Raw genomic sequence first — 43,676 nt, 5'->3', positions numbered from 1 at the left:
CGACGAGTGCAACAAACGCGGATACGGGGTATCGCCTCATGTATCCACCATCAGTCGGGAACTGCGTAACTCCTGGTAAGAATGTGTCCTGCCTTATACCCAACTAGACTTATGAAAAGTGGGGCAATGTACGTAATCGCCCCACCTTATCATTACCTTGAAAATGCGCTTACTACTACTGCGCCCGCTCAACCGCCTTTAGCAGCGCCCGCTTTGTGTACACCTTGCACATTGCCCGGCGGTACTCTTCACTGGCGTGAATATCTCCGAGCATGTCCATTCCTTCGCCGGCGTGCGCAGCAGCAGCGGCAATGGCATCAGCACTGCCATCGGTACCAATCAGGGCCTGCTCGACTGCCGGCTGACGCTCGGCTTTGGGGCCGACCCCGGTAATAGCCACCCGGCAGGCGGTTACCTGACCATTCTCCATCTTGACGTAGGCGGCTGCGCCGACAATCGCGTAGCGGCTGGCCGGGTGGGGGAATTTCGCATAGGCAGCCCCTTCACCGGCGCCAAGGCTATTGAAGGTAATTGAAGTGATAATCTCACCCGGCTCCAGCGCCGTGCTCAGCATATCGGTAAAGAAATCGGCAGCCGCAATTGCCCGAGGGCCGTTCGGCCCTTCGACGTGAATCTGGGCATCGAGCGCCAGCACCACCGCTGGCATATCAGCAGCCGGGTCGGCATGGGCTAGCGATCCGCCAATCGTACCCCGGTTGCGTACCTGAATATCACCGATCAGGCTGACTGCTTCGGCCATCACCGGGCATGCTTTCGCCAGTGCTGCATCGTGTTCAATCGCGCTCCAGGTGGTCATGGCACCGATCTCGACAGTGCCGTTGACTTTGATGCCACGCAACTCGGCAACCTTGTTGATATCGATCAGGACAGCCGGTGATGCCAGACGTAGCTTCATTGCCGGCAGCAGCGAGTGACCACCGGCCAGAATCTTCGCATCATCACCGTGGCGCTGTAACAGGGTCAGCGCCTCAGCCAGACTGGTTGGCGCATAGTAATCAAATGGGGCTGGAATCATAGCTACTCCTTATGGTGAGCAGGCGCAGGGAAACCCTGCACCTGCCGGCATACACCTACTTCCCGTGGATTGCCTTCCAGATGCGCTCCGGCGTTGCCGGCATCTGGAGATGCTTCACCCCGAACGGTGCCAGTGCGTCAATAATGGCGTTCATCACACACTGCGCCGACGCAATCGTTCCGGCCTCACCCGCACCCTTGACGCCGAGTGGATTGACCGGCGACGGCGTCACAGTGTGGTCGGTTTCGATATGAGGCACCATCGCTGCGGTCGGTACTGCGTAGTCCATCAACGTACCGGTCAGCAACTGGCCATCCTCGTTGTAGACTGCACCCTCATAGAGCGCCTGGGCCAGCCCCTGAGCAATACCGCCGTGGATCTGCCCTTCGACAATCAGCGGATTGATCTGATTGCCACAGTCATCGACTGCGATATAGCGCAGCAGTTTGACATGGCCGGTCTCCGGATCGACCTCGACGATACTTACGTGGGTACCGAATGGGAAGGTGCAGTTCGGCGGATCGTAGTAGCTGGTCTCATCGAGGAACGGTTCCATGCCGGGTGGCAAGTTGTAAGCGACCGCCGCTGCCGCAGCGAGTTCCCCAATTGTCTTGGCCTTGTCGGGTGAACCTTTGACGTAAGCCCGGCCATTTTCAAAGACGATGTCCGCTTCATTTGCTTCCAGCAGGTGAGCAGCCAGCTTGCGCGCCTTCTCCTTAATCTTATCGACGCTGCGCTTAATCGCCACTCCACCGACTGCCAGCGAGCGCGAACCATAGGTGCCGTACCCGAATGGCGTCCCTTGCGTATCGCCCCACTGCACTTCAACATCTTCGTAAGGCACACCTAACTCATCGGCGACGATCTGGGCGAACGTGGTCTCAAGACCCTGGCCGTGAGGGAGAGAACCGGTTGTAACCACGACCTTACCGGTCAGATGGACACGGACATTCGCACTCTCCCAGAGGCCGGCACCCCAGCCCTGACCACCCATCCAGGCGCTCGGTGCAATCCCACAAATCTCGACATATGACGAGATACCAATACCGAGATACCGACCCTGCTTGCGCAACGCTTCCTGCTGCTTGCGGAACTCGGCGTAACCGGCAATTTCGAGCGCCTTGTTCAAGGCCGGTTCGTAATTGCCGCTATCGTAGGGGAGCAGACCGAGACCGTTATCGTAGGGGAAATCTTCAGGCTGGATGAAGTTCTTGCGGCGCACCTCTGCCGGATCCATCCCGATCTCGGCAGCGAAGCGATCAACCATCCGCTCGATCAGATAGCTGGCTTCGGGGCGACCAGCACCACGGTAAGCGTCCACCATTGCCGTGTTGGTATACGCACCGGTTACGTGAACATACGCGGCAGGAATCTTGTAAACCCCGGTAATGATACGTCCGTAAAGCGTTGTTGGAATACCGGCGGCAACTGTCGAGAAGTAAGCCCCAATATTGGCCCAGGTCTTCACACGCAAACCGGTAATCTTACCGTCGCGCGTACCAGCCAGCTCTGCTTCCGTAATGTGATCGCGTCCGTGGGTTGAATACTTATAGTTCTCAGAGCGATCTTCAACAAACTTCACTGGACGGCCCAGCTTACGGGCAGCCCACATCGTGAAAGCCATATCGTTATAGCAGAATATCTTCTGCCCAAAGCCACCACCCACGTTCGGCGCAATACAGCGCAGCTTGGTTTCCGGCACCCCGAAGACAAACGCCGTTAAGAGCAGGCGATGCACATGAGGAGCCTGCGACGTCATCCAGACCGTCCACTCGCCGGTCGTAGCATCGTAACGGGCAATGGAACCGCGCGTCTCCATCGGGGTGGGGATCAGACGCTGGTTGATAATCTCTTCCTTAACGACGACCTCAGCACCGGCAATTGCCGCATCGGCAGCCGCCTTATTGCCACATTCCCATTCAAACACAATATTGTTGGGAGCTGCCTCGTGGATCTGCGGAGCACCGGGTTCAACCGCCTTACGGGCATCGACAACTGCCGGCAGTGGCTCGTATTCAACCTCAACTGCATCAGCAGCGTCGCGAGCAATATACCGATCTTCGGCAACCACCATTGCCACCGGATCACCGGCAAGTGCTACCTTATCGACCGCCAGGGCGCGGGGCGGGACCGGATAGTTCTTTACTCCAGACGCCTGCCATGCTGCCGGCATAGGATTTATGTCAAGCATATCCTTGCCGGTAAACACCGCGACTACACCCGGCATAGCGAGTGCCCGACTAGCATCAATCGAGACAATCTTCGCGTGCGCATACGGGCTACGCACCAGCGCGATATGGAGCATTCCTGGCAGCTTGATGTCATCGAGGTAATTGCCGTGACCGGTAATCAGCTTCGGATCCTCACGGCGCTTGAGCGCCCGTCCAACCAATCGCTCCTTCATTTCGGTAGCGGTCATCCTTGACTCCTCACTAGGTTCTGTGTGAACTTCTTTCGGACGGATTAATCAGCGGCCTGCGTTGCTGCCATCTTCTCGGCAGCGTAGCGCACGGCACGGACAATGTTCTCGTAGCCGGTGCAGCGGCAGAGATTACCTTCAAGACCGTGGCGAATCTCTTCTTCGGAGGGATTGGGGTTACGTTTGAGCAGATCGGCAGCAGCCATAATCATGCCAGGGGTGCAGAAACCACATTGCAAGCCGTGCTTCTCCCAGAAACCTTCTTGCAATGGGTGCAACTGACCATCCTGAGCCAGACCTTCGATGGTGGTAATCTCGGCACCATCACACTGAACGGCCAACGTTGTACACGATTTCACACTGACCCCATTAATGTGAACCACACACGCACCACACTGGCTGGTGTCGCACCCGATGTGGGTACCCGTCAGATTCAGATGCTCGCGCAGGTAATGAACCAGCAGCAGGCGGGGTTCTACCTCGCTGGTATGGCGAACACCATTGACCGTGACCGTAATCGTTGTCACTCTCCAACCTCCTCGTTGTCTGCGAAACGAACAACCAGACTAATGCTATGACGGGCGAAAACAGCGGGACAGCGTCGTGAGTGGTGCCGCCCGATCAGGTAAGCTAATGTGATGGTGCCACCTGGTCAGCGTCGTTGACCGAGTAGATAGCCGAGCAAGAAGGCGACGATTACCCAGGGCACCCATGGGCGCTCTTTCAGAAAATCCTCTACCACGCCCAGCGCGACATCAATTTCGCTAAGTCCCTCTCCTGCCGGCACGTGAATCGTGCGGCGGAACGATGGTGTTTCTGGTTGGGCTGAGGCTGGCGCTTCTCTCGCCTCAGCGGCAGGTGCCGATGTCGATGCAGCAGATGCTGAATCCGGTGCAGATGGAGCTGTTGATGTTTCCGTTGCCGATTCGGCGGATGTTGCCGCCGGAGGCATCTCCGGTGCAGCAGGCACTGCTGCAGGCTCGGCGACAGCTTCGCTGCCAGATCCACCGGCGCGACGAGCTTCGATCTGCGCTGCCAGCGCCTTCAGACTCTGCGAGATAAGCGTCTTGGCAGCACCATCGAGCAACCGCTGACCAACACTCGCAATCGTGCCGCCTATCTGTGCTTCACCTCCGTAGTCAAGAATGGTATGACCGTTTTCTTCGCGGAGCTGAATACTGCCAGAACCCTTTAAAAAGCCATTGCTTCCTTTTCCGTCAACATGAATTTCGTATGACTCAGGTGGGTGTAGATTGTCGATCTTGACCCGTCCGCTGTACACACCGCGAACGGCTTGCAGACCAATCTTCAACGTACTTTCATATTCATTCTCGCCGACCTGTTCAAGACGTTGACAACCAGGGATAGTGCGAGCCAATACCTCTGGGTCATTCAGCGCAGCCCACACCTCCTCACGACTGGCAGCAAACGTATAATTACCGACGATCTTCACACTCACTCCTTGTTGACCGGTTCATACGCGCTAAGCCGGACAACCTCTACTAAAGAGCGGTCCTCGCTGACTATCTCACAACAGACATAGTGCAGGGTCGCAGCGATGATTCGGTATATGTGCAACGGTGACTATATGTAGATTCAGATATGGGTTCCATATCTATCCTACCTAATAGTAAATGCTTTGTCAAGGCAAAAGAATGACGATCATGGTATCTGCTTGCGAAGCGATACGGTTTGCAAAACCGTGAACCACGCATCGTCCAAAAACTATCCGGTCGCGCATCGGGAATACGCCTCCCAAAATACTTGACAAAGATACGCCGCATAGTTTATATTAGATACCGTTGTATGGTGCAGGCGACACCATCAATGTACCTCAACAACACACACGCACTCATCCAGAGCGGTGGAGGGACCGGCCCGTTGAAACCGCAGCAACCCTCGTATGCGTCGCCGCATACGAACGGTGCTAAGTCCGGCAGAGGTGTTCTGGAAGATGAGCGACGTGGAAGAACGGCTTAGTGCAACGATTTCACGCCCTCATCGCACGTTGAGGGCGTTTTTGTTGCCTGCAATCTGGCTTATCTGTTTTGAGGAGGTTGTTATGTCTGATGCTCCGCGCTTCACCGGTTTTGAAACTCTCGCCCTGCATGCCGGCCAAACCCCCGATCCGACCACTGGATCGCGAGCTGTTCCCATCTACGCCACCACATCCTATCAATTCAAAGACACAGACCATGCAGCCCGTCTGTTCAATCTGCAAGAGTTTGGTAATATCTACACGCGCATTATGAATCCGACCACCGATGTCTTTGAACAGCGGATGGCGGCACTGGAGGGTGGAGTAGGTGCGCTGGCGCTGGCATCGGGGCAGGCCGCTGAAACGCTGGCTATTCTTAACCTGGCCGGGAGTGGCGACAATATCGTCGCTTCCTCTGACCTGTATGGCGGCACCTACAACCTCTTCCGTCATACATTGCCAAAGTTAGGCATTACAACTCGCTTTGTTGATGCCCGTGATTACGATGGCTTTGCCGCTGCAATTGATGGACGAACCAAAGCCTTCTTCCTCGAATTAGTCGGTAATCCACGGCTTGATGTGCTCGATCTGGAGCGCATTGCCGCAATTGCGCATGCGCAGGGTGTGCCGGTCATCGTCGATGCGACCACGGTCACACCGTACCTGTGGCAACCGATCCAGCACGGTGCCGATATTGTGATCCACTCGGCAACCAAGTACATTGGTGGTCATGGCACGGCTATCGGGGGCATTATTATTGACAGTGGCAAGTTTGACTGGGCAGCCAGTGGCCGTTTTCCCGAATTTACCAATCCCGATCCGAGCTATCACGGCCTGATCTATACCCAGGCTTTCGGCAACCTGGCGTACATTATCAAGGCACGAGTGCAGGGCCTACGCGACATTGGGGCTGCGCTTAGCCCATTTAACAGCTTCCTTTTCCTGCAAGGGCTGGAGACATTGCCACTGCGGATGGAACGACACAGCAAGAATGCACTGGCAGTGGCCCGTTATCTGAGTGAGCATCCCAAAGTGGCATGGGTCAACTATCCCGGCCTTCCCAGCCATCCGAGCTATGCTCTGGCCCAGAAATACCTGCCGCGTGGGCAGAGCGGGATTGTTGGCTTCGGCCTGAAGGGTGGTCGTGCCGCCGGACGTACCTTCATTGAGCGGTTACGGTTATTCTCGCACCTCGCCAATATTGGTGATGCCAAGAGCCTTGCGATCCATCCGGCAACCACCACCCACAGCCAGTTGACGCCAGAAGAACAATTGCTGACCGGCGTGACCGACGATTATGTCCGGCTCTCTATCGGCCTGGAGACTATTGACGATATTCTGGCCGATCTTGATCATGCCCTGGCAGGAACTCCATCATAGTGTTGGATCAGAGAGCAGCGACAATGGCGTTGCTGCTCTCTGATACTGGCAAGGAGCAACGATAGTATGGAAGCGATTGTGCAGGCGCCAACCCCAGAGGGGGTTGGCATTGTGCGTACTCAACGGATGCATTGGACGACCCCTCTGACCCTTACGAGCGGAGCGACATTAGGCCCGATTACCCTGGCTTATGAAACGTATGGTGAACTAGCTCCGGATCGCTCGAATGCTATCTTGATTCTGCACGCTCTGTCTGGCGATGCCCACGCTGCCGGGTTTCACAGCCCAACCGACCGCAAACCAGGCTGGTGGGACGCGATGATTGGGCCGGGTCGCCCGTTTGATACCAATCGTTACTTCGTGATCTGCTCAAATGTGATTGGCGGCTGTCGTGGCTCAACCGGCCCGTCAAGTCCACACCCGTCTGATGGACGTCCTTACGGTTCACGCTTTCCCCTCATCACCATCGAAGATATGGTGCATGCGCAACAGCGACTGATCGATGCGCTGGGTATTGACACCCTGCTCGCCGTGGCGGGTGGCTCAATGGGTGGATTTCAGGCACTGGCCTGGACGGTAGAGTATCCGCAGCGGGTGCGTGGCGCCATCCTGCTGGCTACCAGTGCCCGCTCTAGCCCCCAGACCGTGGCCTGGAACTATATCGGTCGGCGGGCAATTATGGCCGATCCACGCTGGCGAGGCGGTGATTACTACGATAGCGACGCGCCACGTGATGGGCTGGCAGTAGCCCGTATGCTCGGCCACATCACCTATCTGTGCGAAGAAAAACTAGAACAGCGGTTTGGCCGTCGGGTTGATGGTGATGCGCTCGATTTAGGGCCACGGTTCGCTATCGAACACTATCTCGAACATCAGGCGGTGCGCTTCAACGACCGCTTCGATGCCAACTCGTACCTGGTGATCACGCGGGCAATGGACAACTGGGATCTGACAGCACGGTATGGATCGCTGACAGCCGCCTTTGATCTGACCCGTGCCCGTTTTCTGGCCCTGGCGTACAGCAGTGATTGGCTCTACCCACCGACAGAAACGTATCAGATGGCGGCAGCCGCGCAAGCTGCCGGTCGTTCATTCACAACCCATCTGATTACCACCGATGCCGGGCATGACGCATTCCTGACCGATGTCGCAGCGCAGAGCGAGCTGATCCGCGATTTTCTGAACAAACTGATGACAGAATAGTTATGGTGTATGGGTTATTTTTTTTAATAGTTTTTTATGACTCATCCGGTTGCGCATGCACCAATCTACTACATATAATGTATAGACGTCATCGGCACCGGATAGAGGGCACCCTTGAAACATTCCAGAAGGCTGCTGACACAGTGGTTGCGGTTGCCTGTGGCTAAACGGCTCCTCATTGCAGGAATGCCGTTCATTATGTTATCTCTCGTGTATGGTGTGGTATGGGAATATCGAGGGTGGGTTGTAGCATTAACGATCCTTGCCATCATTCTGATTATCGGGTTGTGGCAATACTTCCAGCATCGGATCGCAATCCAGCAACGGCGCATCCGCGAACTTGAGCAAGAATTGGCAGATGCTCAGGCTGTAGCTGCTCTTGCAACCCGTACCAAAAGTGCGTTTCTAACAAACATCAGCCACGAGTTACGGACACCGTTAAACACGATTATTGGTTATAGTGAATTGTTACATGAAGATGTGCTTGATGAGCGACTCGCCGTTGATGAGGTGCGTGAGCGGCTGGAGCGCATTCAGGCTGCGGCCAGGCAGTTGTTGAGCCTGATCAACGACATCATCGAACTGGCGCGGCTAGAGGCCGGTGATGCTCCGTTGAATTATGAACCATGGCCAATCGGGTTGCTGATTAAAGAGGTTTGCGCCACGATTGAGCCACTGGTAGAACAGCAACAGAATCGCCTCGTGTTTGATGTACAACCAGACCCTGAGATGGTTGTTCACATCGATCGTAAAAAGGTTCGTCAGGTGTTGGTGCACCTCCTGGATAATGCCGTAAAATTTACCCGGCAGGGCGAAATCAAATTCATCGTTACAATTCGGCGAAGTGATGATGGAACTGAATTATTGATCTGTAACATCAGTGATACCGGTGTCGGCATGACTGCACAACAACTCGATCTGCTATTTGCACCGTTTACCCGCTTCGATGAACCACTCACGCAGCGATCAAGTGGTGTCGGTATCGGTCTGGCCATTGCTCACCGGTTATGTCTCCTAATGAATGGAACGATTGCCGTTACCAGCCAGCCCAGTAGCGGTACAACGTTCTTGATTACGCTTCCCCTGCCTTCTGATCAGACTGACACCCAGAATTCGGCTTTGAGGTTGTACTGAGGGTTAGGTTGATTACGCTTCCCCTGCCTTCTGATCAGACTGACACCCTAAGCGACATCTATGACTACCAAACTGAACTCAATGCGTCTTCTTGAACGTCATCATATCGCGTACACCGTGCATGAGTACGAATACAATGATGCATACGACGCGCAAACAATTGCCCGGATGATCGGGGTGCCGGCAAGTCAGGTATTCAAGACACTCGTTGTTGGTGGTGCCGGTGTGCGACCAATTCTGGCAATGGTTCCGGCTGACGCCCAACTGTCACTGAAGCGCCTGGCAGCGCTGATTGGCGTCAAATCGCTTGATCTACTCCCGCGCGTCGACGTCGAGCGTCTGACCGGCTTGCAAATTGGCGGGATCGGTGCGTTGGCGTTAACCGTAAAAGGGTGGACATCGTACCTCGATGAGACTGCACTGCAATATCCGGTAGTCTATGTCAATGCCGGAAAGCGGGGCATACTTCTCGGATTAGCACCAACCGAACTGGTGCGCGTGGTAGGGGCAAAGGTTGGTGCGATTGCGGAGCGAGGATAGGGATGGAGTTTTCTGCCGGAACTTCGGTCTGGTTCAGGCCCTTGCCGAAGAGGATGTGTTTGGTATCGATGGTTGATACCTGCGGGGCAATTGGCTACGATGCTGACTCAATTCTATCAAGTCTCTCTGAGGCTTTGGTCGAGACAGAACTGCGTCGGCTGCGTGGTGATGCGTAGAGTCCTATACAAGTTCCAAATCACCCTGGTACGCTGGCATAGTCTTTTCCGGTTCGACGTCCGAGTTGCACGGATAGCCGGCCTGTGCTAGAATACGGGCGATGGCGACGTAGCAAAGTGGTAATGCAGCGGTCTGCAAAACCGCCATTCGCGGGTTCGATTCCCGCCGTCGCCTCCAGATGAAGTCCGTAACGAGAGGTCAATCGCCTCTCGTTCTTTGTTTCACGATAGAGCATGCGAATACTCTGTGCCCTGACCTACTATCGTCCCTATACCAGTGGTCTGACCATCTATGTTGAACGACTGGCTCGTGGTCTGGTCCGTCGCGGTCATCAGGTGACGGTACTTACCTCGCAGTACGATCCGAGTTTGCCAAAGATCGAATGGCTCGATGGTGTGCGTGTGATTCGTGCCCCAGTCCTGGCCCGGATTAGCAAGGGTGTGCTGATGCCAACATTTGGCTGGCTGGCAACCCGACTCGCTCTCGAACATGATGCGATGAGCCTGCATTTGCCGCAGTTTGATGCACCGGGACTGGCGTTACGCGGTCGTCTCTTGAAACAGCCGGTTGTCCTGACATACCACAGTGACCTGAAATTACCCCCCGGTATGTTGAACCGGGTAGCCAATCGCGTGGTTGATGTTGCCAATCAGGCGGCTGCTGCACTGGCAACTCGCATCGTAGCGTACACACAGGACTTCGCCGATCACTCACCGTATCTTCGGCGTTGGCGCACAAAAGTGACTATCATCCCGCCGCCGGTTGAGGTAGCCGAGATTCCGGAGTCAGAGATTGACGCATTTCGCCGACGCTGGAATCTCCAGGGGCCGGTGATCGGTATGGCTGCCCGCTTGGCCGCTGAAAAAGGGGTTGAAGTGTTATTGGCGGCACTTCCGCGCATCCTGGCCGTGTATCCGACGGCACGTGTTCTCTTTGCCGGGCCGCACGAACATGTCCTCGGCGAAGAGGCATACGCTCGACGGCTGGCACCGCTATTTGCGCAATTTCGCGATCACTGGACATTTCTCGGCACCCTCGATCCACGGGAGATGGCAGCGTTTTTTCCCAATCTCGATGTCCTGGTTGTACCATCACTTAACTCAACCGAAACCTTTGGTCTGGTACAGGTTGAAGCGATGCTCTGCGGCACACCAACGGTTGCCAGTAACCTACCCGGTGTACGCCAGCCACCACTGATGACCGGTATGGGGAAGGTCGTCCCAATTGGCGATGCAACTGCGCTGGCCGAAGCTATTCTCGAGATTATTGGCAATCGCACCGCTTATGTACGACCACGCGCAGAAATAGCAGCACTCTTCAGTACGGAGCGTACTGTCATCGAGTACGAGAACCTCTTTCGCCAGTTAGGAGTCGCCGACCAGGTATGAACGCGGTACAATACCTTTGATAGACTCTCGATGAAGGTTACTGATATGCCTGACTACTTACGACCACATTTGCTCACATTACCCATACACCGGGCGATGATCCGTTCTATAGAAGCACGACTATTTGCTGAACTGGCGCCTGATTTGCCGGAACCCATCATTGATATTGGCTCCGGTGATGGAACGTTTGTCCAGATTGCCCTCCCCAACAAGCAAATCATTGGTATTGACCCACGTAAAGCCGATACGCACGAAGCGGCACGGCGAGGTGTTTATGCAGCATTGTGTGTGGCCGATGGTGCTGCTCTGCCGTTCGCTGATCAATCGTTTGCTGCGGCAATCTCGAATTGTGTGCTTGAACACGTACAACCTCTCGATCAAACTCTGCGGGAAGTGGCACGGGTTGTTCGTCCTGGAGCCCCGTTTGTGGCCTCGGTAGTCGGTGATCGCTTCCCGCGAGAATTACTCGGCACGTGGCTGCTTGATCGGTTGGGATTTGATGGTAGTAACATTTATGGACGATGGTTCAACCGTATTTCTTACCATTACAACACGCTCAGCCGGGCTGAATGGACAGAACGCTTTACTCGTGCAGGCTTCACTGTAGAGGTCTGCCGACCATATATGAGTGATGCAGCCCTAAAGTTGTTTGATCTCAGTCACTACTACGGTGCGCCGAGTCTGATCACACGTGCGCTAACAGGACGCTGGCTGGTAGCGCCACCCTTTACGCCTAATCTCTTGTGGGAACCAATCCTGCGTCGGATGTATGAGGCACCTGAGCCAGCCGATGCACCATGCTACTTTTTTGTTTTGCGGAGGCGTCATGACTGAATCGACGATGATGGCTGCGGAATTGGTCGCTGCCGGAAGAGCGGCATTGATCGCCGGTGACACCGTAACTGCACGGTTGCGGTTTCGCGAAGCGCTCGAAATTGATCCCAACTACGTAGAAGCGCTTCTGGGGATGGCCGCCGCCGTGCGGCCATATCGCGATAAGCGCGAGTACCTTCTACGCGCACTGGCAATTGATCCTAACCTGGCCGAAGCACGAGCAACTCTGGAACAGGTAGAGGCGAGACTGGCAGTGGGTGAATTGCTTGCACCCACGGGGGTACAGGTACGTGAGCAGCCTGAGACTGCGGTCGTTACGGAACCTTCTGAGCCACCAGCACCGCCTGAAACGGAGGCGTTATTCTGCTATCGCCATCCGCAACGCGAAACCGGGTTACGTTGTATCAGTTGTAGTCGTCCGATCTGTCCAGAGTGTGCCCGCGCTACACCGGTCGGCCAGATCTGCCCGGACTGTGCCCGAGAGCGGATGCCGGTGAACTATCAGGTAGCTCCCATACAGTTACTGATCGCTGCAATTGTTGCGCTTTTGTACGGGGTGATCGTCACCTTTGTTGCCGGGGTCGTGATTGGTTGGGCTGGATTTTTTGGCTTCATTGTCGCCTTCTTGCTCGGTCCAATGACCGGTAATGCCCTCGCCCGCCTGATCGACTGGTCTACCGGACGTAAACGAGGCCGTTTGCTAATGATTGTCGTGAGTATTGCCTATGCCTGTGGTTCGCTACCGTACATCGGGCTGATCATCTTACTAGGTGGTTTTCCGCTCGTCTTGCTCTTCTACTCGATCATTGTGGTGACCACAGCGCTGGCGTGGCTGCGTTGATAACAATTTCCTCATCAGCAAGCAAACGCAGGGGATAGTGGTACAATAAAGCTACATATTATCGTTTAAGAGTAGAAACATTGGCCCTGCGCGGGTGAGAGCCGATTCACAGTATTGCGCGGCATAAGGCAGCGCTTCACCCGGCACTGGCACAGGTGCATTAGCAAAAGCCGGTAGCTGTCAGGGGAGGCGTTATGACAGAAGAGCGCACCATGAAACTGGCCATCCGCGGTAATAAAAATCCCCTTGATCTGGTAGAGAAACGTCTACGCGAACAGATTTTTGGCCAGGAACGCGCCATCGAAAGCGTGATTCGCGTCTTAAACCGTTCACGGTTCGGGTTTTCAGCAGGGAATAGCCGTCGTCCGCGGGCGACACTCCTCTTCCTTGGCCCGACGGGCGTTGGCAAAACAGCTACTGCCCGGGCGCTGGCCGAACTGCTCCGCCCGGATGGCAGTGCATTTCTCAAGATTGACTGCTCGCTCTTTAGCCAGGGCCACGAGGTGAGTGCATTGGTTGGTGCGCCGCCGAGTTATGTAGGGCGCGACCAGAAACCGTTGCTCAATCCCGACATTATCGAACAAGAGAACAGTGTTGTCCTATTCGATGAGATCGAGAAGGGACAGCCCGAACTGTGGAACCTCCTGTTGCAAGTGATGGAAGATGGTGAAATTCTTCTACTCAACGGTGGCCGACGGGTGAGTTTTCAGCAGAGTATTGTCATTTTCACCACCAATGTCGGCGCAAAGGAGATGGTTGATTTTCTTGATCGGCGCACCATCGGATTTCGCACACCACATAAAGATGTTGAAGCAACCGGCCGTGAAATCTATCAAATTGGATTTGAAGCCTTGCAAAAGGTCTTTCAGCCGGAATGGATTAACCGACTCGATGAGATTATTGCATTTCGCCCGCTCTCTGCCGAAACGCTCAGCCAGGTATTTGACCGGATGATTGCCGAATGCAATCAGCAATATCTGCGCTATGCCATCCAACTGCGTGTGACACCTGAAGCAAAGGAGTACCTCCTCAATAAAGGGTTTGATTCGCGTTTCGGCGCTCGGCCACTGCGACAACGGATCTTAAAAGACATTGAGTCGCCCCTGTCCGATCTCCTTGCCTCGGGCGGTATCCCTGCCGGTAGCCTGGTAGAATTGCGCTACACCGGCATTGATCAGCACGGGCAGGCGCTAGAGTTCTACTATACCGAAGCACCAGAATTGATTGAGCGTGCGGAAGAACTGCGCCAGCGTGAGCTGCAACGAATCGCCGTTGGGCAGAGTAATGGCCCCCAACCACCAAGTATCAGTTTAACCCACGAGCACAGTAATGCTGCCGAAGGGGGTATTTTCACCACACGCGGTCCACGAGTCACACCACGACGTGATCCTCACTTTGGCGACAAATAGGCCCATGATTGCAGCACAATGATCGCAATATCAACGAAGAGGACAGGCTGACAACCTGCCCTCTTCAGTACAACATTGCGTGAGCAACACCGTATGGTTCACATCACCTATGTACCCTGTCGCGCCAACCGATCACGGCGCATTCGGATTGGGACGACGGGCGACCGACAAGTCGGGTTCGGCACCGTCGGCCAAGGGTCGTTTGAGAATGACGTAGCTACGCCCCGGCATTACCGCCTGTACCCCACACACTTCCCAGCCGTCAGTGCCCAAACCGTTGAGGAAACGCCGGGCAAACCCGGTATTGCGCTCGCCTGCCTCCGGGTAACTCTCCTGACCTTCAACGGAAACACGCTGCCACGCCTCGACAAACACTACTTTGTACTCCCAGCGCATACTATCTGCTCCTGTGTTAGGCAACGGGTGACCGTGGCGCCGGTCGCCCGTTGCGTCCGACGTGCCCCGGTCTGTCGGGCACACATGCAGTGTAGTACTGATTCCACGTAATGTCAATTACACAATTACACACCCGAGATAAAAAAGGTTTTTGGTTTTTTTATTGACAATAGACTGAAATACTGGTAGACTGTACAGTAGTAGTTCGGAGTAGTGCGACTATGGATACCACACGTTACCCGTCCGACAGTCCAGCCGGCATCATCTTACGCTACTTGCAGCGTCATGCCAGGGCCACAGTAAAAGAACTTGCTGATTTGATCGGTGTCAGTACGACAGCCGTTCGTGATCATCTTGTGCACTTGCAGGCCGAAGGCATGGTCGAGGTTTTCAGTGAGCGAAGTGGTCCGGGTCGTCCGCGATTAGTGTATAGCTTGTCTGAAAAGGCGCAAAAATCCTTCCCCAAGCAGTATGATCGGCTCATCAGCACCTTGCTGCGCGAACTGATCGAGCTAGAAGGGGAGGGGAAGGTCGAGCAGTTATTAGATCGGGTCAGCCAGCGCTTGGCAAGTGAGTATGCCGACCGTATGGCAGGCTCAGATGTAGCTGCACGCCTGAACGAGCTGCGGGCATTACTTGAACAGCGTGGCGTGCCGGCAGAGATCGATCCGGAAGGCGATGTGTTACGCCTGTTCGCCTGCCCGTACTACGATGTAGCAGCCGATTATCCTGAAGTCTGTTCAATGGAGCGGCGGATGATCGAGTATGTCCTGGGCGAGAAGCTGGTACTCGAAGATACGATTCGAGCCGGAGCGCACAATTGTCGCTTCGTCCTGCGCTCACAAGACATTCCGCTGACCCTGACATCGCCGGCTGCTGATTCAACGACTGAAGTATAAGCCTGTTGTAGTAAAACCGTATTGAGGAGTCCATGAGTAACGATCTGATCATCAAAGATCTCTACGCTCGGATTGGCGACAAAGAGATTCTGCGCGGCGTGAATCTGACCGTGCGCCAGGGTACAGTTCATGCCATTATGGGACCAAATGGCAGTGGGAAGAGCACCCTGTCGTACATTATCGCCGGCCATCCATCCTATGAGGTAACCGGAGGCGAAATCTGGTACAAGGGTCACAACCTACTCGAACTTGAGCCGGATGAGCGCAGCCGTCTGGGTGTCTTCCTCGCGTTCCAGTACCCGGTAGCAGTACCCGGAGTGACAGTGGCGAACTTCCTGCGTTCGGCCATCAACGCGCACCGAGCAGAGGAGGGCAAAGATCCCAAAGAGACGGCAATTCCCGCTGCCGAGTTTCGCAAACTGTTGCGTGAAGGGTTGAATCTGCTTGATATGGATGAGAGCTTCGCCCGTCGTTATCTCAATGACGGCTTTAGCGGTGGTGAAAAGAAGCGACTTGAGATTTTGCAGATGATGTTGTTGAAGCCAACAATGGCTGTGCTTGATGAGACCGACTCAGGTCTTGACATTGATGCGTTGCGGATCGTTGCCAATGGTGTCAATCGGCTAGCGGGACCACACATGGGGGTCCTGGTGATTACCCACTATCAGCGCCTGCTGAATTACATTAAGCCCGACGTGGTCTCGGTCATGATGGATGGCCGGATTGTTCGTGAGGGTGGTCCTGAACTGGCGCTTGAGTTGGAAGAGAAGGGTTACGATTGGCTCCGCGAAGAGCTGACCGGTGCAGCATAGGGGGAATGTAGATGACGACGACACTCCCAACCCTAAACGAAATCAGTGCTGAGTTTGTTGTCGCCCGCTCGCAAGCGGCCGGCGAGCCAGCCTGGTTGACCGAGCGCCGGCGTGAGGCGTGGGCTGCGTTTGCTCAGATGAATCCGCCAGAGTGGCGACGTACCAATCTGAGTAAGCTCGATCCGACGACGATTGCCCCTGCTGATGGTGCGAATGCAACTGCGATCCAGTGGGATCCGGCACTGAGTAGCCAGGGTGTCATCTTCACCACGCTGGCTGCCGCCTTGCACAGCCACGAGGCTCTGATTCGGCGTTACATGGATACGGCTGTTGAGCCGTTGAAGCATAAATTTAGCTCCCTGCGTGCTGCACTCTGGCAAGACGGTGCTTTACTGTACGTACCCAGGGGTGTTGCAATCGAAGTGCCACTGCGTTTGATCTACACGCTGGGTGCTGACGGGGTGGCAATCTTCCCGCGCACGCTGGTGATTGTCGAACCACAAGCAAGTATTACCCTCATCGAGGAGTTTACCTCACCTGATCTGCGTGCCGGTTCGTTTGCCGGCCCCATTACCGAAATCTTTGTCGGTGATGGGGCCAGTGTACGCTTTATCAGCATTCAGCACTGGGGAGCCGGTGTGTACCATCTGGGTGGGCAGCGGGCAATCTTGCAGCGCGATGCCAGCCTGGAGTGGACATCCATTCAACTCGGTGGACAGGTGCAGCATATTGAAGCTGAAACGACACTGGTGGGCAATGGCTCGCGGTTGAATTGGCTCGGCGCGACGTTTGCCGCCGATAGTCAGCATCTGGTTATCGCGCCCTGGATGCGCCACGTCGGACACAACTGCGAGAGCTTTATGCAGTTTAAGACGGTGGTCAACGATACTGCATACAGCGTATTCGACGGTATGATCAAGATCGAGCACGAGTCGGCGGCTACCAGTACCCGGCTAGAAGAGCATGCTCTTCACCTCAGCCCCGAGGCACGGAATGACAGTATTCCGGGCCTGATGATTAGCACGAATGACGTATTGAAGGGTGGCCATGCGTCGACCAGCGGTGATATCGACGAAGAGCAGCTCTTCTACATGCAAACCCGCGGTATTCCACGGGCAGAAGCACAACGTATGATCGTGATGGGTTTCTTCGAGCCGGCACTTGAAACTGTGCCGCTGGAAGAGCTGCGGGCTGAGCTGACGGCAGAGATTGCAGCCAAAATCTAGGGTGTCTTGCCGCAGGTTGGCCTGCGGCAAGCCCCGAATACGAAGGTTGTGCGTCGGCGGAGAGCGCCTTGCTGTATAGACTGTCGCCGGCAATCCTGGCGGTGACAGATGAGGTCATAGAATATGGCTATCCTGTCTCAGTTCGATGTGCTTGCACTGCGACGAGAGTTTCCGATCTTGCAACAGCATGTTCACGGCAAGCCACTGGCCTTTCTCGACAGTGCCGCATCGTCACAAAAGCCACGCCGGGTAATTGAGGCGCTGGAAGATTATTACTGGCGCTATAATGCAAACGTTCATCGCGGTGTCTACCGCTTGAGCGAAGAGGCAACCTTTGCCTACGAGCGAGCACGGGGGAAGCTGGCCCGCTTTATCAATGCTGCCAGTCAGCGCGAGATTATTTTCGTCCGTAATACCACTGAAGCGATTAACCTGGTTGCTTATGCCTGGGGCGGGGCACATATTCACGCTGGTGATCGCATTTTGCTGACCATGATGGAGCACCACTCGAATATTGTGCCCTGGCAGTTGCTAGCGCAACGCACCGGTGCCGAGTTGATCTATCTGCCCTTCGATGGGCAAGGGCGACTGATCCTTGATGATCTCGATCGTCTGCTCGACGAACGGGTAAAACTGGTTGCCTTTACGCACCAATCGAACGTCTTGGGCACGATTAACCCGGTGGCACCAATCGTAGCCCGGGCGCGAGCAGTCGGGGCACGGGTCTTGCTCGACGCTGCCCAAAGCGTGCCACATATGCCGGTTGACGTGCAGGCATTGGGGGTTGATTTTCTGGCCTTTAGCGGCCACAAGATGTGTGGCCCAACCGGGATTGGTGTCCTGTGGGGCCGGCGTGAGGTGTTGCAGGCAATGCCGCCATTTCTGGGTGGTGGCTCAATGATCGACCTGGTTGAGCTGGATCATAGTACCTTCGCTGCGATACCGGCACGGTTTGAGGCAGGGACACCGGCAATCGGTGAAGCAATCGCTCTCGGCGAAGCAGCCGACTACCTGCAAGAAGTGGGATTGGCGACCATTCATCAGCACGAACAAGAACTGACCGCTTATGCACTTGAACGGTTAGCCACCGTTCCCGGCATAACGGTCTACGGACCGCCAGCCGGGCCGGATCGCGGCGGTGCAGTCAGTTTCAGCCTTGAAGGCGTCCATCCACACGATGTGGCAGCGGTTCTGGATCAGGAAGGGGTTGCTGTACGTGCCGGCCATCACTGTACCCAGCCACTGCATCGAGTGCTGGGTGTACCGGCAACCACACGGGCCAGCTTCTACCTGTACAACTTGCCCGAAGAGATTGATCGGCTGGTTGCCGGGTTGCACAAGGCACGACAGCTCTTTGCCTGATAGAGGCATGAAACGACTATGGATGACATTTATCGCGAACAAATTCTCGAACATGCCCGTCATCCGCGCAACTTCGGTCATCTACCGGCACCGACGGTTATCCGCGAGGAGCGTAATCCGCTCTGCGGTGATCAAATCCGGCTAGAACTGGCGATTACCGATGATGTCATCACCGATGTGCGCTTCAGCGGGCGTGGGTGTGCGATCAGCCAGGCCAGTGCGTCACTATTGACTGAAGCGATCAAGGGGATGCCGGTCACTACCGCCAAACAGTTCAGTAAGGATGATCTCCTCGATTTAATCGGGATACCGCTGGCGCACAACCCAACCCGGCTCAAATGCGCCTTGCTTTCGCTGAAAGCTTTGAAGGCCGGTCTGTATGGGGTGAGCCAGATGGATGAAGATATGTAGTCAGATACCTGGAAAAGGAGTAGCACCGTGGTTGCTGAAGCAGTCAATTTGCAATTCGATTACTCGCGCTATGGCTTCCGTCAGGAAGAGCGCTATGTCTATAAAGCGCCGAAAGGACTGAACGAGCGCATTGTGCGCGACCTCTCCGGGATGAAGGGTGAGCCGGAGTGGATGCTCAAGCGCCGTCTGCGCGCACTTGAGATTTTCAACAAGAAGCCTACGCCACTGGTGGGAACCTGGGCCAATCCTGAACTGGCTGAATTGAACTACGACGACATTCACTACTTCGTCCGTGCCAACGAGCGCCCGCAGACCGACTGGGATGCCGTGCCGCCGGAGATCAAGAACACTTTCGAGCGTCTAGGCATTCCTGAAGCCGAGCGGAAGTTCCTGGCCGGTGTTGGTGCGCAGTATGAGTCGGAAGTGGTCTATCACTCGCTGCGTGAGGAGTGGGCAAAGCAGGGTGTGATCTTCCTCGATACCGACACAGCCCTGAAAGAGTACCCCGAATTCTTCAAAGAGTACTTCGGGACGATTGTGCCGGCGGCGGACAACAAGTATGCCGCGCTCAACACAGCGGTCTGGTCGGGTGGTTCGTTCGTCTACGTGCCAAAGGGAGTGAAGGTTGATATTCCGCTCCAGGCCTATTTCCGCATCAACGCCGAGCGCATGGGGCAGTTCGAGCGAACCCTGATCATTATCGATGAGGGAGCCGAGGCTCACTACATCGAGGGTTGTACGGCACCGATCTACAGCACCAACTCGCTCCACTCGGCAGTGGTCGAGGTGATTGTGAAGAAAGGTGGCAAGTTCCGCTACACCACGATCCAGAACTGGGCCAACAACATCTTCAATCTGGTCACTAAGCGAGCGGTGGCTTACGAAGAGGCCAGCATGGAGTGGGTGGACGGCAATATCGGCTCGAAGCTGACCATGAAGTACCCGTCGGTTTATCTGATGGGACGCAAGGCTCGCGGTGAGGTGCTCTCGGTAGCGTATGCCGGACGTGGTCAGCATCAGGACGCCGGTGCCAAGATGGTACACCTGGCCCCGGAAACCACCTCACGCATTACCAACAAGTCGGTGAGCAAGGATGGTGGTAAGACTACCTACCGCGGGTTGGCCAAAGTGGCGCCCGGCGCCTACGGCGCGAAGATCAACGTCAATTGTGACGCACTGATCCTGGACGAGCGCTCGGCCTCGGATACGATTCCGTATATTGAGATTGAAGAGGATCGCTGCACGCTGGCCCACGAGGCAACCGTTGGTCGAATTGGTGCCGAACAGCTCTTCTACCTGATGAGCCGTGGCATCTCCGAGTCGGATGCCCTCTCGATGATTGTGCTCGGTTTCATGGAGCCATTCACCCGCGAATTGCCAATGGAGTACGCGGTTGAGCTGAACCGCCTGATCCAGCTCGAAATGGAAGGGTCGGTCGGCTAATTTCCAGTGTGAGATGAGGAGAAAAGAGCGCTCCCGATAAGGGGGAGCGCTCAGATTGTTTCGCAAACATTTTATTATGTTAAATGCCTGGAACGTTCACCTGTTTTGAACCAACACGGAGTACGCCATGCAACTGGTTGAGGTCTGTACCCTTGACGATGTCCCGGTAGGTAGTGGTCGCGCATTTACCGTTGGCGGGCGCCGGATCGCCATCTTTCGGGTAGCAGAGCACGATGTCTATGCGCTTGACGATCTCTGTTCACACGACGAAGCGTCGTTAAGCGAAGGTGACCTTGATACGGAAGAGTTGTGCGTCGAGTGTCCGATGCACGGTTCGTTATTTGATTTGCGTACCGGCAAGCCGCGTACCCTGCCCGCGTTTGCCCCGGTTGCAACGTACCGTAGTGAGGTACGTGACAATCGAATATTTGTTGAGTTTTCCGATTAACAACTTGACTAATGGAGTAAAACACGCTACAATGGCAGTGTCGGTAGGTCGCTACAGGCACTGCTATTTGCTAAGGCGGAGGTTTCTATGAGCGGTTACGCCCATCCTGAAGCACTGGTCGAGACCCAGTGGGTCGCTGATCATCTCAATGATCCTAATGTTCGCATTGTCGAGAGCAATGAAGATCTGTTGCTGTACGATACCGGTCACATTCCCGGTGCGGTGAAGATTGATTGGGTGCAAGACTTGAACGATCCGGTTGTTCGTGATTACCTTGACTCTGAGCGGTTTGCCGCGCTGATGCGGGCAAAGGGGATCAGCAACGATACCACGGTCGTGTTGTACGGTGATAAGCACAACTGGTGGGCAACCTATGCGTTTTGGGTCTTTAAGCTCTTTGGCCACCGTGATGTGCGCATTATGAATGGTGGGCGGGCGAAGTGGATTGCTGAGGGTCGTCCGTTGACGCGCGAAGTTCCCTCGTATCCACCAGGAAATTATGTCGCGCCACCGCGCAATGACGCTGAAATTCGGGCATTTCGCGATCAGGTGCTGGAGTTTGTCCGTCAGCGCAAAGGTGTCCTGGTCGATGTCCGCAGCCCGCAAGAGTATACCGGCGAACGCACCCATATGCCCGACTATCCGCAAGAGGGCACACTACGTGGCGGCCATATTCCCACTGCGGTCAATATTCCCTGGGCCAAGGCGGTGAACGAGGATAGCACCTTCAAGAGCATTGAGGAGCTACGTGAGTTGTACGCTTCACAGGGCGTTACCCCCGACAAAGAGGTTATCGCCTACTGCCGGATTGGTGAGCGGAGCAGCCATACTTGGTTTGTGTTGACCTACTTGCTGGGCTTTCCTAATGTCCGCAATTACGATGGGAGCTGGACGGAGTGGGGCAACAGTGTTGGCCTGCCCATCGAGAAGAATGTATAGAGCGTAGCGTAAGCAGCTATATAATAATCGTCTCCACGGGTGAGGGGTGACTCATGCGTCGCCCCTACAATATCTTAGGTACGTGTACGGTTCGTCAGCGGCAGGTAAGGGTCGCAAAACGAAGATTACAGCAAGCAACCAAAAGCACTGACCGGCGTTTCCAACATACAGGCTATTCGCGCAATGGGAGCATACGCGTCGGAATCATTGACACGACCTTACGTCGTAATTCGGCGTCCAATGAAGAGTATCGGATGTGTGTGATGGCTGTTACCAGGGAGATGACCATCTGTGTCTGAACCAATTTCACACCAAGATGCAATTGAACGTTTGCTTGATCATTACCACCGGCCTCGCCATTACGGTGATCTGCCCGATGCGGTAAGCTATAGCGGTGGTGTACCCGATTGCGGTGATACACTCACCGTTTATCTGCGGGTTGCGCCCAATGGCCAGCTTACCGATTTGCAATTTACCGGCCAGGGATGTAGTGTCAGTGTTGGCACGGCATCGATCTTGATCGAACAGTTTCAGGGAGCAACGGTAGCCGATCTGCTGGCACTCGACGAAACAGCGGCAGTGCAGATTGTGGGGAGCGAGATCTTTCAGGCCCGGCCACACTGTGCTACTCTGATATTCAGAACCTTGAAGGCCGCAGCACGACTGATCGAGCGTTAGGCGTCATAGTACATTCTGCCGGCCTCCACCCTAACCAGCTCCTGCTGGGGGCGGGGATCACCGGTACAGAGGGGCGCTGTTGTGAGCTGGTTCAGCGTTGCGGTACCCGGTTGGAGGCAGGCACGGTGGATTATTGCAGTGATGAGCGAGGGCAAGGTTCACGCGCTGAGGACATTCAGGCGGGGTGGGTGCGACAGTGGTGCTGCGTCCAGCCGTGCGCTACGACCGGCCCCCACCCTACCCCGCCCCCGCTGGGGGCCGGGATCACCGGTACAGGGTGGCCCCCGCTGGGGGCGGGGATTACCGGTGCAGGGGGGCGCTGGCGCGAGCTGGTGCAGGTGGTGAGCGCGCCGGAGGCGCACGCTCCCAGGGGATGCTGATAGGCCCTCACCCTTACCCGCCCCCGCTGGGGGCGGGGATTACCGGTGCAGGGTGGCTCTCGCTGGCGCGAGCTGGTGCAGGTGAGGGGCACGCCGGAGGCGCACGCTCCCAGGGGATAGCCCCTACCCTACCCCGCCCCCGCTGGGGGCGGGGATGATAGGGTGCAATGACTGTTATGAAACCAGATTTGACATTATCGCCAATCCGTAGGATTGATATCCAACGAGTGTATATATGACGACTCTGCTCGATCTTGTTGGTCAAACACCGCTGTTGCCGCTCCACCACGTGCTTGATCTGCCGGCTGGCGTTGAGCTGTACGGCAAGGCGGAGTGGTACAACCCCGGTGGTTCGGTAAAGGATCGGCCCGCGCTATGGATGATTCGCGACGGCGAGCGGCGCGGTTTGTTGCGACCGGGGGTGCGCATCGCCGATGCCACCAGCGGCAACACCGGAATCGCCTACGCCACGATTGGTGCAGCGCTCGGCTATGGGGTGACGCTAGCGATGCCGGCCAATGCCAGCATTGAACGACGGCGGATTCTCCGTGCGCTTGGCGCCGAGCTGATCCTGACCGATCCGGCTGAGGGAATGGATGCTGCGATCACGACCATCCGGCAACTGGTGGCTGAGCATCCTGACCGCTACTTTTACCCCGATCAGTACAGCAATCCGGCCAATCCCCAGGCGCACTACGAGACAACCGGCCCGGAGATCTGGCAACAGACTGATGGCCGTGTCACCCATTTTGTGGCAGCATTGGGCACCAGTGGTACGTTTATGGGTACCAGTCGACGATTGCGCGAGTATAACTCCGCCATTCGCCTGATCGCCGTTCAGCCTGATAGCCCGTACCACGCACTGGAGGGAGTGAAGCATATGGCTTCCACTCGGATCGTGCCCGCGATTTACCGGCCCGAACAGGCCGATGTAATTGTGGAAGTGCGGAGCGAAGACGCTTTTGCCATGGCCCGTCACCTGGCGCGCCGGGCGGGATTGCTGGTGGGAATTTCAGCAGCCGCAAATGTGGTGGCCGCAGCACGGGTCGCTCGTGAAGTTGGTCACGGTGTGGTCGTGACCATTCTTTGCGATAGTGCGAATCGCTATCTCAGTGAGCGCTTTTGGGAAGAACCGGGTTTCGCCGAAGGCGCCGGTATTTAGGTTTAAGTGCGTATGACACTCATTATTCCTGATCAGGCCGCAGCGGCAATCGCTGCCCACGCTGAAGCAACGTACCCCGATGAATGTGTGGGCTTGCTGGTGGGCACCCTCAATGGCGAAAAGAAGACAGTCCTACAGGTTGTAACCCTGGAAAATCGCTGGAGCGGCCAGGTTCAACTGGCTGCAACCGATAATCCACATTCGCGCCGGGATCGGTTTTACCTCGATCCGCGTGATTACTTGCGGTTGGATCGCGAAACACGTGCCGCCGGTTATGAAATTATCGGCTGTTATCACTCTCACCCCGATGCCGAGGCGGTGCCATCGGAACGAGATCGCATAGGCGCCCAGGCTATCGGCGGGTCGGGATTTTCATTTGTGATCCAATCGGTACATAACGGTGTGGCAACGGCCTTACATTCCTGGTTGCTGGTGAATGAAGGAACGCGATTTATTGCAGAAGAGGTGCGCATCATCACGACCGGAAATGGCAAATAACATCTGAAGTATTGCGTCTCTTTATCTATGTGCAAAGGAGTCTTGCAATGGCGGTGACAGTGACAATTCCAACCGCTCTGCGCCAGTATGCCGGCGGTAACGCGAGCGTGAGTCTGGAGGCCAGCGATGTCGGTAGCCTGATTCGTGGTCTGGTCGAGCTGTATCCGGCGTTGGGTCGCCATCTACTCGATGATCAGGGCCGTTTGCGCAGTTTTGTCAATCTGTACGTTGGCGATGAGGATATTCGCTATCTCGATGGCGAGGCGACACCCCTGCGCGATGGTGATACTGTAAGCATTATTCCGGCAATCGCCGGAGGAGGACAGCCATGAGTGAGGTGACCCTCTCGAATGAAGAGATCGCCCGCTATTCGCGTCACCTGATTATGCCCGAAGTGGGGATGGCCGGTCAGCGCCGGCTCAAGCAGGGCAGTGTGTTGCTGATCGGTACCGGTGGTCTGGGATCGCCGCTGGCCCTCTATCTGGCCGCAGCCGGGGTCGGGCATATCGGCCTGGTTGATTTTGATGTGGTGGATGCGTCCAATCTCCAGCGTCAGATTGTTCACGGCACGAGCACCGTCGGTGTGGCGAAGACCGAATCGGCGAAGCGGCGGTTGCAAGATCTCAATCCGTATATTGAGATCACAACCTACGAAACGCAGATCACCTCGCAGAACGCTCTCGATCTGATGCGGCCATACGATGTGATTGTGGATGGCACCGACAACTTCCCAACCCGCTACCTCACCAACGACGCCTGTGTGTTATTGGGCAAGCCCAACGTCTACGGCAGTATCTTCCGTTTTGAAGGTCAGGCTACGGTCTTCTCGGCCCGTGATGGCGGGCCGTGCTACCGCTGTCTCTACCCCGAACCACCACCGCCAGGGCTGGTACCGAGCTGCGCGGAGGGTGGCGTGCTGGGGGTGCTCCCTGGGGTAATTGGTACCATTCAAGCCACAGAAGTGATAAAATTGCTTACCGGGATCGGCGAACCACTGATTGGGCGCCTCCTGCTTTACGATGCGCTGAGCATGCGCTTCCGCGAGCTGAAGCTCCGCCGCAATCCGTCGTGCCCGGTCTGTGGTGATCAGCCGACGATCACCGAACTGATCGATTATGAACAATTTTGTGGCATTGCACCAGAGGAGCCGACATTGTCGAACCAATTTGAGATCACGCCGCGCGAACTCGCGGAATGGCTGGAACGGTCTGACCGTCCCTTCCTGCTCGATGTGCGCAATCCCTACGAAGTGGCGATTGCCTCTATCCCCGGCACCGACAAGCTGATCCCGCTCGATCAGTTGCCCGAACGGATCAACGAACTCGATTCGGCACGCGAGATGGTGGTCTACTGCCGGAGTGGTGTGCGCAGCGGGCGGGCCGTAGAACTGCTAAAAACAGCCGGTTTCCGCAAAGTGAAAAATCTAGTCGGCGGTATTTTACGTTGGGCTGACGACGTAGATCCGTCGCTGCCGAAGTATTGACAGGCCGAAGCAAAGCATTGTCACCCGCTGGCATCGATTGCGATGAGCCGGCGTCGACGGTGCTTTGTGTAGTATCAGGAGGACGTGATGATTGGTATTATCGGTACCGGCTGGGGAGCACGGGTACAGGTTCCTGCCTTTCGGGCAGCAGGGCTGACCGTGACGGCACTGGCTGGGAGCAATCCCGACAAAACGGTACGGGTGGCTCAGGAGCTGGGCGTGCCATTCGCTACCGCTAACTGGCGTGAAGTACTCGAACGGCAGGATGTGCAGTTGGTGAGCATCGTGACACCGCCATACCTCCATCGCGAGATGGCCGAAGCTGCGCTGGCCGCCGGCAAACATGTGTTGTGCGAGAAGCCAACGGCGCTGAACGCAGCCGAGGCGGAGTCGATGCTGACGACGGCGCAGCGCTACCGCGACCGGTTGACTCTGATTGACCACGAGCTGCGTTTCTTGCCGGCAGTGCAAGCGGCGCGGGCACGGGTAGCCGCTGGCGATATTGGTGACATTCGGGTCGCCGAAGTCCGCTTCTTCGCTGCCGGGCGGGCTGACCCGCAGCGGGTATGGGACTGGTGGAGTGATCGGGCTGCCGGCGGTGGTGTGCTGGGTGCCATTGGCTCGCACCAGATCGACCTGCTGCGTTACATCCTGGCCGACGAGGTCGTAACGGCGCAGGGCATGGTTCACACCTTTATCAGTCGGCGTCCAGACGCAACCGGAACCCTACGTCAGGTCACCAGCGACGACTACACCACGGCAATCATCCACTTCACTCGCGGTACTGTAGCCACCCTGACCGCAACTGTCGTTGCCCGCACCAACGAACCACTGACCGTCACAGTGTACGGCAGTGAGGGTACCTTGCGCTTCAGTGGTGGACAGCTCGCTATCGGGACAGGTGACACCTTTCGCGACATCACGCCGCCGCACACGGTTGAGATACCGGCCACACTGAGCGGCGAATTTCCGCAGGGTACCGTGTACCTTGGGCATGCGTTGCGCGCCGCGCTTTCCGGTGAACGCGACGCGATCAGGCCGGCGGCGACCTTCAGCGATGGCCTGGCGATTCAGCGCGTGATTGACGCAATTGCCGGTTAGAACCTGGAGAGTGACATACTACCCTGGTACATAGCTGCCGCACACCAGCAGATCACGCTGGATGCGGCGGCGTGGCAAAGCCGGAGTGGACAGCTACCACCTCAACAGTTTTCATCTCCCCTCTTGACAGGTATCCCCTCTTTATCGTACAGTAGAGCACACGCGGAAAGGAGGCCAACGATGGCCACGGCACACCAACGCGCTCTCGAACAAGATGATAGGCGACTGGCCCTGATCTGTAAGGCGTTAAGCCATCCTGTGCGTGTGCAAATCCTCCGCTACGTCCTGCGCCACCCCGGCTGCATCGTCAACCAGATTGTCCTTCATATGCCCGAAGACGGCCCCCATGCCCAATCGACCATCTCCCAGCACCTGCGTGTCCTGCGCGAGGCCGGCCTGCTTGAGACGTATGACGACGGTGCCGCCGTATGTCATTATGTCAATCCTGACAGTCTGGTCTGGTTGCGCGAGTACCTAGAGCAGTTGTGAGGTTGTAACAGCCAGCAAGATGTCTGTTGGGAGATGACCCTGCACTTATGCTTACCGATAGTGACTGTCGGAGTATTCCTCTTTTGCGAAGGGTTGAGATGTAATATCAAATCTGGTGGACTGGCGACTGCTCAAGACGCATCCTTCCGCACCCTCTCGTTCATCATATCCCTCGTAAGCAATGTGAACGGTCCCATGCACCACCCGTAGGGGCGGGTTCTGAACCCACCCCTGCGGAAACCGTCTATCTGACCGATACGCCATACCTCCGGGAAAACCCCTCTCTAACAACACACATGTTCGCACCGCAAAACGGCAGGCACCTGCTCGCCATTCGACTGCGTGACTGATGGTACAATACAGCGAGAAGGATATGTACTGATCGGCAAGGGTGCAGAAGATTATGCCCATCTCGTACCGCGAGCAGGCCCAATTAACATGCCCACACTGTGGCGGTGATTTTGATGCTGAAGTCTGGTTGATTGTTGATGCTGATGAGGAGCCGGAAGCGGCAGCGGCGCTGCGACGCGAAGAGCTGAATCTGGTGGAGTGTCCGCATTGCGGTGCGCGTGGGCCGGCGGGAGCGCCGCTGCTGTACCACGATGCCCGTGCCCGCCGGGTGATCTTTGCGCCGGCTCCCAGCTCAACCGATCACGAGATTCGCGATCAGGCACGCGATCTGCACGCCCTGCTGGTCGGTTCGATTGACCAGGAGCAGCGCCGTCCGTACCTCACCGATGTTGATATTACCCAGGATATGAGCGGCCTGGCCCTGTTGCTGCGACGCCTCGATGCCCGTCGTGCTACGACGCCACCGCCGCCAACACCGCCACCATCGCCGGCGGTGGCAGAACCGCCACCACTCCTCGCTGCGGTCGAAGCCTTGCTGGCCGCCGACACCGATGCCGAACTGGAACGAGTGCTGGCGCAGCACCCGGAATTGCTCGAACCGTCAGCCCTGGCGACGCTCACCCAGTTGGCCGAGGTCGCGGTTGCCCAGGGTGAGCACGAGATTGCGCAGGGTTTACGCAACGCCCGTGAGTTGCTGGCCCGCATGCAGCCACACCCGGCACCTGAACAGTTGACGGCGATCCCACCTGCTGCGCTGCAAGAGCTGCTCAATGCGCACAGCGATGCCGAACTCGAACAGGTGATTGCCCGCCATCCACTGTTGCTGCGCCCCGAAATCGATCAGTTGCTGGAAGGTGAGATCGAAACAGCCCTGGCATCCGGTGCGGATCGGCTGGCACAGTTGCTGGCGAGTCGACGCGAGATGCTGGTGGCATTCCGTACTGCACCAACGCCGGAAGCCGATCTGGAGGAAGCGATTGAGGCGCTGCTGGTTGCCGACGACGAAGAGACTATAGCACAGGTGCTCGATCAATATCCGCTGCTGTTGAGCGAGGCTGCCGAACAGGCACTTTGGGAATTTGCGTCTGAAGCACGGGCCGGTGGCGATGACGAGCTGGCTCGCCACGCGATTGCCTGTCGTGAAATGTTGTGCCGTGTGCGCACCGGATTGGAAGAAGGCCATTCATAGCTGATGGGAATGAGTATGCTGAAACGAACTCCTCTTTACAATGCGCACCTGGCAATGGGCGCACGCATGGTCGAATTTGGCGGCTGGGAGATGCCGGTGCAGTATCGCGGCATCATCGAAGAGCACCACGCTGTGCGCAACCGGGCCGGTCTGTTCGACATCAGTCATATGGGGCGGTTTATGGTGCGTGGTGCGCATGCCGAGGCGTTTCTCCAGCGGATGGTCACCTGTGACGTGCGGGCCATCCCGCTCGGCCACGCCAGCTACGGTCTGCTCTGTCGGCCTGATGGTGGGATTGTGGACGACGTGTTCCTGTACCATCTCCCCGACGAGTTTATGGTGGTGGTGAATGCGGCCAACCGGCAAAAAGACTGGGACTGGCTCCAGCAGCATACGGCTGGATTTGAGGTGGAGATTGAAGATCGTTCCGAGCGTTGGGCGATGCTGGCGCTCCAGGGGCCACAGGCTGAACAACTGCTGGCTGGGGCAGAGAGTTCAACAACCGCTGACATTGGCTCGTTGCCGTTTCACGGGGTGGCCATGACGACGATCTTCGGGCAAAATGCACTGATTGCCCGTACCGGCTACACCGGCGAAGATGGATTTGAAATCTTTTTTGAGGCCGTCCACGCCGAACAGTTCTGGCACGGTTTGCTCGCGCTCGGCGGTAATGCGGTGCAGGCTTGTGGCCTGGGGGCACGTGATAGCCTGCGCTTTGAGGCCTGTCTGGCGTTGTACGGTCATGAAATTGACGAGACGACGAATCCTTACGAAGCCCGTTTGGGATGGGTGGTCAAACTGGATAAGGGTGACTTTATCGGTCGGGAAGCGTTGCAGGCGATCAAGCAGAATGGGGTAAGCAGACGACTGGTTGGTTTCGAGATGGTTGGAAAGGGGATTGCCCGTGCCGGCTATCCGGTACATCGGCCAGACGGCGAGCCGGTCGGGTTTGTTACCAGTGGTATGCCATCACCGACCCTCGGTCGTCCGCTGGGAATGGCGTATGTGCCAACCGATCTCAGTAGCGAAGGTAGTGAATTTGATGTCATCGTGCGCGAGCGTCCGGTACGTGCGCGCGTGGTAAAGATGCCTTTCTATAAGCCGCGCTACAAGCGCTAGAGGAGTTCGACATGGCTTACAATACTCCATCCGATCTACGGTACAGCAAAACCCACGAGTGGGTACGACAGGAGGGTGATGAGGTCGTGATTGGGATTACCGATTATGCCCAGCACGCGCTCGGCGATGTGGTGTACATCGAACTGCCGACCGTTGGGTCGACAATTACCGCTGGCGAGAGCTTTGGGATTGTTGAGTCGGTGAAGGCCAGTTCAGATCTGTACGCCCCAGTAAGTGGCGAAGTGGTGGCGGTGAATACTGCGCTCGAAAGCGATCAGGCGCCGATCAACAGTGATCCGTACGGTGCAGGCTGGATGTTGCGTGTGCGTCCCAGTGGCGAATCGGCTGAATTGCTCGATGCCGAGGCATATGCTGCGTTTGTTGCCGAAATCGATCATTAAACGTTAGCTAGATGGAAGCTGGTATGACCCACTACATTCCGATTACCGATGCCGACCGTCAGGCGATGTTGCAGGCAATCGGTGTTGAAACAATTGAAGACCTCTTCGTTGATGTTCCGGCCAGTCATCGCTTTCCGCCGCTCGAACTGCCACTACCGTTGTCGGAGCCGGAGCTGATGGCCGAACTCAATCGGCTGAGTGAAGCCAATGCCCATAACCGCAAGTACAGTGTCTTTCTTGGTGCCGGTGCATACAACCACTTTGTACCGGCAGCAGTTGATCAGATTATTCGCCGGGGTGAGTACTACACGGCCTATACCCCCTACCAGCCAGAGATCAGTCAGGGAACGTTGCAGGCCATTTTTGAATATCAGAGCCTGATCTGTGCCCTGACCGGCATGGAGATTGCAAACGCTTCGCATTACGATGGCGCAACCGCACTCGCCGAATCGGCCATTATGGCGCTCAATGTGGTGCGTAACCGGCGCAAAATCGTGGTGGCACGCAGCATCAATCCGCAGTACCGCGCAGTGCTGCGCACCTACATGCAAGGTCTGGATGTCGAGATTGTCGGTGATGAGAATCCAGGTACCACTATCGCCGACGCCCTGGCCCGGGTTGACGATCACACGGCGCTGTTGATCGTGCAGAATCCCGATTTCCTCGGTCGTCTCCACGATCTACGCGGCCTGGGTGCCCAGGTGCAGGCACGAGGTGCCCTGCTTGCCGTGCATTTCGACCCTATCGCTCTGGGGCTGTTCCAGACCCCAGCCGAGGCTGGGGCCGATATTGCAACCGGTGAAGGCCAACCACTGGGTCTCGGCCTGGCCTTCGGTGGGCCGTACCTTGGTATCTTCACCACACGCCAGAAGTACGTCCACAAGATCGCCGGACGGATTGTTGGAGTGACGAAAGATGTTGATGGGCGAATGGCCTACGTGCTGACCCTGCGCGCACGCGAGCAAGATATTCGCCGTGAGCGGGCAACGAGCAATATCTGTACGAATCAGGGTCTGATGGCACTGGCCTCGGCGGTGTACATGTCGCTGATGGGGAAGCGCGGGATGCGTGCGATGGCCGAGATTACCTACCATCGGGCACACTACGCTGCGCAGCGGATCGGCGAACTGACCGGTTATCGGGTGCTTGCCGACCAACCCTTCTTCCGCGAGTTCGTGGTGCAATGCCCGCGACCGGTCGCCGAGATCAATGCCGCCCTGCGTGAACAGGGAATCATTGGCGGCTATGACCTCAGCGCCGATGAACCACATCTGGGCCACGCCATGCTGGTTGCCGTGACCGAGATGAATACACCGGCAGAGATTGATCGGTTTGTAGCCGCATTGGCTGCCATATAGCAGGTCAGGCATTGGCCTGTGTGCGACTGAGTTGAAGCGTATGGTCACCGACCTGTCACTCCCTCAAATCGAACGCATTGTCACCCGCATCCTGCCGGGAACGCGGGTGCGTGATGCTGCACCACTCGGTGCGCGGAGCCTGCTGATCACGGCGACTGACCGTCAGTTTGTGCTACGGTTACCGGCCGGGGTTGATCAGTGGGCGGGGGAAGCGTTGCAAACTGAAATGCTCGCACTTCGTTCGTTACAGGCCGAGATCGATCTTCCCCTGCCATCAGTGTTGGGGATGACCCCTGCCGTTGCCGATGATCCACCGGCACTGGCCCTGAGTTATCTTGCCGGTACTCCGCTCTCTGAAATGATCACCGCCGTTGATGAGGGGGTGCGCTTTGCAATCGGCGAGGCGCTGGCAACGGTAATGACTCGTATCCATAGCTATCAGGCACTACAGTACGGTCAAATCCACCCCGACAACCTGCCGACGCTGACCCCACAACCACCTGCCCCTGGGGCTGACGTGGCGTATCTGCGGCAGCGGGCAGCCACTGCCATCGGTGCCGCCGTTGCCCAGGGCCGCATGACACCCGACCAGAGCGATTGGCTCCAGCGTCGGCTTGGCGAATGGCTGGTCACCACCGCTCGCCCGGCCTGCCTGGTTCACGGCGACCTGCACCCGCGGCGGCTGATCGTACGCCGGCGCGAACGGGACTGGCGTCTGGTTGGGGTGGTGGGATGGGGATTCGCCCAAACCTGGCGACCCGCCTGGGATCACGCGACGCTCCATTTCAACTTTGCCGACCCCGAATACTTCGGTCTGCGCGTTGGGTACGGCGCAGCCTACAACGAAACAACCGACCGTCGCTACGATCAGGTGCGCGAGTTTGCCCTCCTTCCCTACCGACTCACCCTGTTGATCGAACGTGAATGTGTCGATCTGGCACTCAACATCGCCACCGGTCTGGATACCGTACAGGCACCACCTATCGTAGCGACACCCGATACACCTGGAGAGAACAGCGATGAATAACGAGGAACCACCGATTTTCACCTATTCGCAGCCGGGCAAGATTGGCGTCAATCTACCGGCAGCCGGCGTGGCACCAACCCCGCTACCCGACGGTCTGCTACGGCAAGACGATCTGGCCGGCTTTCCCGAACTCACCGAGCCGGAAGTGATTCGTCACTTTACCCGGATCAGTCAGCGCAACTATGCCATCGATACCGGCTTCTACCCGCTCGGTTCGTGTACGATGAAGTACAACCCGAAGCTACACGAAGAAGCGGCCCGGCTACCGGGTTTTGCCGGTGCCCACCCCCTGCAAGATGAAGCGCTCAGCCAGGGAGCGTTGCAACTGATGTACGAATTACAAAATTATCTTGGCGAAATTAGTGGCTTTGCGGCAGTGAGTCTGCAACCGGCAGCCGGTGCTCAGGGTGAGCTGACCGGTATCCTGGTGTTCCGGGCCTACCATCTTGACCGTGGTGACGCCCAGCGCAGCGAAGTGCTGGTGCCCGACTCGGCGCACGGCACCAATCCCGCCACTGCGGCCATGGCCGGCCTGAAGGTCGTTGAAGTGAAGAGCGACGCACGCGGAAATGTCGATCTTGACGACCTGAAGGCGAAATTATCGCCGCGCACAGCCGGCATGATGCTCACCAACCCGAACACCCTGGGTCTGTTTGAAGAGCACATCGTCGAAATCTGCCGTCTCGTTCATGAGGCCGGCGGCCTGATGTACGGCGATGGCGCGAACTTCAACGCAATTCTGGGCATTGCCAAGCCGGGAGAGCTAGGCTTCGATTTCATGCACTACAACCTGCACAAGACCTTCACCACCCCGCACGGTGGTGGTGGCCCCGGTTCAGGTGCAGTGGGGTGTACAGCAGAACTGGCCCCCTACCTGCCCGGCCCGCGGGTACGGCAACGGGAAGATGGCAGCTATGAATTCTTCACCCCTGAAAAGAGCATCGGACGCATGAAGGCATTCCACGGCAACTTCGGGATGCTGGTGCGAGCGTGGACCTACATCCGCTCCATGGGGGCTGCCGGATTACGTGAGGTGAGCGAGACTGCGGTCTTGAATGCCAACTACGTGCGGGTGATGCTCAAAGACATCTATCCACAGGCAATTGACCGCATGTGCATGCACGAAGTGGTATTGCGTGGGCAGATTGCCGGCGCTCCCAAAGATGTCCGCACCCTCGATATTGCCAAGCGACTCATTGACTACGGCTTCCACCCGCCGACGATCTACTTCCCACTGATCGTACCAGAAGCGCTCATGATCGAGCCGACCGAAACCGAGAGTAAGCAGACGCTCGATCACTTCATTACCACCATGCGCCGGATCGCCGGCGAAGCCGTCGAAACGCCGGATGTGCTACACGCTGCACCAACCAAAGCACCGGTGCGTCGTCTCGACGAAGTACGGGCGGCTCGCCAACCGATACTGCGTTACGATCCCGCTGCGATTGCACGGTTGCAGGGTGAGTAGCAGGGATCGTGCTATATTCTTCACTCTAAACGCATAGCCCAGGCTTGAATCTGGGCTATGCGTTTGGTCCTACGCAAAGATCTGTAAGGAGGGCGAACAGTCCAGCATAGGGGCAGCAGTGCGCACTGTTCCGGTGTATAGGCGCTAAAGGCATCCCCGCAGCAGGTTCCGGGAAAATCGACCTCTTTTCGTGCTACAAAAAGGTGTCTGAAACCCTGAACAAATCCTCTCGCCAAGAAGAGGGGAGAGCGGTATAATAACGAAAGAACTGAATACCTGTTCTCAATATCAGGAGTTCTTGCTCCATAGGGCGAGAACAACTAAGGTACGGGGAAGGGGCTATGAGTCTCTACCGCAGCCGCCATGTCGCGGCCCGCTTTGCGCCGACGCTGTTCAGATTGTTTGTCCGTCTCTACGTCCGACCGCGGGTCGAAGGTATCGAACATATTCCAAGAGAAGGTGCGTTCATTATTGCCGCCAACCATACCAGTCATGCCGATACTGCGGTAATCTATTCGGTGTTGCCGCGTGAAGCTCGTGAACGGTTCGTTGCAGCCGCTGCACAGGACTATTTCTTTCAGGGTGGAGTGATGCAATTCCTCTCGCGCATCTTGTTTAACGCCATCCCAGTTGCCCGTGACCGACGTGGTGGTCAAGACCCACTCCGCCATGCTGCCCGTGCGCTGCGTGAGGGGTACGCACTCTTGTTATACCCTGAAGGAACCCGCAGCAAAACTGGTGAAATAGGCCCATTCCGCAGCGGCGTTGGTCGTCTGATTGCCGAATTTCCCGGTACACCGGTAATCCCGACGTATGTAGGCGGTACCAACCGGGTCATGCCGAAGGGAAAAGTTGTTCCGCGCCCGTACCGGGTGACCGTGCGCTTCGGCGAACCGCTGTATTTGAAAGCGCACCCGAAGCTGCGAGCAACCTGGCAGACTGCCGCCGATGAGGTTCGTGACGCAATTATTCAGTTGAGTGGCATGGATGTTGCGCACAACCTGAATCCGGTCTCCGAACAAGACACTTAGGTTACACAACCAACCATCACTAAAGGTGGATCGGCGGCAGTCTGCATCACGATATTCCGCTGCTTCATGCAGGAGGATGTTCATGGCTGCCGTTTTCGATCCACCTCCGCCGTTCGAGAAGAACTACATTCGCGATCACTCATTCAAGCTCCTACGCGATCTAATCTGGATAAGTCTGCTAGGCGCACTAGCCTACACTGTTCTCAGCCCGATTGACCCGTCATTGATGCCACAGCGGATGGTTGTGGTTATACCGCTGATCCTAGGTTTATTGGGGGCCTGGTGGCTTGTCCAACGCCAATACCTGCGACTGGCGAGTGTTCTGGTCATTAGTGTTCTCTGGCTGGTACTGGCATTCTCGGCGTTCATCAGTGGTGGTCTGCAAGCACCGGCGTTTGCCGGAATCCCACTGGTGGTGATCATGGCCGGGATTTTACTCGGCTGGCGTGGTGCTCTGACTATTGCGCTACTTTCAATCGCTACCGGTGCCCTCTTCGTGCGCTTTGCCGATCTCCTGCCATCACCACCGGTATCCCATTCTCCTCTGGTCTGGTTTATTACCTATACTCTCTACCTGCTGCTGGCAGCCCGTATGATTGGCCAGATTGTTAGTCACTTTTACCAGTCTATGCAAGAGACGAATAAAGAACTGAGCGAACGAAAGGCTGTAGAGCAGCAATTGCGTCTATCAGAAGAAAAATTTGCCCGCCTGTTTGACGCAGCACCATTTCCAATGCTGATTGTACGGCTAGATGACAACCTGATTCTGAATGCTAACGCCGCTTGCCGCGAATTTTTTGAGTTAAGTAGTGATCAAATCATCAAACAACAAATGAACCGCATCGATCGGTCACAATTATCCAGCCGCTGGTCGACTATCGTCGGCACATTACGCCAGGAAGGAACGGTTGGTGAGGTTGAATTCAGTTTTTGTCGGTACAATGGGTCAACCTGCTACGCCCAATTGACTGCCGAGATTGTCGAATTACAGGAAGAGTTGTGTGCGGTCGTCGCATTTCAAGACGTAACACCGTTACGCCGTGCCAATGAACGATTGATTGAGCTGGCAGGCCAGCAGGAACAACTGGCGACGCTGGCACGAGAAGCGCTTGCGCGTACCGATTTGGATGCTCTCTTTGCGGTGGCAGCCGAACAAATGGTACAGGCGTTGTCGATGCGCGGTTGTGAATTCATCGATATCGATATTGATGGAAACATCACCATCCGCAACACCTGGGGCGAGGTACCCGCCCAACCTGTACCGGAGAGATTCTTTCAAGGGCTGACGGTGGATCATCCGGGCTGGAGTAATCTGCCGGACCCATTAGCGGAACGGGCCGCCGATGTTGCGCAGTACGGTGCTGTGATGCTGATCGGGGGGCATCAGCGTCTCTTTGGTGCTCTGCTGGTGTACACATCAACGGCGCTTGATGCTGAGGCTATCTTCTTCTTACGCAGCGTGGCAAATGTGCTGGCGGTTGCCCTAGAGCGCTTCCATGCCGAACAAGAGCGGCGTCAGATCGAGAGCCAGATGCTTCAGACGCAAAAGCTGGAAAGTCTAGGCTTGCTGGCCGGTGGGATTGCCCACGATTTCAATAATCTCCTGACCGGCATTATGGGTCATACCAGCCTGGCCTTGATCGATCTCCCTCCGAACCACGAGCTACAACCGCATCTAACAGCTATCGACCAGGCTGCGCAGCGGGCGGCTGAGTTGTGTCATCAATTACTAGTCTACGCGGGACGAGGGCAACGCTCGCTTGAAGTGGTAGATCTCTCGAACCTGGTGCGCGAAATGGGGAACATCCTGCGTCTGCCAACGAACCGGAGTCAGCAGGTCACTATTCACTACGATTTGGACACCAATCTTCCATCGATTCTGGTTGAGGCGAGCCAGATTCGACAGGTTGTGCTTAATCTACTCACCAATGCGATTGAGGCGATTGGTGAGCGTAGTGGGTCGGTTACGCTGGGGACTGGGGTCGCGAGTCTCAGTGCAGCAGACCTGCGCCGGCTGCGGCTAATGCCGACAATTCCACCGGGTGACTATGTAACGCTAATGGTAAGCGATACCGGCATAGGTATGGACGAAGCAACCCTACGGCGCATTTTCGATCCCTTCTTCAGTACCAAACCGAAGGGCCATGGTCTTGGCCTTGCTGCCGTACAGGGGATCGTCCGACGCCACAATGGCGCGATTCGGGTCGAGAGTACGCCAGGATTGGGGTCAACCTTTACCGTGTATCTCCCGGCAGCCCATCAGGCTACCCCGGTAGTCACGACCAATGCAACGATGCCCATTGTGCTGCGCGGCACCGCACTGATCGTCGATGACGATCCGGCAATCCGGGCCACGCTGAACCGCATCCTCGAACGGGCCGGCATGGTCACCACGGAAGCTGCCGATGGCCAAGCAGCACTGAGCCTGCTGATCGATTCGGCACTGAATATTGATATCGCCCTGGTTGATCTGGCAATGCCGGGTATGAATGGGATAGAACTGCTGGCAGCGATTCGGCGCCGTATGCCCCAATTACCGGTCTTGCTGATGAGTGGGAATGCCGGCGAAGTGACGAAAGATAATCTGCCTCTGGATCACTACACCGATTTTTTACCAAAACCGTACCGGTCACGCGATCTGCTGGAAAAAATGAGCACGTTGTTACAGCGAGTAGCGGCATTGCGTATTCACGGTAGTTGAGGTCTAGATGAGAGTGCCTTCCACACTCCAGACGACGAAAACACGAAATGAGGGTATAGTATCGGCGTCGTGCACCCTGAAGGCACGCGCCTCTTGGAATGAGGGTAGAGTAGGGCAATCACTGCTTTGGGGTGGGAGGAGCAGGAGATAGACTCTCACCTCACCCCGTTCCCATCAGGGGCGGGAGCATCCCCCAACACCACCCCTAGCAGAGGGAACGGTTAGGAGGGCCAGGGCGTGAGATACAGGGGCTTGCGGGTGAGGTAAGGGAGTACCGGGACAAAACCACTCTTTACCAACAAGACTGTACCACACGGGCAAGGGGCGTATCCGGCGTATAATGTAAAGTGTGGATATGTAGCTATAACTCAACAAAACTGTATGTACATTCACTGGTTTCGCCGTGATTTGCGTTTGCGCGATAACACGGCACTGATGGCAGCGGCAACTGCTGCTGGTGGAGCGGTGGTGCCGGTCTTTATTTTCGATGACGCTATTCTGCGTGGGCGCTTTGCCAGCCCGGCACGCACGCAGTTCTTGCTCGATTGTCTGGCGGCGCTCGACGCGGAACTGCGCACGTTTGGGTTGCATCTGGTGGTGCGTTGGGGCGACCCGCTGCGAACGCTGTTTGATGTGCTGCGCGAGAGTGGCGCGAGCGGGGTGACCTGGAATCGTGATTACACGCCATACGCGGTTCGCCGTGACACCGCGATCAAGCAGGCGCTGCGTGAGGCCGGTTATGAAGCGCATAGTTTCAAGGATACGGTCATTTTTGAGATGAAGGAAGTGACGACCGCCGATGGCCGGCCGTATACGGTCTACACCCCGTATGCGAAACGCTGGCGATCACGCCTGGCCGCCGAACCGATTACGGTACAGGACCTGCCACGGCTGGTGACGATTCCGTTGCCGGCCAGTGAGCCGCTGCCCCATCTGACCGACCTGCTGCCGGATGCGCCGGCGACACTCCCCCGCTTTCCCGCCGGTGAAGCGGTTGCGCTGGAAGCACTCGAACGATTCGTGCGTGGCCCACTGGCCGGTTATGCGCAAGGGCGTGATCTGATGGCCGTTGCCGGGACTTCGCGGCTCTCGCCGTACCTGCGTCTTGGTGTGTTGTCACCGCGTCAGTGTGTCGCCGCAGCCCTCGCAGCGCCGCCAGGGCCGGGGCCAGAGAGCTGGATCGGTGAATTGATCTGGCGTGATTTCTACGTGCAGGTGCTCTACCATTTTCCGCACGCCCTGCGCGGTAGCTTCAAACCGGCGTACAACCGGATTGCCTGGCCGAACGATCCGGCGCTGTTCGCCGCCTGGCAACAGGGGCTGACCGGCTACCCAATCGTTGATGCGGCGATGCGTCAGTTGCAGCGCGAAGGCTGGATGCACAACCGGGCCAGAATGATTGTGGCCTCGTTTCTCACCAAAGATTTGCTGATAGACTGGCGCTGGGGTGAACGCCATTTTATGCATCTGCTGATTGATGGCGATCCGACGGCCAACAACGGTGGCTGGCAGTGGGCAGCCGGTACCGGCACTGATGCTCAGCCCTTCTTCCGCATCTTTAATCCGGTCAGTCAGGGGCAGAAGTTCGATCCCGAAGGTACGTATGTGCGGCGTTACGTGCCCGAACTGGCCAACGTGCCGACCCGTTACATCCACGAACCGCACAAGATGCCGCTCGCCGAACAGCGCAAAGCCGGGGTGTTGATCGGGCGGGACTATCCGGCGCCAATTGTCGATCACGCCACGCAGCGCACCAAAGCGCTTGAACTCTATCGGGCGGCAACGCGCCATAACGACTCATCAGCAGAACAGTATGCTTGACGATCAAACCCGATTGGAATTTCCGGCTAGTGGCATGACGGAACTGCCGCTCATCTGGCGACCACAGGTGATCCGCTGCCAGGCTGCCGGCCCTGGTGGTCGCCCTCTGCTCGTCTTGCTTGACACCGGCACCGACCCCTCGGCGATTGATCTGACGCTGGCGCGGCGGCTCGATCTGCGCCTCGGTGACTTTGCGCTCGGTTCTGATGCGACCTGCGATACCGTGCCGTTCACCGAAACCGTGCTGCCCTGGTTGCGTCTCGGCGAAGTAATGCTGCGCAATCTCTATATGATGGCCGTTGATTTGCGGCGGATGCCGTTTCCGGTTGATCTGGTGCTGGGATACAACGTTTTGCACCGTCTCAATCTAACGATTGATTATGCTGGTCAAACGGTCCGATTGTGCCACCCCGACCTGGCCCCGCCGCCGCCGGGTGCCGGGGGCGCAAGCGTGCCACTTCGCTTCTTTGAGCACTTTCCCGCGTTACCAGCCCAGATCATCACGCCGAGCGGAGCCACGCACGACGTCATCCTGACAATTGACACCGGTTCCAACGGTGCGCTGACCGTGAGCCGTGATCTTGCCGCCAGTCTGCATCTCGATCTGCGCACCGTCCAGGCGGCAACCGGCCACGGGTTCGCAGCCGCAACACCGGTGAGTCGTGGATTCACCGTCGATCTCCAGCTTGGGCCATTCCGCCTGCCGGCAGTCGAAGTTGATGTGCCGGCGACCAGCCACGGCGATCTGGGGCGACAGGGACGGGCCAATGTCGGCAACCGGCTCCTCTCGCGCTTTCGGCGGCTCACGCTCGACTACCGACGGGAAGTGTGTATCCTGGATCGTTGAGGCGCGAGACCATTGCCCGGAGAATGTATGCGGTTGTGGATTGCCATCGTGCTTACCAGCCTGCTTCTCCTCACGCTGACCGGCTCACGGTTAGAGCTGGCCGTCAACCCGGCGCAGCCACCGCCGATCCGCACTCCGGCCTGTCCTCAGCCGACATACCCCGATGCCAATGCGCTGCTGAGCATCTTACCCCAGGCCGGCTACGACTGCACGGAACAGATCGCGGTCGCCCTCAGACCACGGGTCGAGCTATCGCATATCGATCACCTGCTGGCGATTGCTGCCGACACCGGCTTCGATGCCCGCACCCGGCGCAATGCGCTGCGCATCCTGGGTCGGCTGGCTGAGAGTGGCCGGGCCACGCGCGTCGGCGAGCTGATGCAGCAGAAACGGGCAGTTGCCGCCAGGACGCTGGCCATCAACCTGCTCGAACGCGAAACCGACAACTTTCTCCTGCAGGATGCCGTCTGGCTGCTCGACAGCCTCTACTACCCCAGTTGGGACGCCGCACCGGCGCTGGCGCATATTGCCCTCGGCGACAGTTACGCACCGGCCCTGCGTTACCGGGCCGCCCGTGCCCGCACCCGCCTGATCGCGGCTGAGCCGGGCTACCTGCGTGCCGACTCCCGACAGTTCCTGATCGATGCTCTGCACAGCACCGATCCCGGTGCCCGCACCGCCGCTGCCGAGGCGCTGAGCTTCCTGCGTGATGCACAACTTGGCGCACTGGCACCCTGGCAACAAGTGGTAGAGGATGCAATCGCTGCCGCCCCGCCATTGACCGTCGCCACCGACGACGGCGACCCGCGTGGGGCACGGCTGTTCACCTTTTTAGAGAGTAGTCCAACCGCTTTGACCGCACAGGCGGCGTTGGCGCGGGCTGCCGACCGGCTGGCCGGCGAATGGGCAGCGGCGCCTCGCTTCCGGGCCTTGCAAACAGCGTATGAAGAACTGGCCTTGCCGGTCGAAATCACAACGACGACCATCACCCTGCATACCGGCCCGGCGAACGTGACCGACGGCCAGGAGCTGCTGACAATCGTTGCCAGTGCGTACCGGCAGGCACGCCAGTTCCTGGGAGCGAGTGGCGAAACCGCCATTCCCGGCGAAGAACCGGCCACCTTACGGGTCTTGATCTTCCCCTCGCAAGCCGCCTATCGCGACTACATGCGTGCCTTCACCCCGTTCACGGTTGACGTTGACGGGATTTATGATGCGCAGACGGGCACCCTCTACAGCTTCCGGCGAGGCATTGGCCAGACCGCCAACACACTCGCCGAAACTCTGCGCCACGAGACGAGCCACGCCGTGACTGCCGCCTACGTCTTTCCGGGCCACTGGCTCAGCCCCGGCTACCACAACGAACCAAAGGGCTGGTTCGACGAAGGACTGGCCGAGGTATTAACGGCTCAGAGCGTTCCTGACGGCCCCCTCCAGTTCCACGAACGCCACCTAGCAACCCTCTGCACGGCACCCTACAAACCGGTGCTGTCCGATCTCCTGGACCGGCGCGAAGGCTACGACCACTACGGCACCTTCGACTACTCGGCGGCGTGGGCCTTGCTGCACTTCCTGCTCAGCGAACGTCCACAGGCGGTGGCCGCGCTTGCCGATGCGTGGCGCAACCAGACCTACCGCTTAAGCGACTGGCCCCGGCTGGCCGGCTGGCCAGACCTCACAACCGCCGAAGCTGAATGGCATGCAGCGATGGCGCGCTGGTGCCGGTGAGGGGTGGGGAGTGGGGAGTGGGGAGTGGGGTGCTGCTATTTAACGACCACAGCTTACAGCAAATCTGGTGTCATAGGGTTCATAACCGCCAGGCGACCCTGATGGCAGCGCGAACACGTTTCGGCGTGGCTACCGTTGCCCGCCAGGATTGCCCGGATCGCGTGGTGGATCGCTTGGTATGGAGTGCGGTAGCGTGGCTGCCGCGCTGGACTTTACCCGTTGCAGGAGAACCAATGACCGTTTCATTCCGGTTTCTTTCTCCTGATGCACCTGTTGAGCTTTTACAACCTGGAAGCCGTTTTGAGCTGATTGAAGGGGAAAGGGTTGTTGCAGTCGGTGAAGTGCTATTCAACGATGAAACTGGTTCCGTCCATCTGAACAATCAGCGGTTTCCTGAGTAAAAAAATCGTCTGGTGCAGCGGGATACGAGATAGAGTCACCCGGGCAATAGAGAATACTGACAATCATTATTTTAACTCAAGTTGCCACCTACCCTGTGAGCAGGCCACGAAAGACTACCGGCGATGATGAACAGCACGACCCTGCGCACCACATCGTGCAGCGTACCT

40 protein-coding genes, 1 tRNA gene and 1 riboswitch are annotated in these 43,676 nt (G+C 57.1%); of the genes, 36 read left to right on the top strand and 5 right to left on the bottom strand.

The window, feature by feature from the left end:
* Positions 1-175: 175 nt before the first annotated feature.
* The 4 genes from VAE55_RS13450 to VAE55_RS13435 form a co-directional block, all read right to left on the bottom strand.
* The gene (locus VAE55_RS13450; protein WP_322816283.1) at positions 176-1,036 is read right to left on the bottom strand and encodes a xanthine dehydrogenase family protein subunit M; all 861 of its coding nucleotides are present in this window, start codon (positions 1,034-1,036) and stop codon (positions 176-178) included.
* A gap of 55 nt (positions 1,037-1,091) precedes the next feature.
* Entirely contained in the window at positions 1,092-3,455 is a 2,364-nt protein-coding gene (locus VAE55_RS13445) for a xanthine dehydrogenase family protein molybdopterin-binding subunit (RefSeq protein WP_322816282.1), read from the bottom strand.
* 44 nt (positions 3,456-3,499) lie between these two features.
* Positions 3,500-3,982, bottom strand: coding sequence for a (2Fe-2S)-binding protein (locus tag VAE55_RS13440; RefSeq protein ID WP_322816281.1), 483 nt, complete (start codon positions 3,980-3,982; stop codon positions 3,500-3,502).
* A gap of 125 nt (positions 3,983-4,107) precedes the next feature.
* Positions 4,108-4,908 carry a carbon monoxide dehydrogenase subunit G gene (locus VAE55_RS13435; RefSeq protein WP_322816280.1) on the bottom strand — a complete coding sequence of 267 codons (801 nt, stop codon included), beginning with the start codon at positions 4,906-4,908 and terminating at the stop codon, positions 4,108-4,110.
* Between the two features lie 396 nt (positions 4,909-5,304).
* Positions 5,305-5,416: riboswitch (SAM riboswitch) on the top strand.
* 101 nt (positions 5,417-5,517) lie between these two features.
* Here VAE55_RS13435 and VAE55_RS13430 point away from each other — a divergent pair.
* The 9 genes from VAE55_RS13430 (at position 5,518) to VAE55_RS13390 (ending at position 14,339) form a co-directional block, all read left to right on the top strand.
* Positions 5,518-6,813, top strand: a complete 1,296-nt coding sequence (locus VAE55_RS13430; protein WP_322816279.1) for a homocysteine synthase — start codon at positions 5,518-5,520, stop codon at positions 6,811-6,813.
* A 66-nt stretch (positions 6,814-6,879) separates the two neighbouring features.
* On the top strand, positions 6,880-8,016 hold the full coding sequence (metX, locus tag VAE55_RS13425; protein WP_322816278.1) for a homoserine O-acetyltransferase MetX: 1,137 nt from the start codon (positions 6,880-6,882) through the stop codon (positions 8,014-8,016).
* 198 nt (positions 8,017-8,214) lie between these two features.
* Complete coding sequence (locus tag VAE55_RS13420) at positions 8,215-9,150, top strand: HAMP domain-containing sensor histidine kinase (protein WP_322816277.1); 936 nt, start codon at positions 8,215-8,217, stop codon at positions 9,148-9,150.
* 60 nt (positions 9,151-9,210) lie between these two features.
* Positions 9,211-9,690, top strand: a complete 480-nt coding sequence (locus VAE55_RS13415) for an aminoacyl-tRNA deacylase (RefSeq protein WP_322816276.1) — start codon at positions 9,211-9,213, stop codon at positions 9,688-9,690.
* Positions 9,691-9,969: 279 nt separating this feature from the next.
* Positions 9,970-10,044 (top strand) — tRNA-Cys (locus VAE55_RS13410).
* A 56-nt stretch (positions 10,045-10,100) separates the two neighbouring features.
* A complete protein-coding gene (locus VAE55_RS13405; protein WP_322816275.1) occupies positions 10,101-11,255 on the top strand; it encodes a glycosyltransferase family 4 protein in 1,155 nt (384 codons plus the stop codon).
* 45 nt (positions 11,256-11,300) lie between these two features.
* Positions 11,301-12,089, top strand: a complete 789-nt coding sequence (locus tag VAE55_RS13400; RefSeq protein ID WP_322816274.1) for a class I SAM-dependent methyltransferase — start codon at positions 11,301-11,303, stop codon at positions 12,087-12,089.
* Positions 12,082-12,930 (top strand): hypothetical protein, encoded by an 849-nt coding sequence (locus tag VAE55_RS13395; RefSeq protein WP_322816273.1) that lies wholly within the window; start codon positions 12,082-12,084, stop codon positions 12,928-12,930. The genes VAE55_RS13400 and VAE55_RS13395 overlap by 8 nt, the downstream gene beginning before the upstream one ends.
* Positions 12,931-13,124: 194 nt before the next feature.
* Positions 13,125-14,339: an AAA family ATPase gene (locus VAE55_RS13390; protein ID WP_322816272.1), complete on the top strand. Its 1,215-nt coding sequence runs from the start codon at positions 13,125-13,127 to the stop codon at positions 14,337-14,339.
* Between the two features lie 132 nt (positions 14,340-14,471).
* Here the strand turns inward: VAE55_RS13390 and VAE55_RS13385 are convergent, their stop codons facing one another.
* Positions 14,472-14,735 (bottom strand): hypothetical protein, encoded by a 264-nt coding sequence (locus tag VAE55_RS13385; protein ID WP_322816271.1) that lies wholly within the window; start codon positions 14,733-14,735, stop codon positions 14,472-14,474.
* A gap of 221 nt (positions 14,736-14,956) precedes the next feature.
* Here VAE55_RS13385 and VAE55_RS13380 point away from each other — a divergent pair, with 221 nt between their 5' ends.
* The 27 genes from VAE55_RS13380 to VAE55_RS13250 all read left to right on the top strand — a co-directional run bounded on the left by VAE55_RS13380 (position 14,957) and on the right by VAE55_RS13250 (position 43,508).
* Positions 14,957-15,634, top strand: coding sequence for a helix-turn-helix transcriptional regulator (locus VAE55_RS13380; RefSeq protein WP_322816270.1), 678 nt, complete (start codon positions 14,957-14,959; stop codon positions 15,632-15,634).
* A gap of 32 nt (positions 15,635-15,666) precedes the next feature.
* Positions 15,667-16,446 carry a Fe-S cluster assembly ATPase SufC gene (gene sufC / locus VAE55_RS13375; protein ID WP_012259318.1) on the top strand — a complete coding sequence of 260 codons (780 nt, stop codon included), beginning with the start codon at positions 15,667-15,669 and terminating at the stop codon, positions 16,444-16,446.
* 11 nt (positions 16,447-16,457) lie between these two features.
* A complete protein-coding gene (gene sufD / locus VAE55_RS13370) occupies positions 16,458-17,672 on the top strand; it encodes a Fe-S cluster assembly protein SufD (RefSeq protein WP_322816269.1) in 1,215 nt (404 codons plus the stop codon).
* Between the two features lie 123 nt (positions 17,673-17,795).
* The gene (locus tag VAE55_RS13365; protein WP_322816268.1) at positions 17,796-19,034 is read left to right on the top strand and encodes a cysteine desulfurase; all 1,239 of its coding nucleotides are present in this window, start codon (positions 17,796-17,798) and stop codon (positions 19,032-19,034) included.
* An 18-nt stretch (positions 19,035-19,052) separates the two neighbouring features.
* Complete coding sequence (gene sufU / locus VAE55_RS13360; protein ID WP_322816267.1) at positions 19,053-19,445, top strand: Fe-S cluster assembly sulfur transfer protein SufU; 393 nt, start codon at positions 19,053-19,055, stop codon at positions 19,443-19,445.
* A gap of 27 nt (positions 19,446-19,472) precedes the next feature.
* Positions 19,473-20,888, top strand: a complete 1,416-nt coding sequence (gene sufB, locus VAE55_RS13355) for a Fe-S cluster assembly protein SufB (RefSeq protein WP_322816266.1) — start codon at positions 19,473-19,475, stop codon at positions 20,886-20,888.
* A gap of 127 nt (positions 20,889-21,015) precedes the next feature.
* Positions 21,016-21,336 carry a non-heme iron oxygenase ferredoxin subunit gene (locus VAE55_RS13350; protein ID WP_322816265.1) on the top strand — a complete coding sequence of 107 codons (321 nt, stop codon included), beginning with the start codon at positions 21,016-21,018 and terminating at the stop codon, positions 21,334-21,336.
* Positions 21,337-21,423: 87 nt separating this feature from the next.
* Complete coding sequence (locus VAE55_RS13345) at positions 21,424-22,275, top strand: sulfurtransferase (RefSeq protein WP_322816264.1); 852 nt, start codon at positions 21,424-21,426, stop codon at positions 22,273-22,275.
* A 291-nt stretch (positions 22,276-22,566) separates the two neighbouring features.
* Positions 22,567-22,953, top strand: a complete 387-nt coding sequence (locus VAE55_RS13340) for an iron-sulfur cluster assembly scaffold protein (protein WP_322816263.1) — start codon at positions 22,567-22,569, stop codon at positions 22,951-22,953.
* Between the two features lie 615 nt (positions 22,954-23,568).
* Positions 23,569-24,495, top strand: coding sequence for a cysteine synthase family protein (locus tag VAE55_RS13335; protein WP_322816262.1), 927 nt, complete (start codon positions 23,569-23,571; stop codon positions 24,493-24,495).
* A 12-nt stretch (positions 24,496-24,507) separates the two neighbouring features.
* Positions 24,508-24,993 carry a M67 family metallopeptidase gene (locus VAE55_RS13330; RefSeq protein ID WP_322816261.1) on the top strand — a complete coding sequence of 162 codons (486 nt, stop codon included), beginning with the start codon at positions 24,508-24,510 and terminating at the stop codon, positions 24,991-24,993.
* A 47-nt stretch (positions 24,994-25,040) separates the two neighbouring features.
* A complete protein-coding gene (locus tag VAE55_RS13325) occupies positions 25,041-25,325 on the top strand; it encodes a MoaD/ThiS family protein (protein WP_322816260.1) in 285 nt (94 codons plus the stop codon).
* Positions 25,322-26,476, top strand: coding sequence for a molybdopterin-synthase adenylyltransferase MoeB (moeB, locus tag VAE55_RS13320; protein WP_416181203.1), 1,155 nt, complete (start codon positions 25,322-25,324; stop codon positions 26,474-26,476). The genes VAE55_RS13325 and moeB overlap by 4 nt, the downstream gene beginning before the upstream one ends.
* Before the next feature lie 87 nt (positions 26,477-26,563).
* Positions 26,564-27,577 carry a Gfo/Idh/MocA family oxidoreductase gene (locus tag VAE55_RS13315; RefSeq protein ID WP_322816259.1) on the top strand — a complete coding sequence of 338 codons (1,014 nt, stop codon included), beginning with the start codon at positions 26,564-26,566 and terminating at the stop codon, positions 27,575-27,577.
* A 180-nt stretch (positions 27,578-27,757) separates the two neighbouring features.
* A complete protein-coding gene (locus tag VAE55_RS13310; RefSeq protein ID WP_012259331.1) occupies positions 27,758-28,066 on the top strand; it encodes an ArsR/SmtB family transcription factor in 309 nt (102 codons plus the stop codon).
* 403 nt (positions 28,067-28,469) lie between these two features.
* Entirely contained in the window at positions 28,470-29,606 is a 1,137-nt protein-coding gene (locus VAE55_RS13305) for a CpXC domain-containing protein (protein ID WP_322816258.1), read from the top strand.
* Between the two features lie 15 nt (positions 29,607-29,621).
* Entirely contained in the window at positions 29,622-30,725 is a 1,104-nt protein-coding gene (gene gcvT, locus VAE55_RS13300) for a glycine cleavage system aminomethyltransferase GcvT (protein WP_322816257.1), read from the top strand.
* A gap of 11 nt (positions 30,726-30,736) precedes the next feature.
* Positions 30,737-31,126, top strand: coding sequence for a glycine cleavage system protein GcvH (gene gcvH / locus VAE55_RS13295; RefSeq protein WP_322816256.1), 390 nt, complete (start codon positions 30,737-30,739; stop codon positions 31,124-31,126).
* Between the two features lie 23 nt (positions 31,127-31,149).
* The gene (gene gcvPA, locus VAE55_RS13290) at positions 31,150-32,484 is read left to right on the top strand and encodes an aminomethyl-transferring glycine dehydrogenase subunit GcvPA (protein ID WP_322816255.1); all 1,335 of its coding nucleotides are present in this window, start codon (positions 31,150-31,152) and stop codon (positions 32,482-32,484) included.
* 40 nt (positions 32,485-32,524) lie between these two features.
* Positions 32,525-33,511 (top strand): aminoglycoside phosphotransferase family protein, encoded by a 987-nt coding sequence (locus VAE55_RS13285; protein WP_322816254.1) that lies wholly within the window; start codon positions 32,525-32,527, stop codon positions 33,509-33,511.
* A complete protein-coding gene (gcvPB, locus tag VAE55_RS13280; protein ID WP_322816253.1) occupies positions 33,504-34,979 on the top strand; it encodes an aminomethyl-transferring glycine dehydrogenase subunit GcvPB in 1,476 nt (491 codons plus the stop codon). The genes VAE55_RS13285 and gcvPB overlap by 8 nt, the downstream gene beginning before the upstream one ends.
* A gap of 341 nt (positions 34,980-35,320) precedes the next feature.
* Positions 35,321-36,010: a lysophospholipid acyltransferase family protein gene (locus tag VAE55_RS13275; RefSeq protein WP_242604974.1), complete on the top strand. Its 690-nt coding sequence runs from the start codon at positions 35,321-35,323 to the stop codon at positions 36,008-36,010.
* A gap of 82 nt (positions 36,011-36,092) precedes the next feature.
* The gene (locus VAE55_RS13270; protein ID WP_322816252.1) at positions 36,093-38,711 is read left to right on the top strand and encodes an ATP-binding protein; all 2,619 of its coding nucleotides are present in this window, start codon (positions 36,093-36,095) and stop codon (positions 38,709-38,711) included.
* 381 nt (positions 38,712-39,092) lie between these two features.
* Complete coding sequence (locus VAE55_RS13265; RefSeq protein WP_322816251.1) at positions 39,093-40,532, top strand: deoxyribodipyrimidine photo-lyase; 1,440 nt, start codon at positions 39,093-39,095, stop codon at positions 40,530-40,532.
* Positions 40,525-41,379 carry a retropepsin-like aspartic protease gene (locus tag VAE55_RS13260; RefSeq protein WP_322816250.1) on the top strand — a complete coding sequence of 285 codons (855 nt, stop codon included), beginning with the start codon at positions 40,525-40,527 and terminating at the stop codon, positions 41,377-41,379. Before VAE55_RS13265 ends, VAE55_RS13260 begins: the two co-directional genes overlap by 8 nt.
* Positions 41,380-41,406: 27 nt before the next feature.
* Positions 41,407-43,107, top strand: coding sequence for a collagenase (locus VAE55_RS13255; RefSeq protein WP_322816249.1), 1,701 nt, complete (start codon positions 41,407-41,409; stop codon positions 43,105-43,107).
* Between the two features lie 29 nt (positions 43,108-43,136).
* On the top strand, positions 43,137-43,508 hold the full coding sequence (locus VAE55_RS13250; protein ID WP_322816248.1) for a hypothetical protein: 372 nt from the start codon (positions 43,137-43,139) through the stop codon (positions 43,506-43,508).
* Positions 43,509-43,676: the final 168 nt, after the last annotated feature.

The sequence above is a fragment of the Chloroflexus sp. genome (genome assembly GCF_034432675.1).
Lineage (GTDB): Bacteria > Chloroflexota > Chloroflexia > Chloroflexales > Chloroflexaceae > Chloroflexus.
This window is presented reverse-complemented; position numbering and strand designations above follow the sequence as displayed.

Excerpts from the sequence above, each read along its gene's own strand:
- VAE55_RS13430 (WP_322816279.1), top strand. The coding sequence starts at position 5,518 with ATGTCTGATGCTCCGCGCTTCACCGGTTTTGAAACTCTCGCCCTGCAT.
- gcvPA (WP_322816255.1), top strand. The coding sequence starts at position 31,150 with ATGACCCACTACATTCCGATTACCGATGCCGACCGTCAGGCGATGTTG.
- gcvT (WP_322816257.1), top strand. The coding sequence starts at position 29,622 with ATGCTGAAACGAACTCCTCTTTACAATGCGCACCTGGCAATGGGCGCA.
- VAE55_RS13260 (WP_322816250.1), top strand. The coding sequence starts at position 40,525 with ATGCTTGACGATCAAACCCGATTGGAATTTCCGGCTAGTGGCATGACG.
- VAE55_RS13385 (WP_322816271.1), bottom strand. The coding sequence starts at position 14,735 with ATGCGCTGGGAGTACAAAGTAGTGTTTGTCGAGGCGTGGCAGCGTGTT.
- VAE55_RS13450 (WP_322816283.1), bottom strand. The coding sequence starts at position 1,036 with ATGATTCCAGCCCCATTTGATTACTATGCGCCAACCAGTCTGGCTGAG.
- VAE55_RS13310 (WP_012259331.1), top strand. The coding sequence starts at position 27,758 with ATGGCCACGGCACACCAACGCGCTCTCGAACAAGATGATAGGCGACTG.
- VAE55_RS13445 (WP_322816282.1), bottom strand. The coding sequence starts at position 3,455 with ATGACCGCTACCGAAATGAAGGAGCGATTGGTTGGACGGGCGCTCAAG.
- VAE55_RS13335 (WP_322816262.1), top strand. The coding sequence starts at position 23,569 with ATGACGACTCTGCTCGATCTTGTTGGTCAAACACCGCTGTTGCCGCTC.
- VAE55_RS13315 (WP_322816259.1), top strand. The coding sequence starts at position 26,564 with ATGATTGGTATTATCGGTACCGGCTGGGGAGCACGGGTACAGGTTCCT.
- VAE55_RS13415 (WP_322816276.1), top strand. The coding sequence starts at position 9,211 with ATGACTACCAAACTGAACTCAATGCGTCTTCTTGAACGTCATCATATC.
- sufU (WP_322816267.1), top strand. The coding sequence starts at position 19,053 with ATGGATGACATTTATCGCGAACAAATTCTCGAACATGCCCGTCATCCG.
- VAE55_RS13270 (WP_322816252.1), top strand. The coding sequence starts at position 36,093 with ATGGCTGCCGTTTTCGATCCACCTCCGCCGTTCGAGAAGAACTACATT.
- VAE55_RS13345 (WP_322816264.1), top strand. The coding sequence starts at position 21,424 with ATGAGCGGTTACGCCCATCCTGAAGCACTGGTCGAGACCCAGTGGGTC.
- gcvPB (WP_322816253.1), top strand. The coding sequence starts at position 33,504 with ATGAATAACGAGGAACCACCGATTTTCACCTATTCGCAGCCGGGCAAG.
- VAE55_RS13400 (WP_322816274.1), top strand. The coding sequence starts at position 11,301 with ATGCCTGACTACTTACGACCACATTTGCTCACATTACCCATACACCGG.
- VAE55_RS13325 (WP_322816260.1), top strand. The coding sequence starts at position 25,041 with ATGGCGGTGACAGTGACAATTCCAACCGCTCTGCGCCAGTATGCCGGC.
- sufD (WP_322816269.1), top strand. The coding sequence starts at position 16,458 with ATGACGACGACACTCCCAACCCTAAACGAAATCAGTGCTGAGTTTGTT.
- moeB (WP_416181203.1), top strand. The coding sequence starts at position 25,322 with ATGAGTGAGGTGACCCTCTCGAATGAAGAGATCGCCCGCTATTCGCGT.
- VAE55_RS13265 (WP_322816251.1), top strand. The coding sequence starts at position 39,093 with ATGTACATTCACTGGTTTCGCCGTGATTTGCGTTTGCGCGATAACACG.
- gcvH (WP_322816256.1), top strand. The coding sequence starts at position 30,737 with ATGGCTTACAATACTCCATCCGATCTACGGTACAGCAAAACCCACGAG.
- VAE55_RS13255 (WP_322816249.1), top strand. The coding sequence starts at position 41,407 with ATGCGGTTGTGGATTGCCATCGTGCTTACCAGCCTGCTTCTCCTCACG.
- metX (WP_322816278.1), top strand. The coding sequence starts at position 6,880 with ATGGAAGCGATTGTGCAGGCGCCAACCCCAGAGGGGGTTGGCATTGTG.
- VAE55_RS13350 (WP_322816265.1), top strand. The coding sequence starts at position 21,016 with ATGCAACTGGTTGAGGTCTGTACCCTTGACGATGTCCCGGTAGGTAGT.
- VAE55_RS13380 (WP_322816270.1), top strand. The coding sequence starts at position 14,957 with ATGGATACCACACGTTACCCGTCCGACAGTCCAGCCGGCATCATCTTA.
- VAE55_RS13365 (WP_322816268.1), top strand. The coding sequence starts at position 17,796 with ATGGCTATCCTGTCTCAGTTCGATGTGCTTGCACTGCGACGAGAGTTT.
- VAE55_RS13420 (WP_322816277.1), top strand. The coding sequence starts at position 8,215 with ATGTTATCTCTCGTGTATGGTGTGGTATGGGAATATCGAGGGTGGGTT.
- VAE55_RS13275 (WP_242604974.1), top strand. The coding sequence starts at position 35,321 with ATGAGTCTCTACCGCAGCCGCCATGTCGCGGCCCGCTTTGCGCCGACG.
- VAE55_RS13330 (WP_322816261.1), top strand. The coding sequence starts at position 24,508 with ATGACACTCATTATTCCTGATCAGGCCGCAGCGGCAATCGCTGCCCAC.
- VAE55_RS13405 (WP_322816275.1), top strand. The coding sequence starts at position 10,101 with ATGCGAATACTCTGTGCCCTGACCTACTATCGTCCCTATACCAGTGGT.
- VAE55_RS13285 (WP_322816254.1), top strand. The coding sequence starts at position 32,525 with ATGGTCACCGACCTGTCACTCCCTCAAATCGAACGCATTGTCACCCGC.
- VAE55_RS13305 (WP_322816258.1), top strand. The coding sequence starts at position 28,470 with ATGCCCATCTCGTACCGCGAGCAGGCCCAATTAACATGCCCACACTGT.
- VAE55_RS13395 (WP_322816273.1), top strand. The coding sequence starts at position 12,082 with ATGACTGAATCGACGATGATGGCTGCGGAATTGGTCGCTGCCGGAAGA.
- sufC (WP_012259318.1), top strand. The coding sequence starts at position 15,667 with ATGAGTAACGATCTGATCATCAAAGATCTCTACGCTCGGATTGGCGAC.
- VAE55_RS13390 (WP_322816272.1), top strand. The coding sequence starts at position 13,125 with ATGACAGAAGAGCGCACCATGAAACTGGCCATCCGCGGTAATAAAAAT.